The sequence below is a fragment of the Streptomyces sp. NPDC027189 genome, assembly GCF_055566975.1.
Window position 1 is genome coordinate 56,316 of sequence record NZ_JBVHRI010000030.1, and the last position, 48,027, is coordinate 104,342.

Annotated in this window: 37 protein-coding genes and 7 pseudogenes (1 of these 44 cut by a window edge); 27 read left to right on the forward strand and 17 right to left on the reverse strand. The window is 68.9% G+C overall.

The window, feature by feature from the left end; genetic code table 11:
- The 3 genes from ACZ4RZ_RS42440 to ACZ4RZ_RS42450 form a co-directional block, all read left to right on the forward strand.
- Positions 1-533, forward strand: partial view of an NADP-dependent oxidoreductase gene (locus tag ACZ4RZ_RS42440; RefSeq protein WP_467752903.1) — the 3' portion only. 412 nt of this gene lie to the left of the window's left edge; only the last 533 of its 945 coding nucleotides appear in the window; its start codon lies beyond the left edge, outside the window; it ends in the stop codon at positions 531-533.
- A 32-nt stretch (positions 534-565) separates the two neighbouring features.
- A complete protein-coding gene (locus ACZ4RZ_RS42445) occupies positions 566-1,516 on the forward strand; it encodes an alpha/beta hydrolase (protein ID WP_467752904.1) in 951 nt (316 codons plus the stop codon).
- A gap of 460 nt (positions 1,517-1,976) precedes the next feature.
- On the forward strand, positions 1,977-2,552 hold the full coding sequence (locus tag ACZ4RZ_RS42450) for an SRPBCC family protein (protein WP_467752905.1): 576 nt from the start codon (positions 1,977-1,979) through the stop codon (positions 2,550-2,552).
- A gap of 18 nt (positions 2,553-2,570) precedes the next feature.
- Here the strand turns inward: ACZ4RZ_RS42450 and ACZ4RZ_RS42455 are convergent, their stop codons facing one another.
- A complete protein-coding gene (locus ACZ4RZ_RS42455) occupies positions 2,571-3,566 on the reverse strand; it encodes a hypothetical protein (protein WP_467752941.1) in 996 nt (331 codons plus the stop codon).
- 775 nt (positions 3,567-4,341) lie between these two features.
- On the opposite strand from ACZ4RZ_RS42455, the gene ACZ4RZ_RS42460 reads away from it, so the two are divergent.
- Entirely contained in the window at positions 4,342-5,568 is a 1,227-nt protein-coding gene (locus tag ACZ4RZ_RS42460; protein WP_467752906.1) for an IS110 family RNA-guided transposase, read from the forward strand.
- Positions 5,569-5,635: 67 nt separating this feature from the next.
- Here ACZ4RZ_RS42460 and ACZ4RZ_RS42465 read toward each other — a convergent pair whose 3' ends face one another.
- From ACZ4RZ_RS42465 to ACZ4RZ_RS42480, 4 genes and pseudogenes are all read right to left on the reverse strand, one after another.
- The gene (locus tag ACZ4RZ_RS42465; RefSeq protein ID WP_467752907.1) at positions 5,636-6,829 is read right to left on the reverse strand and encodes a serine hydrolase domain-containing protein; all 1,194 of its coding nucleotides are present in this window, start codon (positions 6,827-6,829) and stop codon (positions 5,636-5,638) included.
- 237 nt (positions 6,830-7,066) lie between these two features.
- Positions 7,067-7,351 (reverse strand): helix-turn-helix domain-containing protein, encoded by a 285-nt coding sequence (locus ACZ4RZ_RS42470; protein ID WP_467752908.1) that lies wholly within the window; start codon positions 7,349-7,351, stop codon positions 7,067-7,069.
- A gap of 177 nt (positions 7,352-7,528) precedes the next feature.
- Positions 7,529-7,798 (reverse strand): annotated as a pseudogene (locus ACZ4RZ_RS42475) (ATP-binding cassette domain-containing protein); the annotation flags it as partial.
- Entirely contained in the window at positions 7,795-8,007 is a 213-nt protein-coding gene (locus ACZ4RZ_RS42480) for a hypothetical protein (protein WP_467752909.1), read from the reverse strand. The gene ACZ4RZ_RS42480 and the pseudogene ACZ4RZ_RS42475, both read right to left, overlap by 4 nt.
- A gap of 254 nt (positions 8,008-8,261) precedes the next feature.
- On the opposite strand from ACZ4RZ_RS42480, the gene ACZ4RZ_RS42485 reads away from it, so the two are divergent.
- From ACZ4RZ_RS42485 to ACZ4RZ_RS42565, 17 genes and pseudogenes are all read left to right on the forward strand, one after another.
- Positions 8,262-9,572, forward strand: coding sequence for a sensor histidine kinase (locus ACZ4RZ_RS42485; RefSeq protein WP_467752910.1), 1,311 nt, complete (start codon positions 8,262-8,264; stop codon positions 9,570-9,572).
- 52 nt (positions 9,573-9,624) lie between these two features.
- Positions 9,625-10,284: a response regulator transcription factor gene (locus ACZ4RZ_RS42490; RefSeq protein ID WP_467752911.1), complete on the forward strand. Its 660-nt coding sequence runs from the start codon at positions 9,625-9,627 to the stop codon at positions 10,282-10,284.
- Between the two features lie 117 nt (positions 10,285-10,401).
- Positions 10,402-11,231, forward strand: a pseudogene (locus tag ACZ4RZ_RS42495) (IS5 family transposase).
- Between the two features lie 742 nt (positions 11,232-11,973).
- On the forward strand, positions 11,974-13,362 hold the full coding sequence (locus ACZ4RZ_RS42500; protein ID WP_467752912.1) for a serine hydrolase domain-containing protein: 1,389 nt from the start codon (positions 11,974-11,976) through the stop codon (positions 13,360-13,362).
- Positions 13,363-13,415: 53 nt separating this feature from the next.
- A complete protein-coding gene (locus ACZ4RZ_RS42505; protein ID WP_467752913.1) occupies positions 13,416-15,002 on the forward strand; it encodes an ABC transporter substrate-binding protein in 1,587 nt (528 codons plus the stop codon).
- A 33-nt stretch (positions 15,003-15,035) separates the two neighbouring features.
- Positions 15,036-16,070, forward strand: a complete 1,035-nt coding sequence (locus ACZ4RZ_RS42510) for an ABC transporter permease (protein WP_467752914.1) — start codon at positions 15,036-15,038, stop codon at positions 16,068-16,070.
- 3 nt (positions 16,071-16,073) lie between these two features.
- The gene (locus ACZ4RZ_RS42515) at positions 16,074-18,194 is read left to right on the forward strand and encodes a dipeptide/oligopeptide/nickel ABC transporter permease/ATP-binding protein (RefSeq protein ID WP_467752915.1); all 2,121 of its coding nucleotides are present in this window, start codon (positions 16,074-16,076) and stop codon (positions 18,192-18,194) included.
- Positions 18,191-19,186 (forward strand): ABC transporter ATP-binding protein, encoded by a 996-nt coding sequence (locus ACZ4RZ_RS42520; protein ID WP_467752916.1) that lies wholly within the window; start codon positions 18,191-18,193, stop codon positions 19,184-19,186. The genes ACZ4RZ_RS42515 and ACZ4RZ_RS42520 overlap by 4 nt, the downstream gene beginning before the upstream one ends.
- A 58-nt stretch (positions 19,187-19,244) precedes the next feature.
- Positions 19,245-22,649, forward strand: a complete 3,405-nt coding sequence (locus tag ACZ4RZ_RS42525; protein WP_467752917.1) for a serine hydrolase — start codon at positions 19,245-19,247, stop codon at positions 22,647-22,649.
- The gene (locus ACZ4RZ_RS42530) at positions 22,646-23,839 is read left to right on the forward strand and encodes a M20 family metallopeptidase (RefSeq protein ID WP_467752918.1); all 1,194 of its coding nucleotides are present in this window, start codon (positions 22,646-22,648) and stop codon (positions 23,837-23,839) included. Before ACZ4RZ_RS42525 ends, ACZ4RZ_RS42530 begins: the two co-directional genes overlap by 4 nt.
- Positions 23,836-24,804, forward strand: coding sequence for a GNAT family N-acetyltransferase (locus tag ACZ4RZ_RS42535; RefSeq protein WP_467752919.1), 969 nt, complete (start codon positions 23,836-23,838; stop codon positions 24,802-24,804). Before ACZ4RZ_RS42530 ends, ACZ4RZ_RS42535 begins: the two co-directional genes overlap by 4 nt.
- The gene (menC, locus tag ACZ4RZ_RS42540) at positions 24,801-25,916 is read left to right on the forward strand and encodes an o-succinylbenzoate synthase (RefSeq protein ID WP_467752920.1); all 1,116 of its coding nucleotides are present in this window, start codon (positions 24,801-24,803) and stop codon (positions 25,914-25,916) included. Before ACZ4RZ_RS42535 ends, menC begins: the two co-directional genes overlap by 4 nt.
- Before the next feature lie 99 nt (positions 25,917-26,015).
- The gene (locus ACZ4RZ_RS42545; protein WP_467752921.1) at positions 26,016-27,665 is read left to right on the forward strand and encodes a PucR family transcriptional regulator; all 1,650 of its coding nucleotides are present in this window, start codon (positions 26,016-26,018) and stop codon (positions 27,663-27,665) included.
- Positions 27,666-28,039: 374 nt separating this feature from the next.
- Positions 28,040-28,339: pseudogene (locus tag ACZ4RZ_RS42550) on the forward strand (IS701 family transposase); the annotation flags it as partial.
- Between the two features lie 298 nt (positions 28,340-28,637).
- Positions 28,638-29,093, forward strand: a pseudogene (locus ACZ4RZ_RS42555) (transposase); the annotation flags it as partial.
- A gap of 51 nt (positions 29,094-29,144) precedes the next feature.
- Positions 29,145-30,305 (forward strand): IS30 family transposase, encoded by a 1,161-nt coding sequence (locus ACZ4RZ_RS42560; RefSeq protein WP_467752922.1) that lies wholly within the window; start codon positions 29,145-29,147, stop codon positions 30,303-30,305.
- Between the two features lie 24 nt (positions 30,306-30,329).
- Positions 30,330-31,079: pseudogene (locus ACZ4RZ_RS42565) on the forward strand (IS256 family transposase); the annotation flags it as partial.
- A 184-nt stretch (positions 31,080-31,263) separates the two neighbouring features.
- Here ACZ4RZ_RS42565 and ACZ4RZ_RS42570 read toward each other — a convergent pair.
- The 11 genes and pseudogenes from ACZ4RZ_RS42570 to ACZ4RZ_RS42620 form a co-directional block, all read right to left on the reverse strand.
- On the reverse strand, positions 31,264-31,440 hold the full coding sequence (locus ACZ4RZ_RS42570) for a hypothetical protein (protein ID WP_356132508.1): 177 nt from the start codon (positions 31,438-31,440) through the stop codon (positions 31,264-31,266).
- Entirely contained in the window at positions 31,437-31,973 is a 537-nt protein-coding gene (locus tag ACZ4RZ_RS42575; protein ID WP_467752923.1) for a hypothetical protein, read from the reverse strand. The genes ACZ4RZ_RS42570 and ACZ4RZ_RS42575 overlap by 4 nt, the downstream gene beginning before the upstream one ends.
- 198 nt (positions 31,974-32,171) lie before the next feature.
- Positions 32,172-34,511, reverse strand: a complete 2,340-nt coding sequence (locus ACZ4RZ_RS42580; RefSeq protein WP_467752924.1) for a hypothetical protein — start codon at positions 34,509-34,511, stop codon at positions 32,172-32,174.
- A gap of 48 nt (positions 34,512-34,559) precedes the next feature.
- On the reverse strand, positions 34,560-35,078 hold the full coding sequence (locus ACZ4RZ_RS42585) for a hypothetical protein (RefSeq protein ID WP_467752925.1): 519 nt from the start codon (positions 35,076-35,078) through the stop codon (positions 34,560-34,562).
- Positions 35,079-35,445: 367 nt separating this feature from the next.
- Positions 35,446-35,748, reverse strand: coding sequence for a hypothetical protein (locus ACZ4RZ_RS42590; protein WP_467752926.1), 303 nt, complete (start codon positions 35,746-35,748; stop codon positions 35,446-35,448).
- 125 nt (positions 35,749-35,873) lie between these two features.
- On the reverse strand, positions 35,874-36,380 hold the full coding sequence (locus ACZ4RZ_RS42595; protein WP_467752927.1) for a hypothetical protein: 507 nt from the start codon (positions 36,378-36,380) through the stop codon (positions 35,874-35,876).
- Between the two features lie 344 nt (positions 36,381-36,724).
- Positions 36,725-37,438: a ParA family protein gene (locus ACZ4RZ_RS42600; protein WP_467752928.1), complete on the reverse strand. Its 714-nt coding sequence runs from the start codon at positions 37,436-37,438 to the stop codon at positions 36,725-36,727.
- A 300-nt stretch (positions 37,439-37,738) separates the two neighbouring features.
- A complete protein-coding gene (locus ACZ4RZ_RS42605; RefSeq protein WP_467752929.1) occupies positions 37,739-38,188 on the reverse strand; it encodes a helix-turn-helix domain-containing protein in 450 nt (149 codons plus the stop codon).
- Positions 38,185-39,690 carry a helix-turn-helix domain-containing protein gene (locus tag ACZ4RZ_RS42610; RefSeq protein WP_467752930.1) on the reverse strand — a complete coding sequence of 502 codons (1,506 nt, stop codon included), beginning with the start codon at positions 39,688-39,690 and terminating at the stop codon, positions 38,185-38,187. The genes ACZ4RZ_RS42605 and ACZ4RZ_RS42610 overlap by 4 nt, the downstream gene beginning before the upstream one ends.
- A gap of 693 nt (positions 39,691-40,383) precedes the next feature.
- Positions 40,384-40,656, reverse strand: a complete 273-nt coding sequence (locus ACZ4RZ_RS42615) for a hypothetical protein (RefSeq protein ID WP_467752931.1) — start codon at positions 40,654-40,656, stop codon at positions 40,384-40,386.
- Between the two features lie 4 nt (positions 40,657-40,660).
- Positions 40,661-40,849, reverse strand: a pseudogene (locus ACZ4RZ_RS42620) (P-loop nucleotide/nucleoside kinase family protein); the annotation flags it as partial.
- Between the two features lie 803 nt (positions 40,850-41,652).
- Here ACZ4RZ_RS42620 and ACZ4RZ_RS42625 point away from each other — a divergent pair.
- The 6 genes from ACZ4RZ_RS42625 to ACZ4RZ_RS42650 all read left to right on the forward strand — a co-directional run bounded on the left by ACZ4RZ_RS42625 (position 41,653) and on the right by ACZ4RZ_RS42650 (position 47,349).
- Positions 41,653-42,549: a TauD/TfdA dioxygenase family protein gene (locus tag ACZ4RZ_RS42625; protein WP_467752932.1), complete on the forward strand. Its 897-nt coding sequence runs from the start codon at positions 41,653-41,655 to the stop codon at positions 42,547-42,549.
- The gene (locus ACZ4RZ_RS42630) at positions 42,549-43,439 is read left to right on the forward strand and encodes an ABC transporter permease (RefSeq protein WP_467752933.1); all 891 of its coding nucleotides are present in this window, start codon (positions 42,549-42,551) and stop codon (positions 43,437-43,439) included. Before ACZ4RZ_RS42625 ends, ACZ4RZ_RS42630 begins: the two co-directional genes overlap by 1 nt.
- Positions 43,436-44,176 carry an ABC transporter ATP-binding protein gene (locus tag ACZ4RZ_RS42635; RefSeq protein ID WP_467752934.1) on the forward strand — a complete coding sequence of 247 codons (741 nt, stop codon included), beginning with the start codon at positions 43,436-43,438 and terminating at the stop codon, positions 44,174-44,176. The genes ACZ4RZ_RS42630 and ACZ4RZ_RS42635 overlap by 4 nt, the downstream gene beginning before the upstream one ends.
- 59 nt (positions 44,177-44,235) lie before the next feature.
- Entirely contained in the window at positions 44,236-45,288 is a 1,053-nt protein-coding gene (locus ACZ4RZ_RS42640; protein ID WP_467752935.1) for an aliphatic sulfonate ABC transporter substrate-binding protein, read from the forward strand.
- Positions 45,289-45,321: 33 nt separating this feature from the next.
- Positions 45,322-46,704 (forward strand): LLM class flavin-dependent oxidoreductase, encoded by a 1,383-nt coding sequence (locus ACZ4RZ_RS42645; RefSeq protein ID WP_467752936.1) that lies wholly within the window; start codon positions 45,322-45,324, stop codon positions 46,702-46,704.
- Between the two features lie 312 nt (positions 46,705-47,016).
- The gene (locus ACZ4RZ_RS42650) at positions 47,017-47,349 is read left to right on the forward strand and encodes a 4Fe-4S binding protein (RefSeq protein WP_467752937.1); all 333 of its coding nucleotides are present in this window, start codon (positions 47,017-47,019) and stop codon (positions 47,347-47,349) included.
- A 489-nt stretch (positions 47,350-47,838) separates the two neighbouring features.
- Here the strand turns inward: ACZ4RZ_RS42650 and ACZ4RZ_RS42655 are convergent.
- A pseudogene (locus ACZ4RZ_RS42655) lies at positions 47,839-48,027 on the reverse strand (ABC transporter permease); the annotation flags it as partial.

The window sequence follows — 48,027 nt, forward strand, 5'->3', positions numbered from 1 at the left end:
ATCACGCGAAGCTGGCGGCGGGGCAGCGCGTGCTCATCAACGGTGCGGGCGGAGCGGTCGGCGGCTACGCCGTGCAGCTGGCCAAGAACGCCGGCGCGTACGTGATCGCCACGGCCGGCCCGCGCAGCAGTGAGCACGTCGAGGCGGCGGGTGCCGACGAGGTCGTCGACCACACCGCCACCGAGGTGAGCGCGGCGGTGACCGAGCCGGTCGACGTCGTGCTCAACCTCGCACCGATCGACCCGGCGCAGCTGGCCGCGCTGCCCACCCTGATCGCTCCCGGTGGAGTGCTGGTGAACACCACGGTGTGGATGCCCGCACCCAGCGACGAACAACGCGGCGTACGCGGCATCGACCTGTTCGTCAACAGCGACGCCGACCAGCTGTCGCGGCTGGTGGCACTGATCGACTCCGGCGAGCTGCGCGTCGACGTCGCGCAGCGAGTGCCGCTGGCGCAGCTGCCGGCAGTCCACGCCCAGGCCGCCACGGGCGAGCTGCACGGCAAGGCCGTCATCGTCGCACCCGCCGCCTGACACCGACCGACCAGCCTCGAAAGGAAAAGACCATGACACTGTCCCTGGATCCCGAAATCGCCGAGGCGCTGGCCCCGATGGCCGGCGCGATGGCCGAGGCCAAGCCGCCGACTGTGGGCGACATCGCGGGCCGCCGCGCCATGTGGGAACCGATCATCGGCGCCGCGGGAGCCGCGCAGCCCATCCCGGCCGACGTGACGACCCACGAGCACTACGCGACCGCAGACGACGGCACACAGATCAAAATGCGCTGGTACGTCAAGGACGGCGCGACGCCCGGCCCGGCCGTGCTGTTCTTCCACGGCGGCGGATACATCTTCGGCCACATCGACCTGTTCGACGGCCCGGTCTCCCGCTACGTGTCCTCCAGCGGCGTGCCGATGCTGTCGGTCGAGTACCGCCGCGCCCCCGAGCACCCCTTCCCGACACCGCTCGAAGACGCCTACGCCGCACTGCGCTGGCTGCACGAACACGCCCCCGAGCTGGGCCTCGACGCCAACCGTATCGGTGTGATGGGCGACAGCGCCGGAGGCGGCATGGCAGCGGCCCTGACGATCCTCGCCCGCGAGCGCGGCGGCCCGCAGATCGCCCGGCAGATCCTGCTCATGCCGATGCTCGACGACCGCACCACCACGCCCGACCCTCACATCGAGCCCTACCTGCTGTGGTCCTACGACGACAGCCGCACCGCATGGCCGGCCCTGCTCGGCAAGGACGTCGGCGGCCCCGACGTCCCGCCCACGGCAGCTCCCGCCCGGCTCGAGGACGCGACCGGCCTGCCGCCGGCCTACATCGAGGTCGGCCAACTCGACGTCTTCCGCGACGAGGACACTGCCTACGCGACCAAGCTCAGCCGCGCCGGCGTGCCGGTGGAGTTCCACCTTCACCCCGGCGCACCGCACGAGTTCGACTCCATCGCCTTCGGCGCCGACGTCGCGCGGCGTGCCATCGCCGATCGGGTCCGGGTGCTCAAGTCGATCTGAGCCGTGACCAGCGACCTGCTGTCACTTACCAACCCACGTCTCCAGCCACATATCGCTGCACTACCTCAACGACTCTCAGCAAAAACGATCGCTGCTGCATCACCGCACGCCCACATAGGAGTGATGAGGAGACGCCTCCGTTCAGATGGCGGCGGCAAGGCACGCAGTACGGAACTTGAACCGTTCGTCGAACGGTCCCTGGTTCAGCGAGGAAAGGGCCCGCCGGAATGCAGGGCTGTCCCTACCTCGACGTCGCCCCGAAGCGCCTCGGCGCTGGCACGCAGGTGCTTGTCCCCCGTACGGCGGCAGACTGCTGACCGCCGTCAGGAGGTGAAGCAGGCACTCGATGTTCAGGCCGGGGTCGGGTCACTCACATCACGAATCTGCTTGATTCCCACTCGAAGCATTTTATGTTCGTCAATGCTTCACAGTGGATACGCAGCACCAAGACAGGAGATCGATGTCCGACAAGAAACCGATCGCGGCGAAGAAAGCGACCGAGCCCCAGGGGGCCGCAGTGGTCCAGGCGATACCCCTCCTTATCGGCTCAGCCGACAACACTGTTCCGATCACAGTCCAGCGGCGAACTTCGGTCACGCCCGCCAACGCGTTCCGACTGATCGTTCCCATCGACCTGTCGAGAGTTTTCCACCGGGTGGCACCGTTTCCCGGTGTCAAAGGTGTGGCAAACCAGACCGAAGCATGGGATCACGTCGGTCCTACCAGGAACCCGCAGTTCGACGACGGGTCACAGGCCGACGAACAGTTGATCGAGTACACGGAAGGCTCTAGTTTTGCGTATCAACTGACGGGATTCACGAACATCCTCTCCCGACTCGCGGCCGGCGTTCGAGGTGAATGGAACTTCAATCCCGACGGCGATGGCACCGTCATTCGGTGGACCTACGAATTCAAGCCGCTTCCGGGTCGTCGCTGGATTCTCGCCGGTCCATTCACTCCCCTCTGGCGCCGATACATGGTGGCCGCCCTCGCGAGGTGCCTGCAAGTGATCGAATCGGAAGAAAACAACTCGTAGGAATGGTTTTTTGGCCCTTCACAATCCAGGGTGTAGTAGTGGCCTGAAGCCGCCATTTTCCGGCAGGGATCTGGCGATGTAGTTGGTGAGGTTGCGGAATCCGAGGGCGGAGCCGCGGAGGTGTTCGGGCCGTTGATGGCCTCGTACTACAGCCTCAGGTCTTCGTGGTGTGATCGGTTGTGGGGGTGGTGGTCGCCAGGGGCGGAGGCGGGTAGCGGGTCGCCGCGCCGTTTGTAGTGGCTGGCGGTTGCCCGGGTTTGATGGAGGGCTCGCCAGTGGTGCTGCCGCAGGTGGTAAGCGGGCTCGTGGTGGCCGACGGGGGCGGTGGCGGCGAGCACGCCGGCGAGTGCCGGGACGGTCAGGCGGATCAGCGGTAGGCGCTGGTCTCCCTGGTCTGTCCGGCTTTTCCCTGCTCATCGTCCTGATCAATTTCGTGGTCGGAGACCGCGTCGTTCTCCGGTGCGGCTGCTGTTCGGGGTGCTGGGCGCGTGGGACGGTCAGGAAGGCCAGGGCGAGCATCGCGCAGGTGACGTGACGGTGCCAGGAGTTCCAGCGGCGGACCTGGTACTGGCCCAGCCCGGTGATCTGTTTCGCCTGCTCGTTGTTCTCTTCGATCTTCCAGCGCACTCCGGCCCGGCACACGGCCTCCGGCTGGGCGGCGTCGCGGCGGTGGTGCACGAGGAAGTAGGCGTACTCGAAGTCCACGCGCCCGCCTGCGAGTTGCTTCTTCCTGGTGGAGCGGCGGATGAGCAGATGATGGGCAAAGCCGTCGGCGGGCTCCTGGCCGGGCAGGACCACGTCGAACCAGGCCCAGTCGTAGTACCGCTGCCCCTTGGAGCCCTTGCCCTGGCTGCGGCGCTCCCACTGGTCACGCATGGTCGCGTAGTGCAGCAGGTCGCCGGCCTGTGCGACGGCGGGCTGGTACGGCTTGCCGGGAGGGCCGGCCACCGGCAGCGTGACCGGTACCCCCTCCGTGTCGATCGGCAGGCCCCGACGCAGCGGCGCGACGGCCATCTTGATCCGCTGGTAGTGGCCGCGGTAGCCCTTGCAACGAGTTCCTGGTGCAGCACCGTTGTGGTGTGCTCGCCTTCCTCCCAGCGTTGTCGCAGGTATTCCAGGTATGGATCGAGACTGGTGGGCCGACTGCGCCGCGCTGCCAGGAGGCAGATGCCTTCGACGCCGGTGCCGGTGAACCGTGCGCCGTGGCGCCCATGGCAGGCGTGGCGACCGTCAGCGCGCTGAGGGAGAGGAGGACCGAGGGGATGATTACTGCCTTGCGTCGCGTCATGCCTACAGATGTCCGTGCGCACAGGGTCCGTCACCAACCCGTGTGCTGCCCATCTCCAAGTATTGCAGGCACTACCCCGGGACTCGGGCCACCGCCCGTACGTCGTGGCTTTGCCGCCAGGTGGAGCCGGTCGCGGGCGAAGAGCAGATACAGGGGACGACGAAAGGCCGGCCCTGGCCTCGGATCACGGCGCCGACGGCGCGCCGGACCCGTTACGGGCGGGAATGGCTGTGACGGCTCAGAAGCGGGTGCCGTCGCAGCCTAATGGGACCTGCCGGGTCGGAGAGACTCGGTGCCGTAGCCGCCAGCAGGTGAGCACTTTCGCTGCCGGAGCCTTTGAGCTCTGTGATCAGACCGTGCCCCTGCTGGCCGGCCGGGAGGCCAGACCGCTGATGGGGTGGCGTGCCCGCCGATTGGGGCGTGAGCACTGGATCCATTAGGCCGCGCGCCGTGTCTCCCGCAGGCTGCACGACACGTGAAGTACCTGACCAGGGAGAACCGTTGCTGCTGATCGGCGATGACTGGGCCGAGGACCACCACGACGTTGAGGTCCAGGACGAAAGCGGCCGCAAGCTGGCCACCGCGCGACTGCCCGAGGGCGTGGAAGGCGTCGCCAAACTCCACGAGCTCGTCGCGAAGCACGGCGGCGAGGACCTCGATACCACCGCAGTGGTGGTCGGGATCGAGACCGACCGGGGCTCGTGGGTGCAGGCCCTGGTCTCCTCCGGCTACCAGGTCTACGCGATCAACCCGCGGCAAGTCGCCCGCTTCAAGGAGAGGTACGGCACGTCCGGCGCCAAGAGCGACAAGGGCGACGCACACGCGCTGGCCGACATGGTCCGCATCGACCGTGCCCAGCTGCGGCCCATTGCGGGGGACAGCGAGCAGGCCCAGGCCGTCAAGGTCGTCGCCCGTGCTCACCAGACCCTCATCTGGGAACGCACCCGCAACTTCCAGCGGTTGCGCAACACGCTGCGCGAAAACTTCCCCGCCGCCCTCAACGCCTACGCCGACATCGCGCTGACCAGCACGGACGCGCTGGAACTGCTGATCAAGGCACCCACCCCACAGGCGGCGGCGAAGCTGACCCGCCCTCAGATCGCAGCCGTCCTGGCACGCGCCCGGCGCCACAACCGGACCGCAAAAGCAGCCACGATCCAGACCGCACTGCGTCAGCAGCACCTCAGCCTGCCTGAGCCGGTCACGGCCGCCTACGCGGCCACCGCCGTGGCCCATGCCCGCCTGCTCATTGCCCTGAACGAGCAGATAGCCGTCATGGAAGAGCAGGTGAAGGCGCATTTTCTGAAGCACCCGGACGCTGAGATCTACCTCTCGATGCCCGGCATCGCGGAGATCACCGGCGCCCGGGTGCTCGCCGAGTTCGGAGACGACCCCACCCGCTACGCATCCGCGAAGGCACGCAAGAACTACGCCGGCACCAGCCCGGTCACCCGGGCCTCCGGCAAGAGCCACACCGTCCAGGCCCGCTACGTCCGCAACAACCGGCTCGCCGACGCTCTGCAGACCCAGGCGTTCTCCGCCCTACGGGCCTCGCCCGGAGCCCGCCACTACTACGACAAGCAACGCGCCCGCGAGGCCGGTCACAACGCCGCCCTGCGGCAGGTCGGCAACCGCCTTGTCGGCATCCTCCACGGATGCCTCAAGACCCGAACCCCCTACGACGAAGCGACCGCTTGGTCGCACCACGCGCACCCCCATGCCGCTTGACCCCAAACGACATGGGGTGTCTGATCAGCTGTTCTCACACGGTTGGTTCTCGCGCGTCAGCTGATCCTCACCTACACAGCTCGTCGTCGATCAGGTCGTTCTGGGTCTGCTGGCTGGACGAGTCCGAGGAGCCGTCGCCGGACGCGTTCAGGACCACGCCACGGCGGCCGTCAGCGCTGAATCCGTTGCGGGTCGTGTAGCCGGGAATGTCGCCGCCATGACCGTAGTAGACACCGCCGCAGGACAGCGGGACCTCCATCAGGCCAAGGCCGTAGCGCGCGCCGACCCACCCGGGATCCAGCTCCGAGGCCCGTACAGTCGTCTTCATCGCCGCCAGCTGCGCGGGGCGCAGCAGCTTGCCGCCCAGGAGCGCCTGGTAGAAGCGGATCAGATCGGCCGTCGTACTGATCATGGCGCCCGCCGCACCCCCGGCGGAAGGGTTGAGCGCGGTGACGTCGATCTCCGGACCCGCCTCGTCGAAGGCGGAGTAGCCGCGCAGATGGCGGCCGGGGATCCGCGAGTCCGTCGTCGGGGCGAGGGTGTCGTACAGGCCCAGCGGGCGGACGATTCGCGCGGTGACCTCCTGGGTCCAGTCGTGCCCGGTGATCTTCTTGATGATCATTCCGGCGAGGATGTAGTTGGTGTTGGAGTAGCTCCAGCCGGTGCCGGGCTGGAAATTCGGGGCGTGCCGCGTGCCGATGGCGGCCAGCTGCTCGGCGGTCCAGGTGGCGTAGCGGTTGGCTTGGTATCCGGCCTTGCTGGCGAACTCGGGGAAGTCCGCCGTGTAGTCGAACAGTCCGCTGGTGTGCTGGAGCAGCTGCCTGACGGTGATCTTTCTGCCGTCGTTGCCGTTGCCGGAGACCACTCCGGGCAGCCAGTGCTCCACGGTGTCGTCCAGCGAAAGGCGTCCCTCGGCGACGAGTTGCAGCACCACCGTGGCGACGAACGTCTTGGTGGTGCTGGCGATCCGGAACCGGTCGCCGGGACGTGCACGGTCCCCAGTTGCTTGGTCGGCCACCCCTCCGGTGGCGTTCCGGGTACCGTGTGGTCCGGTCGAGCGGACCACCACCCCGACGGTACCCGTCTTCATGATGGTGTCCACGTGTGCCTTCAGCGCCGTGCTGTCTGGCGCGTGGTGCGTCCCGCCGCGCACCGAAACGGCTGCGGTTGCGCCCTCGGCGGGAACTGCCAGGGCGATACCGGCCGCCAGCGCGGTCGTCAATGTCGTGGTCACCACACGGGAGATGAGTTCGGTCTTCATCTGCCGCGGACTCCTTGCGCTCGTTCAGGCCACTGCCCTGACATGACCATCACGCTAGGAACTCCGGCCGTGCGCCACGATCAAGCAGGCGGGCCGACCGGTGGGGGTGCGGTCACCCCGGAACGGGTAGCGCCTGCTGTATTGACCGGGCTCCGGCCCTGGTAGATGGGTTTGGCCCGTCCATCCGCAGTTCGACGCCCTCGGCCTCGGCATAGGCGAAGACGTCCGCCAGAGTCTTCAGCAGCAGACCCGCCCAGTCGGGCACGGCGAACCCGCGGGCGGCGAGGAACGGACGGACCTGACGTCCTCGGAGACGGTGGAGCGGTCCACGGCGAACAGCTCGGCGAGCACTGCGTGGGGCAGCTGGTGGCGCAGATGGACCAGGGTGACCAGCAGCCGGTCGAAGAAGACCAGCTTCGGCTTGCGCCCAGCCCCTTCCGCCCGCCGGCGCGGGCCACCCCGTGCCGCACGTAGCGCGGACTGGCGGGCCGCTTCCCACGGTCCGGCGAGTTCGGCGAACAACTCGCCGAAATGTACGCGGGAGACACCAGACAGGCCAGGATGGGAACAGACCACACGCGCCCAGGTCAGCCTCACAACTCACCCAACCCGTGCGGTCCTTCTCATGTCACGGCCCGAACGGGGGTGATCGAAATTTCCCCCGAGGTCGTAAGCCTGGAACCCGAACCCGACGCCTTACCGGCGCAGTTGGGTACGGCGGGACTCGTTCAGCCCGGCGATCTCGTGACCGTCGATGCAGAACGCTTCCCGACGTCGGGGAGTCGAGCCCGGCGGCACAGTGCATCAGCGTGCTCTTGCCGGAGCCCGAGGGCCCATCACGGCGAGGAAGGTGCCGCGTTCCACGGTCAACGACACGTCGTCGAGGGCGCGTACGCCGCCCGGGTAGGCCGTGCTGACGCCCTCCAGAGCGATGGCGGGGGCGCCGACGGCAGTGCTGGCGGCATTCATCGCCGGCCGCGCCGGTTCCGTACGAAGAGAGTGCCCGCGCACAGGACGGTGATCGCGCCGCACACCAGGTGCACCCAGGCGTCGGCGCCGCCGAAGGAGGCCGCCATGTTGGCGAGCGCGCTGGCCACCACCACCATCCAGAGCAGGGTGCGGGCGATGTCTCCGGAGCTGAGCCGGTCGGCAGGATCGGGGGTCGTCGTGTGCTGCATGAGGGCTGCTCCCGGATTCTCGTGGGGTGGTTCTGTGGTGGCCGTGTGCCGTTGCTGCTGTCGTCACCGACGCTATGGATCAGCACCTCTGGCGGCCGATCCCGCAGCCCGCCCGGTTCGGGGTAAGCAGGCTGTACTGCCCCGCCGCTTGGGTGACGGGGAACTCGCCTGCATCGCATGGTTTGCCACGGACAACTTGTCCGTGGATAAGTACGGCCTTCATCCGGATTTTGGGGCGGCATAGGGTCGTTCGCATGACAGCGGGCAGGAGTGGAGCGGCAGACCGACGCGAGAGCCGCGAGAGCTTCAAGAACATCGCGCTACGGAGCCTGAGCGCCGCCGATGAGTCGATCGCCCAGCTGGCGTCCGGGCTCAACACGGCTCTGTTCGCCGTCCTGTTGCTGCTGTGGCTGACTTTCACCGCCGCGACGAGCGTCGTCGGCGTCGGGCTGCTCATGGCACCCGCGCTCCTGCGCACCCTGCACGCCCTGGCCGGCCGGGAACGCAGCCGGCTCGCCCGCTGGGGCCCCGAGGTCGCCGCCCCGGAGCCCCCGCCCACGCGGCTGCGGGCCGCCCTCGTCGACCGCACCACTTGCCGCGAACTGGGCTGGCTGGTCCGGCACTCCACCGTGGGGGCGCTGCTCGGACTGCTCGGCGTCCTGCTGCCGGTCCTCGCGGTGCGGGACACCGCTTTCCCGCTGTACTGGACGTTCATGCCCGAGGGCGCAACTGCCACCTCCGTGGGCATCGGAAACGCGCATACCTGGGCGGACGCCGTCGCCGTGACGCTGCTGGGCATGGGCTGGATCGCCATCATCCTGGGGCTGACGCCCCGTATGGCCCGGCTCCAGGCGGGCCTCGGGCGACGGCTCCTGTCGGCCGGTCCCGACGTCGATCTGTCCCTGCGCGTCGCGGAGTTGACCGCCACACGTGCCGCCGCCCTGGACGCCCACGCCACCGAACTGCGCCGCATCGAACGCTCGTTGCACGACGGTGCGCAGAACCGGCTCGTCTCCGTCGCCGTGCTGATCGGGGCGTCCCGCCGCATGGTGACCCGCGATCCGGCAGGCGCCGACGAACTCCTGGAACGCGCCCAGTCCGCCGCCGAACAGGCGCTGGCCGAGCTGCGTACCGTCGCCCGCGCCATCCTGCCGCCGGTGCTGGCTGACCGGGGCCTCGCGGGAGCGCTCGCCGGTCTCGCCGCGAACTGCGCGGTGCCCTGCCGGATCGACGTGGACGTGCCCGAACGCCGCGCCGCCTCCGTCGACGCGACCGCCTACTTCGTGGTCGCCGAGGCCCTGACCAACATCGCCAAGCACAGCGGCGCCCGGCACGCCGTCGTCACGGCACGCGGCGGCGGGGGCCGACTCGTGCTGTCCGTCGAGGACGATGGCAGGGGCGGCGCCGGGGGTAACCCCCGGGCTTTCGGCTCCGGAGGAGAGGACGGCGGCTCCGGGCTCACCGGCATCCGTCGCCGCATCGCGGCCCACGACGGCGGCCTCACCCTGACCAGCCCGCCCGGTGGTCCGACCGTCCTGACAGTGGATCTTCCCTGTGGATCGTGACGACCGGAGCCCGACCTGTGGAGCCCGACCTGTGGACCCTGTGGAGCCTGACATGCGGATCGTGATAGCCGAGGACGATCCCCTGCTGCGTGAGGGGCTCGCCCTGCTGCTGCGCGCCGAGGGGCTCGACGTGGTGGCCACCACGGGTACCCCCGACGAGGCGCTGGTTGCCATCGACGTGCACAAGCCGGACGTCGCCATCCTCGACGTACGGATGCCGCCGACCCACACCGACGAGGGGATCGTCGCCGCGGTCGAGGCCCGGCGCCGACGGCCCGACCTTGCTGTGCTCGTGCTGTCCGCGTACGTCGAGCAGAGTTTCGCCACCGAGTTGCTCGGCGGCGGGGTGAACGGCCTCGGCTATCTGCTCAAGGAACGGGTCGGCCGGGTCGAGGAGTTCCTGGACGCGCTACGGCGCGTGGCCGGTGGCGGCACTGCCATCGACCCGGAGGTCGTCGCCCAGCTCTTCACCCGCTCCCGCCAGGACACCCGCCTGGAACGGCTCAGCCCTCGAGAACGGGACGTACTCGCCCTGATGGCCGAGGGGTTGGGTAACTCCGCCATCGCCGAGAAACTCGTCGTCACCGACGGCGCCGTCCACAAGCACATCCGCAGCATCTTCGCGAAGCTCGATCTGTCTTCGACGGACCAGGTGGACCGCCGAGTCGCGGCCGTCCTGCGGTATCTGGAGGATCTACGGCGGCTGGCTTGAGGTGGTGTTGTTCTGAGAGGGCGGGATGTGGCGTTCCGCCGGTCTTGTCATCGCTCGATGGTGTGACGTTGGGGCATCGTCGCCGGTCAGGCGTTCGGGGTTCGCTTGGGTTATGGCATGAGCATGCGCAAGCTGTATCCGAGCGATCTCACCGACGAGCAGTGGAAGCTCGTCGAACCCGTGATCACGGCATGGAAGGCCCAGCATCCGTCGGTCAGCGGGCATCAGGGGAAGTAAGCGATGCGGGAGATCGTGAACGCGATCCTCTACCAGAACCGCACGGGTTGTCAGTGGGAGTTCCTGCCCCACGACATGCCCCCGCCCGGAGCGGTGAAGTACTACTTCTACCGCTGACGTGACGAGGGCACCGACCAGGACATTCACGACCTGCTGCGTTGGCAGCTGCGGGAGAAGCGGAAGCGATTAGCCGACCCGAGCCTGGTGGTCCTGGACACGCAGAGCGTCCACGTGGCCGTCGGAGTCCCGGCCACGACGACGGGTCGGGATGCCGCGAAAAGGGTGCCGGGCAGGAAGAGATGCCTGGCCGTGGACGTGTTGGGGCTCGTCGTCGCGGTCGTCGTGCTCGCGGCCTCCGCGCACGAGAACACCGCCGGCATCGCCCTGCTGGACCAGGTCGCCGGACAGAGCGACAGTGTGAAGAAGGCCCTGGTCGACCAGGGCTTCAAGAAGAAGGTCGTCGAGCACAGCACGAACCTGGGCATCGACGTCGAGATCGTCGAACGCAACCGGACGACAAGGGCTTCGTTCCGCAGGCCAAGCGGTGGATCGTGGAGCAGACGAACGGGATCCTGATGTTCTACCGCCGCCTCGTGCGCGACTACGAACACCGCCCCGCCTCCTCCCGCTCCCGCGTCCTGTGGGCGATGACCTCCGTCATGCGCCGCCGCCTCACCGGCCGCACCATCGCTTCCTGGAGGACCGCATGAGCGAGAACCCACAGGTCAAAGCCATCCTAGCCCGCCCGATGGCCCGACCGTCCTGACAGTGGATCTTCCCTGTGGATCGTGACGACCGGAGCCCGACCTGTGGAGCCCGACCTGTCGACCCTGTGGAGCCCGACATGCCGATCGTGATAGCCGAGGACGATCCCCTGCTGCGCGAGGGGCTCGCCTGCACGGCCTCAGCCTGCGCACCGGCCTGAGCAGGCCGCTGACGGTGCTGCACCGGGTCTACGCGGCACCGGAGGACGTGGCCGCGGTGGGGGAGCAGTTCGTGTGCCACGGGCGCCTGCCCACCGGGGAGTACGGCGCGGAGTGGGAGGAGGCGTCGCACGTGCGCGCCACAATCGACCGATTCCGCGCCACCCTCCAGGACCCCGACGGCCTGTGGACGGGCAGTGTAGCCCAGAGCCCCAAGAAGCCTGGCTTCGTGGAGGACAGAAGGGTGGGAGGGGCTATCACCTGTTCGGCGCAGCATGGTCGTGTCAGTACGGGGCAGCCGGGAACTCAGCCCGGAGACGGTCTTCCTGACGCTCTCTGGCGGCTTGGCGCCAGCGTACAGACCCTGACCTGATTACGCGCTGAGGACCTCGTCGCTGTCGCGCTGGCGAGTGAAGTGACATCGGCACAGGCCTGCGGCCGCTGACTTCGTGCGGACATACGGAGTCGCGGAGGAGGTTTCGTTCTCTGTCACGAATCGGCGCGGCGTATGCGCCCCTACGTTCGCGGCATGACGAAACTCGACCAGATACGAGCCTGGTGGGAAGAGCGACTGCCCGCACTGCTCGACGAGTACGGGGTACCGGGTGCGGCAGTTGCCGTGGACCTGGCGGGAGAGGTCGCCGACCACGGCGCGGGTGTGCTGAGCCTGTCGACCGGGGTGGAGGCGAACGCTGACACCTTGTTCCAGATCGGTTCCATCACCAAGGTGTGGACCGCGACGCTGGTGATGCAGCTCGTCGACGAGGGCCTGGTCGAGCTCGACGCCCCGGTGCGCAGCCACCTGTCGGAGTTCCGTATCGCCGACGAGTCCGCCGCGGCGGCGATCACCGTCAGGCAACTCCTCAATCACACCGCCGGGTTCGAAGGCGACATCTTCACGGATACGGGCAAAAACGACGACTGTGTGGAGAAGTACGTCGCCACGCTGAGCGACATCCCCCAACTCTTCGCACCGGGACAGTTGTTCTCCTACAACAACGCGGGCTACTGCGTACTGGGCCGGCTGGTCGAGGTGGTGCGCGGCAAGCCCTACGGCGGCTGTCTGCGCGACCACCTGTTCACGCCGCTCGGTCTCACCCACGCGGCACACGGAGCGGACGAGGCGATCCTCCACCGGGCCGCAGTCGGACATCTGCCGCCGTCTCCCGGGGAGCCCCTCCAGCCCGCGCCCGTATGGTCCATCGCCCCCTCGAACTCGCCCGCCGGTTCCTTGCTCGCGATGCGCCCACGCGACCTGCTGGCCTTCGCCCGGATGCACCTCAACGACGGCACGGCCGGCAACGGCACGGTGGTGCTGAGCGAGGCCACGGCCAAGGCCATGCGCGAGCGCGAGGCGGAGCTGCCCCGTCTCGGCGTGATGGGTGACGCCTGGGGTCTCGGCTGGGAGATCTTCGACGGCGAGAGCATCGGGCTGATCGGGCACGACGGAACCACCATCGGCCAGTCTGCCTTCCTGCGGCTGGTGCCCGAGCACGACCTCGCCATCGCCCTGCTGACCAACGGCGGCAACACCCTCGGCCTCTACCGCGCGGTCGTCGGCCACATGCTGCGGGAACTGGCGGACGTCGACCTGCCCGCGATGCCGGTGCCGCCAGCCGACCCTCGGCCCGTCGATGCCGGCCGCTTCCTGGGCACGTACAGCTCCCGCATGTTCGACAACACCGTCACCCAGGACGGCGACCGCCGGGTCTGGGTGACCTGCGTCCCCAAGGGGCTCGCCGCCGAGATGGGCATGGAGACCACCACGGTCGAGCTGGTCGCCTTCGACGGCGACACGCTGATCGCCAAGGAGGAGGAGCACGGATTCCACCAGCCGTACGCCTTCGTCGGCGGCACGCCTGACGGTCCCGCGCAGTTCCTCCACACCGGCAGGGCGGACCGCCGTACCGCTCAGTGATGCCCCGGGCCGACGGTCTGCTTCGGCCCGCTCGACCTTCTGCTGGAGACGCCATGAAGTACGCAGGGACGACGACGATCGCGATGGCCGGGGCGCTGACGCTCGCGCTGACCGCGTGCAGCGGTGGTGGCACCAGCACGTCCGGCCAACCCGTCGACGGCGGGACCTTCACCTACGCCATACCCGCCGACCCCGGCAACCTCGACCCGCATGCGACCACACTGTCCGTCGCTCACCAGGTCGACCTGTTCATGTACGACTCACTGGTGGCCATCGACTCCTCCGGCAAGGAGGTCGCCTCGCTGGCGAGTTCCTGGAAGAGCGCGCCCACGACCGCGAGTTACACCCTGCGCAAGGGCGTCACCTGTTCCGACGGCACTCCGCTCACCGCGAAGGACGTGGCCGACAACATCAACTACGTCGCGAACCCGAAGAGCGGGTCGACGGTGACGGGCCTGTATGTGCCGGCCGGTGCGAAGGCGAAGGCGGACGACGCGGCCGGCACCGTCACGGTGACCGCGCCGAGCGCCGACGCCTTCCTCGGCCGCAACGTGGGCACTTTGCCCATCGTGTGCCGCAAAGGCCTCAGCAATCGTTCGATCCTCAAACAGGGTGGCTCGGGCACCGGCATGTTCACCCTCACCGAGGCCGTCGCCGACGACCACTACACCTTCACCCGACGCAAGGACTACACGTGGGGGGCCGGCGGTCCCAAGCCCGGTACCAAGGGAGTCCCCGACAAGGTGGTCCTGAAGGTCGTACGCAACGAGGCCACCGCCGCCAACCTGCTGCTCGCCCGGCAGATCAACGCGGCCCTCATCGCCGGCCAGGACAAGGAACGCGTGGCGGCCCGGCTCGACTTCAAGCGCGCGATGCACTCACCACTGGGCGAGCTGTGGTTCAACCAGCGACGCGGCGAACCGACCGCCGCACCCCAGGTCAGGCGTGCGCTCACGCAGGCCCTCGATCTCGCGCAGCTGCGCAAGGTGGTCACCAATGGGGGCGGAGGGGCCCCCACCGGCCTGGTCGCCAAGGGGCAGGGCCCGTGCACCGAGGACACCGTTGCCGGCAACCTGCCGGGCCACGACCAGGCCGCCGCGGAGGCCGCCCTCGACTCGGCGGGCTGGACCAAGGGCTCCGACGGCATCCGGCAGAAGGACGGCAAGAAGTTCGCGCTGACCTTCTACTACCCGACCAGCCGTGGCGCCCCGATGCAGAACGCCGCGGAACTGCTGCGCTCCGTCTGGCAGAAGGCCGGCGTGAAGGTCACCCTGCGCGGCGCAGCGGACAGCCAGTTCGACCAGGTCATCTCCGGACAGGGCTCCTGGGACGCCATGTTCCTGCCGCTGACGGTGACCCTGCCCACCCAGGCGGTGCCCTTCGTCTCAGGCGCCACCCCGCCGGGCGGGAACAACTTCGGCTCGATCGCCAACGCCGAATACCAGACCCACGTCAAGGCCGCCTCGGCGCTCACCGGAGCGAAGGGCTGCGCCGAATGGGCCGCCGCCGAGAAGGCGCTGTTCCGGCAGGCCGACGTCGTGCCCTTCGCCGACCTGGCCACGCCGGTGTTCGGCAACGGCGCGACCTTCGACATCACCGACGGCTCCATCGCCCCGACCACGATCCGCATGGTCGGATGACCGGCCGGCCGTAACCCGGAGGCACGTACACAGATGAATGCACAGACGGCTGATCGGCTCCTGGCCGGACCCGGCACCGAGCAACCGCACGCATCGCCGGGTCTGGCCAGGGGAGTGGTGGAGAACCCCTGGGTCCGCTTCGCGGCACGCCGCCTGACCCGGTTGGCGCTGTCGGTGTGGGTGCTGGTCACGGCGGCGTTCGCGATGATCCACCTCATTCCCGGCGACCCCGTGCGCGCCGCGCTCGGTATGAACGCCTCGCAGCAGGTGGTCAACCAGCGCAGGGAAACGCTGGGGCTGAACGACTCGCTGCCGACGCAGTATCTGCGCTTCCTGCGGGACCTGGCCGGGGGAGACCTCGGCACCTCCGTGACCAGCGGCCTCCCGGTGAGCCAGGTGATCGGTGACCGGCTGCCGTCCACCGCCGCGCTAGCTGTGGCGTCCTTCCTGCTGGCGGTGGTGCTGTCGGTGCCGCTGGGCACGGGGATGGCGGTGCTGACCCGCGGCGGCCGTCACCACGGCGGCGAGCTCGCCCTCACCTCGACCAGCGTCCTGGTGGCCACGATCCCGGAGTTCCTCCTCGCCGTGGGACTCGTCTGGATCTTCGGCGTGCAACTGGGCTGGTTCCCGGTGGCCGGCCGGGGTGGGCCGTCTTCCTATGTGCTGCCCGTGCTGTCACTGTCCGCCGGACCGGCGGCGGTCCTGGCCCGCATCGTCCGTATCGAGATGGCGTCGGTGCTGAACGCGGACTACATCCGCACCGCCCGCGCCAAACGCCTGCCACCCCGAAGGGTCTATCTGCGCCATGCCCTGCCCAATGCCGTGACCGCGAGCCTCACCATCGGCGGACTGCTGCTGAGCAGCCTGGTGGCCGGCACCGTCCTGGTGGAGAACGTCTTCGCCTGGCCGGGCCTGGGCAGCACCATCGTCCAGTCGATCCTGTCCAAGGACTACCCCGTCGTGCAGGGCGTCGTCCTCGTCTACGGCACGGGCGTGCTGCTGGTGAACGTCGCGGTCGACGTCGCACTGGCCGTGCTCGACCCCCGTTCCGCGATCCGGGAGAGCTGACCGATGGCGGTGGAATACGAAGCTCTCAGGGCCGGCGAGGACCAGGAACCCCAGGACGGCGCCCACACCGCGGCGCAGGACGTGGGTGTACGGGGCCGGCCGGGCGGCAACCGGTGGCTCGGCGTGCTGCGTTCCCCGCTCGGCTGGTGCGCGGCCGCGCTGCTGCTGATCGTCCTGCTGCTGGCGGTGTGCGCCCCGCTGCTGTGGTCCGGCCGGGCCGACGCCATCGACACCGGCGAGATCCTTCAGGGGTCCTCGGGACGCCACTGGCTGGGCACCGACAACCTGGGCCGGGACATCTTCTTCCGGTTGCTGGTCGCCACCCGGCTGTCGGTCGCCCTGGCGCTGCTGGCCACGGTGATCGGCGTCGCGACCGGTCTGGTGCTCGGTGTGGCACCGGCCCTGCTGGGACGCCGGGCCGGACGGATGGTGACGGCGGTGGTGAACGTCGCCGTGGCCTTCCCCGGGCTGCTGCTCGCGCTGTTCTTCGCCGTGGTGTTCGGGGTCGGCGCCAAGGGCGCGGTCCTCGCCATCGGCTTCGCGATGGCACCCGGCTTCGCCCGGCTCACCCAGACACTGGTGGCGTCGGTCAGCGAACGTGACTACGTCCAAGCGGCCCGCGTGGCCGGAATCGGCAGAGTGCGGGTCCTCACCCGCCATGTCCTGCCGAACGTCTCCGACCCGTTGATCGTCAACGCCACCATCAGCGCCGGCGGCGCGCTGCTCGCCTTCTCCGGGCTCTCCTTCCTCGGCCTGGGCGTACAGGCACCGTCGTACGACTGGGGACGGCTGCTCGGGGAGGGCCTCAACGGCATCTACACCCACCCCGCCGCGGCCCTGGCGCCCGGCGCCGCCGTGGTGATCGCCGGACTGGCCTTCAACCTCACCGGAGAGGCAGTGGCCAAGGCCGTCGGTGTCCCCACCCCGTCCCGGTCGCGCGCCACGCGTCCCGCCGGACCGCCCGTGGCCGCCCCGGCAACGGCGGTCGCACCGGTGGCGGACGACGCCGACGCCCCCGGCAGGGAGCCGGTGCTGAGCGTGGAGGGGCTGCGGGTGAGCTTCCCCGGTTCGCGCGGCCCGGTCACCGCGGTGCGCGGTGTCGGCTTCCACGTCGGCGAGGGTGAAGCGGTGGGCGTCGTGGGGGAGTCGGGGTCCGGCAAAAGCCTCACCGCGCTCGCCGTGAGCCGACTGGTCGAGCACCCCGGTGAGGTGGACGCCGACCGGGTGGACTTCCTCGGTACGTCCCTGCTCACCGAGCCGGCCCACGGTGCCGCCACCCGGCGCCTGCTCGGAACCTCGCTCGCCATGGTCTTCCAGGACCCCATGACGTCCTTCAACCCGACCATGCGGATCGGGCGGCAACTGGCCGAATCGGCGGAGCAGCACCTCGGAACTGGCCGGCGCGAGGCGCTGTCGCGAGCCGTCGAACGACTGCGCCAGGTACGGATGTCAGCGGCCGAACGGCGGGCGGCGCAGTACCCGCACGAGTTCTCCGGCGGCATGCGCCAGCGCGCGATGATCGCCCTCGCTCTGATGGGCCGGCCCCGGCTCATCGTCGCCGACGAACCCACGACCGCGCTGGACGTCACCGTGCAGCGGCAGGTGCTGCGGCTGCTGGACCGGGTCCGCGCCGCGGACGGCGTGGCCCTCCTGCTGATCAGCCACGACATCAATGTGGTGGCGCAGACCTGCGACCGCGTCCTGGTGATGTACGCCGGCCGCATCGTGGAGGAACTTTTTTCGGACCGGCTGTTCACCGCCGCTCAACACCCCTACACGCGTGCGCTCATCGCCACGGTGCCCCATATGGAAACCGAGCTCGACAGGCCGCTCACCGTCATCCCAGGCCGGCCCGTGACACCGGACTGGATTCCGGCCGGGTGCGCCTTCGCGGCCCGGTGCGCCTTCGCGCAGAACCGGTGCCGCACCGACGACCCGCGGCTGGAGACGGCCGAGCCGGGCCACCGGGTCGCCTGCTGGTATCCGCAGACCGACATCGCGGCCCGCTCCGTCGATGAGTGGCCGAGTGACTCCGTACGCGGGAAGGCCAGCCCCGTCGGTGCGAAGACCGATCCCGTCGGCGAAGAGGCCGACCCCATCGCTGAAGAAGGTGAACGGCCGTGAGCGAGCTGTGCTTCGAAGACGTCACCGTGCGCTACGGCACGGGACGCAGGGCCATGAAGGCCGTCGACGGGGTCAGTCTGACCGTGCCCTCGGGACAGGTGGTCGGCCTGGTGGGGGAGTCCGGCTCGGGCAAGTCCACCCTGGCCCGCGCGGCGGTCGGCCTCGCGCCGCTCGCCGCGGGACGGGTCATGCTCGACGGCCAGGACGTCAACCACCGTCCGGCGAGCGGACCCGGCAGGGCGGTGCAGATGGTCTTCCAGGACCCGTACGCCTCCCTGGACCCGCGGATGAGCGTCGGCGACTCGGTGGCCGAGGCCATCCCGCGCGCCGCCCGGTCCGACTCCCACGCGCGTCGCGCCGAGGTCACCCGGCTCTTCCGCCTGGTGGGCCTGGACACCGCGCACATCTTCGCCCGGCCGGCCGAGCTGTCCGGCGGACAGTGCCAACGGGTGGCGCTGGCACGGGCATTGGCGGCCCGGCCGCAGGTGGTCGTCGCGGACGAGATCACCTCCGCGCTGGACGTGTCGGTCCAGGGCACCGTGCTCAATCTCGTGCGCGACCTCCAACGGCAGACCCGGCTGAGCATGCTGTTCATCTCGCACAACCTCGCCGTGGTGCGCTACGTCAGCGACATCATCGCGGTGATGTACCTCGGCCGTATCGTCGAGTGCGGCCCGGCCCACGAGGTGCTGACGGATCCGCAGCACCCCTACACCCGGGAACTACTGGCGGCGGCACCGCACCGCGACGGATACACATGGGACGGCGCGCGTGAGGAGAGCGGCGCAGTCACGGACGCCGAACCGCCCGACCCGCACCATGTGCCGGCCGGATGCCGCTTCCACCCGCGCTGTCCCGTGGGGCCGCTGGCGCTGCCCGGCCGCACCGACTGCCTGACTCTCGACCCCGCCGTGGGCGCCGCCGACCGTACGCACTTTACTGCCTGCCACTTCGCCGCCGGTCTGCCGACGCCGTCGGGCACGGCGACGTGAACGCGCCCCGCTCTCTTGCCCCCTTCACACCCGCATGTCATCACTGAGGAGGCCCTTCATGACTCGGTCCCTGCGCCTGGAGGACCTGGCAGGAATCGCGACCCCCGAACAGCCGGCGCTGTCGCCGGACGGCGAACGGATCGTGTACGTGCTGCGCACCAGCGACCTGGACGCCGACCGGATCGTCCACAACCTATGGCTGGTACCCCGTGCCGGAGGCGACGCCCGACAGCTGACCCGAGGCGGCGGCGACCAGGCGCCGGGCTGGTCACCGGACGGCACGCGGATCGCGTTCCTGCGCGCGAGCGACGGACCCCCGCAGCTGTGGAACCTGCCGGCCGACGGCGGTGAGGCCGAGCGGCTGACCTCGCTGCCGCTCGGCGCCGGAGCTCCCGTGTGGAGCCCCGACGGCACCCGCATCGCCTTCACCGCGCCGGTCGACATCGCGGCCGCCCCGGACGCGCCCGGGCCGAGCGCGCCGGGCCGGCCGGTGGTCGTCGACCGCCTCGACTTCCAGACCGACGGAGCAGGCCTGGTCGGCACCGTCCGCCGGCATCTGCACGTACTCGACCTCACCACCGGCCGCTGCCGTCAGATCACCGACGGGGACTGGTACGCCTCCCCGCCGGCCTGGTCCCCGGACGGTTCGCGGCTGGTCTTCACCGCCGCGACGGCGCCGAACGCCGACCTGACCGCGCAGTCCGCGACCCACATCGTGGCCGTCGACGACCACGCTGCGGTACCCGTGCGGGTCGGCCCCACCGAAGGCGTGGCCACGAGCGCCGGCTGGACGGCGGACGGCAACGCGCTGCTGGTCGTCGGCCACCTCGACGAACCGGTGGGCCACGCACGGCTGCTGCACGTCCCGATCGACGGGGAACCAGGCACGGGCGTCACGGACCTCGCCTCGTCGCTCGACCGCAATGTCATGCCGGGCGGCCCCGGCTATCCGGGCGCGCTGCCCCAACTCACCGGCGACGGCCGTACGGTGGTGTTCTGCGTCCGGGACCGCGGCTGCACTCATGTGTACGCCGTCGACCTCGACGGCATGGAGCGGGAGCGCCGGCCCCGCCTGCTGCTCGACGGTGCCGGACACACCGTCTCGGGCATGGCGCTCCGCGGCAGCACGGTCGCGCTCGTGCTCGCCACGCCCACCTCCTTCGGCGAGATCGCCGTCCTCGATCTCACGTCGGGGGCATGGACCGTCCGTACCGCGCACGGCTCAGCCCTGTCCGACGTCGAGCTGTTCCCGCGCGTGGAGCGGGAGTTCACCATCTCCGACGGCACCGTGGTCCAAGGCTGGCTGATCGGCGACCGGCCGGCCGGTGACGATGCGCCGCGGCCGCTGCTGCTCGACATCCACGGCGGCCCGCACAACGCGTGGAACGCCGCCGCCGACCCCGTCCACCTCTACCACCAGCTCCTCGCCGCCCGCGGCTGGAACGTACTGCTGATCAACCCGCGCGGCAGCGACGGATACGGCGAAGAGTTCTTCGACGCCGTGAACGGCGCATGGGGCGTAGCCGACGCGCAGGACTTCCTGGAGCCGGTGGATGCGCTGGTCGCCGAAGGCATCGCCGACCCCGCCCGGCTCGCGGTCACCGGATACAGCTACGGCGGCTACATGACCTGCTATCTGACCGGCCACGACGACCGGTTCGCCGCGGCCGTCGCCGGCGGCATCGTCAGCGATCTGACCAGCATGGCAGGCTCCGCCGAGGACGGGCACTTCCTCGCCGCGTACGAATTCGGCGGACCGCCCTGGGCGGATCCCGACCGGTACGCCGCCATGTCACCCTTGACCCGGGTCGACCAGGTCCACACCCCCACCCTGATCCTCCACGGCACCGACGACCTGGTCTGCCCGGTGGGCCAGGCCGCGCAGTGGCACACCGCCCTGCGCGAGCGCGACGTACCGACCCAGATGGTCCTCTACCCCGGCGGCTCGCACCTGTTCGTGCTCGAGGGCCCTCCGTCGCACCTGCTGGACTTCAACGGCCGTGTCGCCGAGTGGGTGGAGCGCCATGCGGGCAGTCGCGAGGGCAGGAGGCGGCCGCCGATCGACGCCGCGCACTGGCAGCGACGGCTCGCCGTCCTGGCCGCGCGGCACCAGGTGCCCGGCGCGACCCTCGGCATCCTGCGGACCCGACCGGACGCGAGCGGCGCTCAGGACGACGTGCTGGTCGAGGCCGCCTACGGCATGCTCAACACGGAGACAGGGGTGGCGGCGACCACCGACTCGCTCTTCCAGATCGGCTCGGTGTCGAAGGTCTGGACGGCCACCCTGGTCATGCAACTGGCCGACGAGGGCCTGCTCGATCTCGACGCACCGCTGATCACCGTCCTGCCCGAACTGACCCTGGCCGACCCGGAGACCACCAAAGCCGTGACGATGCGGCATCTGTTGACGCACACCAGCGGCATCGACGGCGACGTCTTCACCGACACCGGACGCGGCGACGACTGCCTGGAGAAATACGTCGCGGGCCTCGCGGACGTGCCGCAGAACCACCCCCTCGGTGCCACCTGGTCGTACTGCAACTCCGGCTTCTCCCTCATGGGCCGGGTCGTGGAGAGGATCACCGGCGTCACCTGGGACCAGGCGATCAACGAGCGGGTCTTCGCCCGCCTGGGACTGCGGCGCACCGTGACCCTGCCCGAGGAGGCGCTGCTGCACCGGGCGGCCGTCGGCCACGAAGGATTTGACGACGACGGTTCGCCGCGGCGGGCACCGGTGTGGTGCCTGCCCCGTTCACTCGGACCGGCCGGCCTGATCACCTCCACCACCACAGACGTGCTGACCTTCGCCCGTGCGCATCTGCACGGCGGGCGCACCGCCGACGGCGGCCGCCTCCTCAGCGAGGCCGCGACCACGCAGATGGCCGACCGGCACGCCGAACTGCCCGATCCGTACACTCTCGGCGACTCCTGGGGCCTCGGCTGGATCCGTTTCACCTGGGACGGACAGCTCGTGCTGGGCCACGACGGAAACACCATCGGCCAGTCCGCGTTCCTGCGTCTGCTGCCGGCCGAGGGACTCGCCATCACACTCCTCACCAACGGCGGCAACGCCCGCGATCTGTACGAGGACCTCTTCCAGGAGCTCTTCGCCGAGCTGGCCGGCCTCAACATGCCGCGCACGCCGGCACCGTCGACGCATCCGTCCACCGTCGACGTCGGACCCCATGTCGGCGTCTACGAGCGTGCCGGAGCACGCCTGGAGGTGCTGGAACGGGACGGTGGGGGGGTGCTGCGGATCACGCTCACCGGGCCGCTGGCCGATCTGGTCACCGACCCGGTGGAGGAGCACCAGATGTTCCCCCTGGATGCCTCCGGTGATCGCTTCGCCGTACGAGACGAGGACACCCGCACCTGGCGCCCGGTGATCTTCTACACGCTGGCCAGCGGCGAGCGATACCTTCACCACGGTGCACGCGCCACACCCATGGTGACCACCAAATGACGGCACGCTCCCAGGTCGGCCACATGACGGCGGCCCTGCCGCAGATGATCGCCGACCTCGAGACCCTCGTGCGCTGCGAGTCGCCGACGGCCAACCTCGACGCAGTCGCCAAGAGCGCCGACGTGGTCACCGAGCTGGGCACGGCCCGGCTCGGCATCCGCCCGGAGCGGATCACGATCGAGGGACGTACGCATCTGCGGTGGAGGCTGGGCGACGCACCCTCACGGGTGCTGCTGCTCGGGCACCACGACACGGTCTGGCCGATCGGCTCGCTCGGCCGTCACCCCTTCGTGGTCGAGAACGGCGTCGTACGCGGTCCCGGGTGCTTCGACATGAAGGCCGGGCTGGTCATGGCCTTCCACGCCGTCGCGGCCCTGTCCGACCCGTCGGGCGTCACCGTGCTGGTCACCGGCGACGAGGAGATGGGGTCGCCGACGTCGCGGTGGCTGGTCGAGGAGGAGGCGTCGGGCTGTGCCGCGGCGCTGGTGCTGGAGGCGTCCGCGGACGGCGGCGCCCTCAAGACCGCGCGCAAGGGTGTGTCGCTGTACGGGGTCGAGGCGCACGGCCGGGCCGCGCACGCCGGCCTCGAACCCGAACGCGGTGTCAACGCCACCGTCGAACTGGCCCATCAGGTCATCGCGGTCGGCGCACTCGCGGACCCCGGGCGGGGCACGAGTGTGACCCCGACGGTTCTGACCTCGGGAACCACCACCAACACCGTTCCCGAAGCCGGGCGCTTCGCCGTCGACGTACGGGTGCGCGACGCGGCCGAGCAGGCGCGGGTGGACCGGGCGATGCATGCGCTGCGGCCGGTGTCGGGCGGCGCACGGCTGGAGATCTCCGGCGGCCCCAACCGTCCGCCGCTGGAACACATGGCCTCCGCCGAACTCTTCGCCCGCGCGGTCACCCTGGCGGATCGGCTCGGACTGGCCACGCCCGTCGGCGCGGCCGTCGGGGGAGCCTCCGACGGGAACCTCACCGCGGGTGTCGGCGCGCCGACCCTGGACGGGCTCGGCGCGGTGGGCGGCGGAGCGCACGCCGACGACGAGCATGTGGTCCTCGCCGAACTGCCCGGCCGCACCGCGCTGCTGACCGCCCTGACGGACGATCTGCTGGCCGATCCACCGCCCCGCGGGCGGGCGTATCAGTTGGCCGGATCCGTCCGGCCGCTCGAGGGAGACCCTTCATGACCGACGTACCACCGGCAGGAAGCGTCATGCCGGTCCTCGACCCCGACCAGCCCACCAGGGAAGCGATCCGCGCTGCCGCCGACGAAGCCGCCGCCCAGGCCGCGGCTGCCGCTGCCGCCGCCAAGACGCACCTCCGCGAGGTGACGTCCGGGCGTGAACTCGACGCGGTGCACGACCTGTTCAACGTCATCTGGCAGCCCGGCCCCCTCGGCGCACCGATGACCGGCGAGCTGCTGCGGGCCCTGGCGAAGTCGGGCAACTACGTCGGCGGAGCCTTCGACGGCGACGAACTGATCGGCGCGTGCGTCGGCTTCTTCGGCGCGCCGGCCGACGAGGCCCTGCACAGCCACATCGCCGGGGTGTCCAACGTGGCCCGGGGCCGCAGTGTGGGCTTCGCCCTCAAACTGCATCAGCGTGCCTGGTCCCTGCAGCGGGGCGTGTCGGCCATCCACTGGACCTTCGACCCCCTGATCCGCCGCAACGCCTACTTCAACATCGTCAAACTCGCGGCCCGTCCCGAGGAGTATCTGACCAACTTCTACGGCGGCGTCCATGACGCCATCAACGGCGGCGACGACACCGACCGCCTGCTGACGCGGTGGCAGCTGGTCGGCGAGCCGGTCCGCGCGGCCTGCGCCGGCGATTTCACCCCGGCCGACGCCGCGAGCTGCCGGGCGGCGGGCGCCGCGGTGGCCCTGGACCGAAACCCGAGCGGCGCCCCGGCCCCGGGCACGCTCGCCTCCTCCACCCTGCTCGTCGCGGTCCCCCCGGACATCGAGCGCCTGCGGCTGACCGCTCCGGGGGCGGCCAAGGACTGGCGCGCGGCACTGCGTGAGGTCCTCGGCACCTTGATGGCGGAGGGCGCCCGTGTCACCGGTTTCGACCGGAGCGGCTGGTACGTCCTGCGGCGCCCGGGTGCTTCCCGTGCGACGGAGTCCGACATGAAGAGCGAGGAAGAGCGATGAAGCTGACGGGCGTTGAGCTGCGCCACATCGAGATGCCCCTGGTGGCGCCGTTCCGTACGTCTTTCGGCACCGCCACCAGTCGCGAAGCACTGATCCTTCGCGTGGTCACCGACGAAGGCGAGGGATGGGGCGAGTGCGTGGCGATGGCGAGCCCGCTGTACTCCTCCGAGTACACCGACGCCGCCGCCGACATGCTGCGCCGCTTCCTGATCCCCACCCTCGCACGCGTGGACCGTCTCGATGCGAGCTCGGTCGCCACCGCGCTGGCCCTCTTCCAGGGCCACCGGATGGCCAAGGCGGCGCTGGAGATGGGCGTCCTGGACGCCGAACTGCGGGCGGCGGGACGCCCGTTGGCCCGCGAACTCGGCGCGGTGCAGGACCGGGTGGCGTGTGGCGTCTCGGTCGGCATCATGGACTCCGTCCCGGCGCTGATCGACAGCGTCGCCGAATATCTCGACGCCGGATACGTCCGTATCAAGCTCAAGATCGAGCCCGGCTGGGACGTCGCGCCGGTGCGTGCCGTACGCGAACGCTTCGGGGACGACCTGCTGCTCCAGGTCGACGCGAACGCCGCGTACACCCTGGCCGACGCCCGTCAGCTGGCACGCCTGGACAGCTACGACCTGCTGCTGATAGAGCAGCCGCTGACCGAGGACGACATCCTCGGCCACGCCCGGCTGGCCCAGCAGATCCGCACACCTGTCTGTCTCGACGAGTCGATCACGTCGGCGAGCGCGGCGGCGGACGCGATCCGGCTCGGTGCCTGCGCGATCGTCAACATCAAGGCCGGCAGGGTGGGCGGCTATCTGGAAGCGCGGCGCATCCACGACGTCTGCGCCGCTCACGGTGTGCCGGTCTGGTGCGGCGGAATGCTGGAGACGGGCATAGGCAGGGCCGCGAACCTCGCGCTCGCCGCCCTGCCGGGCTTCACCCTGCCTGGGGACACCTCGGGCTCGGAGCGCTACTACAAGACCGACATCACCGAGCCGTTTGTCGTCCGTGAGGGCCATCTGACGGTGCCCACCGGTCCGGGCATCGGCGTGGACCCGCTGGAGGCTGAGCTGGACGGCGTCACTCGCCGTATCGAGTGGATCCCCGGCCAGGCCGTGTGACCACGATTTCCTGGACGGGCACCAAGAATGTGTGCAGGTTTGTGAACGCGCACCGAGCGTGGTGCTGTCGTCGCCGTAGCCCTCGGAAGGCACCATTCCATGAACGCACACGCACATGGCAGCCTGGCCAGGGTCCTGCATCATCTGGGCAGCACTCTGCTCGACGTCGTCCACAACGGGGCGCGTGACACCGAGGACATCGGCGGCATCGTCATCCACGACCCCGTCGAGGATTCCGCCCCGCCACCCCACGCGCTGGTGCTCGGCGTCGGTCTGCGCGAATCGGGCGAGATCGCCCGCCTCCTCGGAGAACTGGGACACCGGCGCGCCGTCGCCCTGGTCGTGCGTGCGCCGGTACCGCTGGACTCCAGGGTGGCGGCTGCGGCCGAGGCGTCGGGCGTCGGCGTTCTCGGACTGGCCCGCGGGGCGTCCTGGGTCCAGGTCACCGCCCTGCTGCGGGCAGTTCTCGCCGAGGGGGACATCGGTGGAGACGGCCCCGAGACGCTGGGCGGTACCCTCTCCGGCGACCTGTTCGCCGTGGCCAACGCGATCGCCGCACTGATCGACGCACCCGTGACGATCGAAGATCGGCACTCACGGGTGCTGGCCTTCTCGGGGCAGCAGGACAAGGCCGACGCCTCCCGGATCGAGACGATTCTCGGCCGTCAGGTCCCCGAGCGTTTCTCCCGCATGCTCACCAGCCGTGGCGTCTTCCGTGACCTCTACCGCAGCGCCGGGCCGGTGCACATCCCGCCCCTGGAGGACGGTGCGGACGGTCCCACCGTGCCGCGCGTAGCCGTCGCGGTGCGAGCGGGCGACGAGGCGATCGGCTCGATCTGGGCCGCCGTCCGCGAGCCGCTCAGTCCGCAGCGATCCTCGGCCCTGCGGGATGCGGCCAAGGTCGTCGCCCTCCACATGCTGCGGCTGCGGGCCGGCGCCGACGTCGAACGCAGGCTGCGCGCCGATCTCATGAGCACCGCCCTCGAAGGCAGGGCCGGTGCGCGCGAGGCACTGAGCAGGCTTGGCCTGGCCGGTCGGCCTCTCGTGGTCATGGCGCTTGGCCTGCGGGACGCTGCCGACGCCGGTGAGTCCGCTGGCGAGGACGCGAGTCTCACCACCGAGCGGGAACGACTGGCCGACGCCTTGGCGATGCACCTCGGCGTCGTGCATCCGCACAGCGCCGCCGCTCTGCTCGGCGACACCGTCTACGGGCTCGTTCCCGCGCAGCAGGACCGCGATGCCGGCGAGGAACGGGCCGTGCGCATAGCAGCCGACTTCCTCGACCGGGTCGGAGCGCGGACCGGAGCGGTGATCGGCATCGGTCCGACCGGTGAGGATGCCGGCGGTCTCGCCCGTGCGCGCTCCGGTGCCGACCTCGCTCTGCGGGCGCTACGTGTCGAGGGGGCCGAGCGGCGGGTGGCGCGGCTGGCCGACGTGCATGTCGAGGCGCTGCTGTGCGAACTGCGCGACATCGTGGCGGCCCGTGGCGACGAGTTCACCGGCCCCATCGCGCGGCTGGCCGCGTATGACGAGCAACGCCGGGCCAACCTCATCGAAACCCTGCGTGCCTGGCTGGACGCATTCGGGGACATCAGCGCGGCCGCGGCGGCCGTGCACGTCCACCCGAACACGTTCCGCTACCGTCTGCACCGGCTCGCCGAGGTCGGTGGCATCGACCTGGACAACCCGGAAGCACGTTTCGCCGCCATGCTCCAACTGCGCGTGATGCCCGCGAACGGCCACCGGTAGTGCCTGCGCTACCGCCGAAGGGGCTGGGCTTGATGGCCGTGCGCTGTCGCTCTCTCTCTAAGCCCCGACACCGTCATGAGTCCGGCGCCGACCGCGCACGAGCTCGCCGCCTGACGCGGTCGACCCTGTCCCTGGCGGCCCTGGTCCTCCTGCTCCTGGCCGCCATCGGAGCCCTGGCCTGACGGCCCGGCGCCTGGCCCCCTGCCCCGTGGCACGGGCCCCGTCCCAACCCGCGGGACGGGGCCCACCGGGCGGCCCGCGCATCGGCAAAGGGCCGGCCGCCCGCTCCTCACCGCTTCGAGCTGCGGAGACCTCCAGCATGCACGCTCGCCGTCCTGCGGCCTTCACCGGCCTGCCCGGACGCACCCGCGATTGTCAGCGACCCCACCGAGATCGCCTACTACGCCTGCTACGGACCGCTTCCTCCCGACTCAAAGACCTGGTCAAAGTCGCCGCAGCGAGGTGGGCGGTGGAGGAGTGCTTCAAACAAGGGCGAGTGCGGCCTGGACCACTACCAGGTCCGGCGTTATCGGGCCTGGTACCGGCACATCACCCTGTCGATGGCCGCGCTCGCCTACCTGACCGCAGTCCGCGCCCAAGAAGCCACAAAAGGGGCGGCGCAGACGACGAGCAAGACCTCATACCCCTCAGCGTCCCGGAGATCCGCCGGTTGATCGGGCACCTCGCCATCACGCCCCACCACCACACCAACGAACACCACCTGCGCTGGTCACGCTTCCGCAGACGCAGCCAGGCCCGAGTCCGCCGCTCCCACTACAAACGCCGAGGCCACAACCCCCAGATGCGGTTGCAGTACTAGTACTGCAACGGTGCCTACCGTGACTGTTGGGAGTGTCTAATCAACGGCGGATCTGTTGATCATGGAGACGCCAAGTGAGTGAGATGACGATCGAGCAAGAGCCTGCAGTCGAGTCGGTCGGTGCGGCCACGTCGGACGAGCAGTTGATCGCGATGCTGGTTGACCGGGCCCGCGGTGAGGGCCTGCAACTGACCGGTGAGGGTGGGCTGTTGCAGCAGCTGACCAAGCGGGTGCTGGAGTCCGCCCTGGAAGGCGAGATCACCGATCACGTCGGCTATGAGAAGCACGATCCGGCCGGGAAGAACAACGGCAATAGTCGCAACGGCACCCGCGCCAAGACAGTGCTGACCGATGTCGGCCCGGTCGAGGTCAAGGTGCCCCGGGACGTGGCCGGGACCTTCGAGCCGCAGATCGTCAAGAAGCGGCAGCGCCGGCTGACCGGGGTGGACGAGATGGTGCTGTCGCTGTCCGCGAAGGGACTCACGCACGGAGAGATCTCCGCACATCTGGCCGAGGTGTATGGGGCCGAGGTGTCCAAGCAGACCATCTCCACGATCACCGACAAGGTGATGGAGGGCATGGCCGAATGGCAGAACCGGCCGCTGGACCGCGCTTGAGTTCTATCGGTGATTGCGAACGCCCGGAAGGAGAGCGTTCGGATGCCGAAGTACGCCCCCAACAAGATGCCGAGTTCGGTGAAGAAGCGGTACTTCGAGTTGCTCAGGGAGGGCTACAAGGGTGCGGCGGCGGCCCGGGTGGTGGGGGTCTCCGCCAGCTGTGGTTCGAACTGGTTCATCGAAGCTGGAAGCATGATCGTCCCCGACACCGGCCCGATATCGCCGCGCTTCCTGACCCAGAACGACCGCATCGCCATCGCCGACGGACTCCAGGCCAAGCAGACCGTCAAGGAGATCGCCGCGTCGATCGGGAAGAGCTTTCAGACCGTCTACCGTGAGATCAAGCGCAACGCGAAGCCGGACGGCAGCTACCACCCCTGGTGGGCCCACAACCAGTCCCTACTGCGGCGCCGCCGTCCCAAGGAGGAGAAGATCCGCGGCAGCGAGCCGCTGCGCACGCTCGTGCGCGAGAAGCTCACCGAGAAGTGGTCGCCGCAGCAGATCGCGCGTTACCTGGCCCGCGAGTACGCGAATGACGTGACGATGCGGGCCTGTCCGGAGACGATCTACCGGGCCCAGTTCGCCGGCCTCCTCGGCCGCCGCGAGGCCAAGCTCCGCACCGGCCGCACCCGCCGCAAGAAGCAGCGCCGTGGTGTCCCCACACTGAACAAGATCAAGAACATGACGCTCATCCACGAGCGGCCTATCGAGGTCAACGACCGTACGGTTCCCGGGCATTGGGAAGGGGACCTGATCATCGGCCGCGGCCAGGGCTCCGCGATCGGCACCCTCGTCGAGCGCACGACCCGCTACGTGCACCTGATCCACCTGCCGCACGGCTGGAAGGCCCCGCAGGTCCGCAACGCGCTCATCACGCAGACCGCGCACATCCCGCCCCAGCTGCGGCGGACGCTGACCTGGGATCAGGGCCGTGAGCTGACCCTGCACGAGGACATCGAGGCGCTGACCGGGTTCCGGATCTACTTCTGCGACCCGCACTCGCCCTGGCAGCGCGGCACGAACGAGAACACCAACGGCCTGCTGCGGCAGTACTTTCCCAAGGGCACCAACCTGTCCGTCCACACCGCACGAGACCTCCGCGAAGTCGCGCATCAGCTCAACCGGCGCCCCCGACTCGTCCTTGGCGACAGGACCCCCGCCGAGGTCATGCGAGAATGCCTCATAGGCCCATTGACCAGGTGATTCGCAACCACTGATAGAAACCGCCGCGTCTATCCGGTCCTGTTCGTGGATGCCATCAACGTCAAGATCCGGGATGGCCAGGTCGCGAACAGGCCGATCTACGTTGTCATGGCCGTCACGGCCGAGGGCACCCGCGACATCCTTGGCATCTGGGCCGGGGACGGCGGCGAGGGCGCGAAGTACTGGCTGCACGTCTTCACCGAGCTGAAGAACCGCGGCCTGGACGACGTGCTGATGCTGGTCTGCGACGGTCTCAAGGGCCTGCCCGAGGCGGTGGAGACCGTCTGGCCTCGCACGATTGTTCAAACATGTGTCGTCCACCTGCTGCGGAACAGCTTCCGTTACGCAGCCCGCCAGGACTGGGACAAGGTCGCCAAAGCACTCAGGCCCGTCTACACCGCTCCCAGCGAGGACGCGGCGACGGAGCGGTTCCTGGAGTTCCAAGAGGCATGGGGCCGGAAGTATCCGGCGATCGTGAAGCTGTGGTCGGACGCCTGGGCCGAGTTCGTACCCTTCCTCTCCTTCGACGTCGAGATCCGCAAGGTCATCTGCAGCACGAACGCGATCGAGAGTGTCAACGCGCGGATACGCAAAGCCGTTCGCGCTCGCGGCCACTTCCCCAACGAGGCCGCCGCCCTCAAATGCATCTACATGGCGCTGATGAGCCTCGACCCGACCGGCAAGGGCCGCAAGAGGTGGACCATGCGCTGGAAGGCACCCCTGAACGCCTTCCAGATCGCCTTCGAAGGCCGGCTCACCCCGGCCAACAACTGAACCTCAACAACCAAGATCAGCCGTTAAGTTGACACACCCGGCCGCCTTGAGGGAGCGTGCTGCGCCGCACGTCGAGGCGCTCGCAGAGAGAGGATGGGTCATCCACGACGTTCTGGACTCGTGGCTGCCGACACGATGAACCTGCCCGCGTCGTAGGTGTGCCCGCGTTCTCGGCTGACGGAGGTCAGGATGGAGGGCTATGGCCGTGATTGCGATAGGGGACCTCGTCGGGATGCAGCTGCAGCCTGGCCATTCGCCACGCGGTGTCCGGGGAGATCTCGTGATGTCCGGTTCTGAGGATGCGGCGGGCGAGCAGGCTGGTGCGCGGGGCGAGTAGCCAGCGCAGCAGGTTCAGGCTCACTCCGCTTCCTCGGCGGCGGAGATCTTCTCGGCGAGTTGCTGGTGGCCGAGCGTGGTCATCGCGCTGCGGAGGATTTTCAGGAGGTCGCGTGTGTTGTCTTCAGTGAGTTTGTCGATGAACGTGTGCAGCGTGCGGGCGACGAGCACCCAGCGAGAATCGGGGTGCCACTGATGGATTTGCCGGACAAGCTCTTCGGGATCGCTTCCGTCGGCTGGGCCACCCAGCCGGGGAGAGTGCTGGACGAGCGTGTACAGGCGTGCTGCGGACGGGTCCGCGAGGAGCTCGTTGCGGAGGAACTCCACGCGTGCACGAGCCTGACGGCGGTCCATCTCGTCGAGTTCGAACTCATGCCGAGCGCGTTCCATGAGGCGAGCGCCCTCCACTGCGTCGTCGTCGACGCGCAAGGTCACGCTGACGCTGAGTAGTTCAACGCTGTCACGGTGGAGGGGCAGTTGGTCGTGTAGTGCCACTGAGAGTTCTTGTTCGGCGGCTGCGACCCGGAGCACCGATTCGCTGGCCAGCTGCTTTTCCACCAGGAGCCGTGCGGCGCGGCTCGCTGTCTGGCGAGCGTCCGGGTTGGTCGGACCATGTGGTGAGTGACGCCATTCGACACGGATGGCCGCATCGAATGACAGGCCTGCATCACGGCTCTTCGGCCGGTCGTAGAAGTAGGGATGTCCACGTCTGGCTGGCCGACTCGGAAGTGTCGTTGCGGCGCGTGCTGCGTCGCTTCATGCGGATTCTTCCCCGCTGCCGGCCTGAGCCAGAGTCTGTTGGAAGGTCTCGATGATGCCGTCGTCGAGCAGCTGCGTGAGCTCGGTGTACACAGCGCGGTGGGCCAGCCAGGCGGAGGGTAGCTCGATGCGGCCTGCCGATTGCTCGAACGCGGCGGCCTTGACCCAATCCCGTGCGATTGCCCGAAGCCGGTCGCGCGGGCTCTCGCCCGACGTTCCGGCCGAATCAGTACTCTTCACCGCCGCGCTGAAGACCTTCAACACATCCGCATGTACATGTGGGTGGCTGAGCGCCGCATCCAACCACAACCGCACGACCGCCGATGCCTGGCCGTCCTGGTCGAAGCCCTCGGTACCTTGAAGGAGGGCACGCCAGCCGACGATGAGATCGGCGACGGGAGCTGAGAATTCCGCCTCATCGCTGTGGGGCAGGAGGGCTGGGAGCGTAGGAGCATCGGAGTGCGTCGACTCGGCCAGCGCCCTGAAGGCTTCCTGCCCGGCTTCCAGCCGGGGCCCGCCAACTCGGCACCAGTCGATCACGTAGCCGAAGAGAATCCGCCGCGCGCTGGGATCGTTCCACAGGCCGTGCACGGCCTCTTGGATGGCTTGGCGCACTTCCGGATCTTCCGAGCCGGCCGCGTGCACCAGACGCCGTAGTGCCTTGCCGGTGTAGAGGACGCCGAACTCTCCGGCGCACACCTCCACGGTGGCCAATTGTTGGGCGGCGTTGTCGGTCTTGGCCCACTGCAGCAGCATTTCGTGGATGTACGAGGCGCTGGCTGTCTGCAAGCAGGCTGACGTGAGGAGTTGCACGGCCGTCGTCCAGAGCGGGGTTTTGTGCCAGCGCCGAACCAACTCGCGCAGGGGTTCTTGCCGGCGGTGATGTACTGCCCACCGCAGGGTGAAGCTGCCGATGCGCTCAGCCATCGCCTGCCGTTCTGCGTCGGGGAGCTTTTCCAGCGCGGCCTTTGGCTTCTTCAAGGGGGCGTAGGCCAGCCACTCCAGGAACTTCACCCGTGACAGGGGCCTGTCGACCCAGAAGTACTCCAGTGCCGCGTCATCCCATTCGGGCCGGTTGAAGGCGACGGTGTCGTCGGCCTGCAGTTCGGCTTCGATGGAGTCGACCATTTCAATGACGCCGGGGTCCTGCTGCCCCTTCAGGGAGGGATCGCTGTCCCCGAGTACGGATGCCAAGTCGGCCGTACTGGCGTAGATGTGTGCGACGGATGCTCCGCGCAAGGTGGCGCAGGCCAGCAGGAAGTTGCGCTGGAAGCTGGTACGACCCGGCTCCTTGTGCCAAGCCAGGAGTTGCGGACGCCAATTGTTCCGTGCCGCGATGACGCTGAGGACCTGTCGGTCGAATGGCGTCTCGCTGCCCCTTTTCCGCTTACGCGCTAGCGCTTCCAGGTTGGGCAAGTGGCCGTCGCTGGCACGGTGCGCGTCCAGAATGAGACTGACGATCTCCAGAGCTTCCACCGGTGGCTGCCCGTCCAGCAAGGCGATGATGTCGTCATCGGTCAACCACGCATCGACAGACAGATCGGGTGCCTCAGCTCCCAACCACTTGCGGGCGATTTCGAGCGGCGAAGGAACCCCCAGGACGGGTCTGATTCCCTCAGGGGCCCCGCTGCCTACTCGACGCCACTGCTCCGGGGTGGTCAGCACCACGAGCCGGGCGCGGCGGCGCTTCAGGGTGTACTGCAAACGCTCGATCGTCGCACCGAACGTGTCGATAATTTCGAATCCCTCTTCGTCGGGCGGGAGTTCGAGCAGGTAGCCGCGGTTCTCCACCTGCGGCAGGCGACGCAGGGGGAACTCTAGACCGCCGCCATAGCCGAGCGGCCCCACCCGTACGTCCGGGAATTCATGACGAAGCTCTGCGAGGAGCGCACTCGCGGTGGTTGTGCGCCCAGTTCCCGGTCTCTGTGCGAGGACCACCACAGAACCGGGGTTTTTCCACCACTGATAAGTCTCATCAAACGAATCAAGTCCCTCAGGGTGCACGTACACAGAACGAAGTGCATCAAGGTAGATGTCCGAGAACTCGCTGTGGTCAAGCGGATTTTCGAAACTCGCGTTGACTTTGAGGGCATTCATTTCGCCCAGGTTTAGCAGGGCCATCTGTCGAAGGCGGGTGACTGCCTCGGTATCCAGAAGGGCGGTGAAGCGCTTCTGTAACTCGTCATCCAGCGCCGCAACCAGGCCCGCGGGATCCGCATCGGATGCATGCGATGCATTCGCGGACTTAACATCTTCGACCCCGCCCCAGCTTTGCTCCTCGGAGTGATGGCCGTTTTCCTGAGGGAGTCTCAGACCGTAATCCGGATGATCATTCACGTATGCTCCCGTGGTGTGCCGCCCGGAATCCCACTCGGACTGCGAGAGCTATCCGAGCGTGCCGTCGATTTCGAGTGCAGTGATCTCGCCGCCTCGGCGTACAACCTTGGCCCGCTGTTCGATGTCGGCTGACGCCTCGGCGGTTACCCGTCCCGCCCTGACTGCTCGGGCCACCCCGTCTGCCTCGATCTCGTCAACGCTCTGCCTCACCGTCACGCCCGGCATGGAACGCCGCTCGCCCATGAAGGACAGGGACTGCCCGTAGATTGTCTCCAGGTCGTCGCGCAGTTCACTCATCGCTTTCAGCAGGTGCTCGTCATCGAGTCGAATCAGGGCGGGGTTGCGGTGGTAGACGGCCAATTCCCGGGCCACTGCTTCCAGTCGGCGAACCCGCTGCTCAGTCAGTTCTTCGTCGTGGATGACCAGATGAGCTTCGGGTTCTACCAGGACTGGGCAGGTCGTCGGCTCGGTCGCGGCCGTGGTGACGTTTCCGCTACGGCGGTCGAGCACAGCGCCGAGGCGGCCGAAGAGAAACGTGAATATCTGTGGCATGGCTGACGTGGCCACTGTCGCTAGCGACAGCTGATCTCCCATTGAATCCCCCGAACGGTGAACTTAAGTCACGGCAAGACCGCAAGATCCCATCAAGGCTACGAGTGTCCAGGAGTCGGAGACAGAGACGCATTCCCGCCAAACATGCAGCCGTCATATTTAGTCAGGTAACTCGACGCTCCCGGAGGCGGCATTAAATTCGTACGAGCGTTCCCGATTTGTGGTGGGAGTCAAGTGCTGTGTCGCATGAGGTTGAAACCCCGCGACGGTGACACGCCTTGTGGGTGCACTTCGAGAATCGGAACATGGGCAGCAACGGCGCAAGTAGGCCGGAATGAATGGTGCAAAGGTGCTTTGCAGCCGCCGACTTGAAGGACGCCGGTCATGCACGAGAGGGTTCGGGATCCCGTGGGTATCCCTTGGCGTGGAGCCAGGTGTCGAGGGCGAGGGCGACGATGTCGCCGTGGGGTATGTCGGTGTCGGCGTGGTAGCGGCGGATGCGTCGCTGGAGCTGGAGGACCTCGGGGACGGCGTAGTTGAGTTGTCCGCGTTTGGTATGCCGGTTGCTGATGATGTCCAGCGTGTCCGGGTGGGGCGTGAGGGCGTCGTCGGTTGGCTGGTACTCGGTGTCGAGTGCGTCGGCGACTTCACGCAGTAGGCGGGCGTGACGGGAGTGATCAGGCACGAGAGCGGCTCCGGTTGGTCCTTCTAGGCGGATAGTTACCCGCCTATTGGGCTATTGGAATAGTCGGCAGGAGGGGCGGCCGCGCCCTGGCGTGGGTGCGGCCGCCTTGTGTGCTGCGGTCGTGTTCAGAAGCCGCGGGCGGTGAGCCACTCGTCCAGTGCGACTGAGACGATGTCGCCGATGGGCAGGTGATCGATTTCGTTGTCCAGTGCGAAGCGTTTGATCCGCTTTTTCAGTTTCAGCACGGCCGGTACGGACGAGTCGAGGCTCTCGCGCGCGATGATGCGTTGGTTGAGAACGGCGGCGACCTCGGGAATGTCCTTGGGACGGCCGGGACCGTGTGCGTACGGTGTCCCCTCGCTGGGCGCCTCGTGCGATCGAGTGTCCTTTTCCTGGTGAGCTCCCGGACCCTCGGTCCGCACCGGGAACGCGGTACCGCCTGCCATCGGGGGAACGGCCGTGCGAACCGCTACCTCGGCGGCCGGATCCCCATCAGCAGCCGCGGATGTCACAGGTGGCGGCCCGTGATGGGCAACAGGTTCGGCCGACTGCGTGGGCTGGACCGCAGGTGGGGCAGGCTCGGCAGCCGGGACCTGCCCATCGGATTCCAGCTGCGCAACGTGCGTGACCACGGCCGGACCAGATGCCTGATGGGCGGTCGGCTCTTGCACCGGGGCGCTCGTCGGAGCCTCATCGGAGCGGTGGGGGGACGGTGCCGCGGACGCCTGCGGCGCCCTGGGCGTCGTCTCGTTCCCGCTCTGCACCGACCCCTCGTGGTCGGGAACGGCATAAGGAGCCGGTGGAGACTGCGGGTCGTCCGCCGTGGGACTGCCATCGCGCTGGGCGGCCGCACGGTCAGCAGCGAACTGCTCGGGGGTGAGCTCGGCGGCAGGCGGAGAGGGAGGAGAGGTCGTCTTCTTGACCGCGCCCCCCAGAGTGCGACCGGTACGACGGGCTGGGGGCTTCATACGCTCGCTCATGCCGTGAGTTCCTTCATCAGTGCGGCGTACTCGCTGAGTTCGGTGGGGATCTCGCCGAAGGCCTCCATGTAGTGCACCCAGGAGTGGATGACGGTTTCGGCGAGCGGGAACGGCTCGTCGCGGCCCGGGCCGATGCCCTCGCCCTGGGTGGGACGGAGCAGCTTGTCCTTCGCGGTGCGGGGCAGGCTGGTGCGGTCGTCGGCCTTCACCAGGACCACGTGGGCGGTGACGTCGCGTTCGTTGCGGGTGGCGGCGCGTTCGGCTTCGTCGAAGGTGGCGACGAGCTTGCGGCGTTCGATCTTGGTGGGGGCGACCGGCACGATCAGCCGGTTCGCCTCGGTAACAGCCTCGTGGAACAGCTTCGCGCTGCCGCCACCGGCATCGACCACGATCGCGCCGAACTCGGCGCGCTTGTCGCGGAGGTACTCGGCGATGTCGTCGAACGGGTACCGCTCGACCACCAGGTTCTCGGGGATCGCAAAGCCGGCGGCCTGGGCAACCTTGAACCAGTCGTAGGCGGACTGGCTGCTGGCATCGGCGTCCAGCAATAGCGTGGGCAGTCCCAGGACGACGGCGTAGTAGAGGGCGATGAACCAGGCGGAGGTGGTCTTGCCGGTGCCGCCCTTGAGCATGCCGACGACGATCACGAAGGCGTCCCAGGCGCGGTCGGTGGCCGCGACCAGGGTTTTGTGGCGAGTGTTTTCGTTCACGTGGGTTCAATCTCCGGGGAGTGGAAGGGGTGTTGTCTGGTGTGGTTGGTGGTGGCGCACGTGTGCAGTGGTCTGAAGGAGGAGCGCGTGCCGTGCGGCGACAACGGGGATGGCACTGCTGGCGAGTCGGCAGCTGACCGGCACGCACGGCGTGACAGGCGAGGGGCCAGTCCGGGCCGTTCATGACCGCTTCCCGCGGGTGCGAGCGGGGCCGTGGTCGTGCCGGGGCCGCATGTGGGTGTTGGCCTCGTGCAGGAGCCGGTAGACGGTGGCGACCGAGTAACTGCACTCTGTGGCCAGCTAGGGTACTGAGGCGCCGGCTTCATACCGCGCCCGCAGGGACACCGCCAGCTTCTTACGCGCTATGGCATCGGTTGCGGAGCGGATGCGGAGTGTCTGCTGGGTGGTGCGGGGCGTGCCCCCGGCCTCGATCAGCAGCCGCCCCGCGGCGCGACGCGTCACCGACCCCGCTGCGGCCAGCTCTGTGAGGGTCGCGCCGTGTTGCTCGTAGAGGCGGCGCAGGTGGGCGGCGAGTTTGCGGCGGGCCTGCCCGTCGCGCATCCTGCGGGTCTGCCACGAGGTGCGCATCACGGTTCCGGCCTCGCGCAGGCGGTTGAGGACTGTGCCGTAGGACAGCCCGCTGGTGGCGACGAGTTCGGCGACGGTGGCACCTGACTCGTACTGCTCACGCAGGGCCCGGGCGGTGACTTCTTCGTTCTTGGCATCTGCAGGTGGAGGTTGTTGGTTCATGCGGCGGACTCCCATTCACTGAGGGCTTCGGCATGGGCGGCGGCCAGCTCGTCATAGGTGCGCTGGTCGGAAGGGGTGATGAGGATCAGTCGTCCATCGGTGGCGACCCGCCACTCGGCGAAGGGGCGTCCGGTGGCTGGGTCGAGGACGTGTCCGTTCGGGGCTTGCCACGCGGGCGGGATCTCGTCGGGACGGGGTGCCGGGATCAGGACTTGGTGCCCGTCGCGTTCGATCACGACGGCCCTGCTGCGGTGTTCGGCGCGCCGCTCCAGCACCTCCCGGTAGGCGGCGCGCTCGGCTGCGTGCAGGGCTTGCCGTCGGACTGCGATGCCGGTGGTGCCGTGATTTTCGGCGACCTTGTCCCAGCCCTGTGCCGGAGCTGGGTCCGGGCCGGTGTCAGCCGCAGGACGGCTGGTGCCGATGCCCTCCAGCGCCTGGGGTGCGAGGGTCCACGTCTCGCCGGTGCGGTGGACGAGGGCGTGGTCGGTGAGGCGTTGCAGGGTCCGGTAGGTGGTCGCGCGGGAGACGGAGGAGGTGCCGACGAGTTCACTGACCGTTTGGGCGGGGCGTTGGTGCAGCGCGCTGAGGAGCATGAGGGCGGCGCTGCCGAGGCCGTGGTGGGCGAAGGCGTCGTGGCCCATGAGCCGGCCGAGGATGGTGGAGTCGATGTCGGCCACCGTGACCGTCTCAGGGGTGGTCCACTCCCCAAGTGCCGGGTCGGGGGGGTATTGAGTGGTCTGGAAACGAGACAGCAGAACAGGGGCACCGTGGCTGAGGGTGCTGCCGTCGCCCAGGGACCAGGTCGAGCCCTCGCGACCGTGGCCGACCCGCAGACGGCGCAGCCAGCCCTGGGGCTTGAGGACGGTGTCGTAGACCGCCCGCAGTGTCGTGCGGGAGATGCCCGCTTCCTCGGCGGTCTGCCGCTCACTGGCGTGGTGCAGGGGACCGCCCGCAATCTCGGCGAAGTTCAGGTGCGCCCGCAGTACGCGGAGCGCGGTCCGTCCCCGCTCCCCGCGCCAGGCGGTGGTCTCGATCCGGTCGCGGAGGCCCGCGAGAACCTCGTATGCGTGGTGCCGGGAGTCCAGCGCCGTAGTGGTGCTGATCGCTTCCGTCGCGCTGGCCCACACCCGGCGGACGTAGTCCAGGGCGCGGGATTGCCCGGAGCGCAGCGCAATGTGTCGGGCGTGCCGACCGCCCTCGTGCTCGGGGTGCAGCAGGAGTTGGGTGAGCTGGTCGATGCTGCCGCCGGCGCGGGCGACGTGGCAGGCGATGGCCGCAGTGATCCGGTGTCCGTGCTCGGCCGCGCCCTGGCGGTCCCCGCGCGGGATCACGGTCCGGCCGTCGAAGGCGAGTCGGCTGTAACTGCCGGTGGCGTAGCGGCCGGTGAGGTCGCCGAGCAGGATCAGATCGGCGGCAGCCGACGGCAACCGGGAAAGTCCCAGTGGGCCGCGGAGGTGGGTGATGTGTCGTTGGGGGAGTGGCTGGTGGATGCTTTCTGGCACGGTGGGGTCGTCTCGCAAAGACGTGGACGCCACCCAGGCCCGCTAAAACCACGGGTGGCATCCGGAACCGACCTCCACTCGGTGCCGGCCAAGGCGTCCAGGACGGCAATCCTGGAAGGCCGCGTACGGCTGGCCCCGAGCGGAGGCAGACGTCCCCATCGCAGCTCGACCGAGGTCGAAACAGAGCCCCGCCAGAGTGGTCCACCCTTGATCCACACCGGCCAACTCAGGTCCCTCAGAGCCCAGTTGGAGAGAACGTTGCCTCTGACTGTCTCTGAGCGACCCGGGTCGAACCGGGGTCGAACCGGAGCGTTTTCCTCTGACTGCCTCCGCTCGCCTCTGCAACCCGTCCTAGCAGGTCACAGCCTCATCGCCCCACACAAGCGCAGGTCAGAAAGGTGCGCTAGCTGTACCACTGGTTCCTGGCGAAGGCGGTGGTGTGAGGCATGGCGTTCCTGTCCCTGAGAGCGGGGCGCCGTCGCCCCGCGTGCCGTGGTTGGACTCAGGGTCGTGACGCTTGCGGCCACTCGGCAAGGCGGCTTCTGTCAGGCGAAAGGGCTTCCGTAAAATGGCTGTTCAGAGAGTTGGTCTGTCTGTTGTTGGTCGCCGGCGCGGACGTCGGGACTGTCCGGATGGTGCGCAGGTTCACCTGCGCGATGCCCCATAGCCGAGGAAGCCGTTCGGTTGTTCCGGTCAGCTCGGTCCGTGGTGGAGCAGGGTCGCCCTTAGGTCGTTCTCGGTGATCTGGTCGGCGGCGCGGTGGAGTGTCCAGCGGTGGGCCTCGCCGTCCATGGGCAGCACGGCGACGACGGTTTCCAGCGGTGGGTAGCCGGGTTCGCTGCAGGTGAGTTGGCGGATTATGACGGCGGTGTCGTTGTCCAGGCCGAGCAGGGCGCGCACGGCATCCTTCAGTTCGCGGAAGTGCGGGCTCGGCCCGGCGGTTCCTGGGCGCGGTTCCAGGTGCATGGGGATACTCCTTGGTCAGGGCGTATCCGACGACGTATCCAGCCGGCCCGACGGGGTGCCGCGCCAGGCCGGAGCGGACGATGGCCTGCTCGATCGTGTCCACGCGCACGTGGACCGCGCCGAGCCACGCGGCGAGGAGCCGGGCGAGCGTGGTCTTGCCGGTGCCGGGCAGACCGCCGATGACGATGAGCACGGAGACATCCTGCCCGAGCGGTGCGGCGCGACGGCTGACTGTTCATACGAGTGAAATGCTGCGGTGTGACCGCAGCAGGGCAGGCCCGCTTACAGCGTCGTGAATGCCCCCGTCGTCGTGCCACCGGTCTGTCTCTCCGGCCAAGGGGCGGAGAAGTTCCAGGTATCCGCAATGTGAAACCTGTCCGGAACTTATTGACCGACGCGGTGGGCGTCTGCTCAACTCACGTTCCATGACCCCGCGCGTGGATTTGACTCGGAGGCGCCACATCGACCTGGCGCACGTCTCCAGCGCGTTCTGTTGTCGTTGATCCGGAAAGTGTGTCGCTGATCCGCGAAGAGACCCTCGGTAGCGGCCGGTGTGCGCCGAAGGCCTACCTCCGGAAGGGGCGGTGCTAAGCCGCCGCCTCAGCGGTGTCTCCCCGAGGAACCGCGGTATCGACCGCATGATCGCCTTCTTCCCCCGCTCCTGCTCTCCCCCTGGGGAGAAGTACGTGCGTCGCAGCTCGAGGTCGGCGAGGGGACGTGCCGTCAGCTACGGGCCAACGGCCTGTCGTGCAAGTGGCGCGGGCCTGGCGGGATTTCCGCAAGAAACCCCGGACAGCGCGCGCTGACCGGTGCGGTCGCACGACGTCCACACCACACAGCTTGAAGTTCGTCCGGCACTCCTCGCGTCGTCGTCGGGCCCTCGCATCGCGACCGGACCGAGTACTGGCTTCGTGGCCGTTCATCGCTGTCCACCACCCGTTCACTCCGACTCTCAACACCCGGCAGTGCGCCCCATTCCTTGAGAGGGACCTCCTCATGCCTCCGTCCGTCCGCAAGCTCACGGGCCGCATCGGCGCGGTCATCGGGGGCGTCGACTTCACGGCGTCCCCCGACCCCTCGACGATCACGACGCTCCGTCATGCCCTCAACGAGCACAAGGCGATCGTGTTCGACAACGTGAACCTCGACAACGCCAGTCAGGAGCGTGTCGCCGGGTGGTTCGGCGACCTGACAACCGCCCACCCGAACGTGCCGGCCGCCGACGGTACGACGAACGTGCTCGCCGTGGACAGCGAGACGTCCAAGGCGAACGAATGGCACACGGACGTCACCTTCGTGGTCAACCCACCGCAGCTCACCACGCTCCGGTCCATCGTGACCACGCCCTACGGCGGCGAGACGCTCATCGCGAACGCTGCCGCGGCCTACCGCGACCTGCCTGAGCCGCTCCGCGCTCTCGCGGACTCGCTGCGCGTCGTGCACACCAACCAGTACGACTACGCGCGCCCTCAGGGCACGACGGCACAGCGGAAGGAATACGACCGGGTCTTCGTCTCGACGCCGTACGAGACAGAGCACCCTCTCGTGCGGGTGCATCCGCTGACGGGCGAACGCGGGCTGTTCATCGGCGGGTTCGCCAAGCGGATCGTCGGCCTGTCGAGCAGTGAGTCGGCCGATCTGCTGCGCATCCTCCAGTCGTACGTGACCCGCCCGGAGAACATCCTGCGCTGGACCTGGGCTCCCGACCAGCTGTTGATCTTCGACAACCGGATCACCCAGCACTACGCGGTGGACAACTACGACGACCACCCGCGGCGCCTCAACCGTGTGACGGTCGCGGGAGATGTGCCGGTCGGCGTCGACGGCCGCCGCAGCGAGCAACTCGTCGGTGACGCCTCGCACTACAGCAAAGTGCTGGAGGTGGCTGCCTGATGACCGAGGTCAGCCTCGAGAGGCCGGCCGTCGGCTCGGCGGCTGCCGAGACGACGAGTGCGCCGGGGCGTGAGGTCTTCCTGCCGCGCGACGCCCGCCGCCAGACCCTGCTCCGCGCACTCCGCGAGCGCCTGCGCTGGCCGTTGGGGATCTACACGACTCCGTTCGTGGTCCTCATCGCCTGGGAGGTCCTCGCCAGGGCCGGAGTGCTGGCGAAGACCTACGCTCCGGCACCGACCTCCATCGTGAAGTCCGCTGTTGACCTGTGGCAGCAGGGCGTCCTCGGGCCGGACTTGGCCGTCTCGCTGCAACGGGCCGGCATCGGTCTCGCGATCGGTCTGACGGTGGGCATCGTGACCGGGGTGCTCGGTGGTCTGCTGCGCAGCGGCGAGTATCTGTTCAACGGCGTCGTGCAGGTGCTGAACACGATCCCGCTGCTGGCGGTGCTGCCGCTGATGATCGTGTGGTTCGGCATCGACGAGCTCACGAAGGTGCTGCTGATCTCGTTCGGTGCCGGCGTCCCGATGTATCTCAACCTGTTCGCCGCGATCCGGGGTGTCGACCAGCGTCTGATCGAGATGGCGCGGACGACGGGCGCGGGCACCAGGCGCCTGGTGACGCGGGTGCTGGTACCCGGGGCCCTGCCGGGCTTTCTGGTCGGCCTCCGGTTCTCTCTCGCGTACAGCGTTCTGGGCCTCGTCGCCGCCGAGACGGTCAACGCCGACAAGGGTCTCGGCTTCCTCATCACTCAAGGGCAGACCTACCTCCAGACCAACCAGGTCTTCGTGGGGCTGGTGATCTACTCGCTCCTCGGTCTGCTCGCCGACCAGTTCGTCCGGGTTCTCGAGCGGGTGCTGCTGCGGTGGCGCCCCAGTTATGAGGCAGCATGAGCACCACGGTTGCTACGCACAGCACACAGCCCCGCCGGCAGACCGGAGCCATTGTCGAGAAGGTCGTCCGCCGGTTCGGTGACCGAGTCGTCCTCGACGACCTGGACCTCACCATCGCCGACGAGGAACTGGTGGTCCTGCTGGGCCCCTCCGGCTGCGGCAAGAGCACCCTCCTCAGGTTGCTGGCCGGGCTGGACCGGCCCGACGGCGGGCGGGTGGAGGTCCCGGCGAAGCGCGCGATCGTGTTCCAGGCTGACCGTCTGCTGCCGTGGCAGCGGGTGCTGCGCAACGTCACCCTCGGCCTGCACGGACCGGACGCCGACCAGCGGGCCCTCGACGTGCTCGCCGAGGTCGGACTCTCGGGCCGCGAGAAGGCGTGGCCCAAGGAGCTCTCCGGCGGCGAGGCCCAGCGGGTGTCGCTGGCGCGGGCGCTGGTCTCGGAACCCGAACTCGTGCTGCTCGACGAGCCGTTCGCGGCACTCGACGCGATCACGCGGCTGCGCATGCACGACCTCGTGCGGGCGCTGCGGAGCAAGCACCACGCGGCCATGCTGCTCGTCACCCACGACGTCGACGAGGCGATCGCGCTGGCGGACCGCGTCGTCGTCATGAGCAACGGACGCATCGGCACCTCCCACCTCGTCGAGCTGTCGGCCGCGGACCGCGAGGCGAGCATCGCGCGAGAGGAACTGCGCTCCGCGCTCCTGGAGGACCTCGGTCTGGCCAACCAGCACTGACTTCCCCCACCACACCCACTGACTTCTCCCACCACAGCACAGAAAGCACGTGAGAACCCATGTCCAGAAGATCCTCCCGAATCGTCGCCGCCGTCGGCCTGCTCGCCCTGGGGAGCACCCTCGTCGCCTGCGCATCGACGTCGGAGGCCGCCGCGCCCCTGAGCAGCCCCAGCGGATCGGGCGCCGGCAGCCACCCCGAGTGGAAGAAGTACACCTTCACCATCGGCGACAACGGCGGTGACGGCAGCCAGGAGCTGGCGAAGATCACCGGCGTGTTCGACAACGCGCCCTACAAGGTGAAGTTCGCCCGCTTCACCTACGGCCCGCCGCTCGTGCAGGCGGCCGCGTCGGGTGACATCGACCTGGGTAGCGTCGGTGACGTACCGCCGATCACCGGCGCCGCGAAGGAGTACGGCTTCAAGGTCGTCGCCGTCAACCGTTCCCTCAGGCCCACCCAGGCGAACGAGAACATCATCGTGCCGAAGGGCTCGACGCTGAAGACGCTCGCGGACCTCAAGAGCAAGAAGATCGCTGTGCCGCAGGGCAGTTCGGCTCACGGTCTGGCGCTGAACGCGCTCAAGAGCGTAGGCCTCACCCCCAAGGACGTGAAGCTGGTCTTCCTCGACCCGGCGGCCGGCGCCACGGCGTTCGACACCGGCAAGGTGGACGCCTGGTCGATCTGGAACCCGCAGTCGGCGATCGCGGTCAAGAACGGTGCGCGGATCCTGGCGAAGGGTCTCCCGCCGATCGACCAGACGAGCAGTTACTACGTCGCGAGTGAGAGTTCGCTGAACGACAAGACCAAGCGGGCCGCCCTCACCGATGTCCTGCAGCGGCTGGCCCACGAGTTCGCGTGGGCGATCAAGCACGAGGACAAGTACGCGGAGGCGATCTCCAAGGAGGAGGGCATCCCCCTGGACGATGCCAAGGCGTCCCTGAAGGCCTTCGAGACCCGGGTGACCCCGGTGGAGAAGTCGGACATCGCGGCGGAGCAGAAGCTCGCCGACGCCTTCCTGGAGGCGGGCCAGATCACCAAGAAGGTCGACGTCTCGTCGATCACCGACAACCTCCTCCCGGCCGGCTACGACAGCTCGAAGCTGTCGGTCGGCTGAGCCGGCGCACCACGAACGGACTGGAGAGCACTCGTGAGCGATCAGAGAAGACGCCGGCTCCACCTCAACGCCTTCCTCATGGAGGCGGGCCACCACGAGGCGGCGTGGCGGCTCCCGCACAGCAACCCGCGGGCGGATTTCGACCTGCGGCACTGGATCGAACTGGCTCAGCTGGCGGAGAGCGCCAAGTTCGACTCGCTGTTCCTCGCAGACGGCCCGGCGATCACCGGCACGGGGGAGTTCCGGCCGCCGGGCCAGCTCGAGCCGCTCACCCTGCTGACCGCGCTGTCGCAGGCGACCAGCAGGATCGGACTCATCGCGACCGTGTCGTCGACGTACAACGAGCCGTACAACCTCGCTCGCCGGCTCGCGTCGGTCGACCACGTCAGCGGCGGCCGCGCCGGCTGGAACATCGTCACCTCGGCGGGCGCCGACGAGGCGGCCAACTTCGGCCTCGTCAACCGCCCCGACCACGCCGAGCGGTACGCCCGGGCCGACGAGTTCCTGCACCTTGCCAAGGCTCTGTGGGACAGCTGGGAGTCCGAGGCCGTCGTCGCCGACAAGACCACGGGGCGCTACGCCGACCCCGCCCGGCTCCACAGGCCCGACCACCGGGGCACGCATTTCTCGGTGGCCGGCCCGCTCAACGTCGAGCGTCCGCCGCAGGGTTACCCCCTGCTCGTGCAGGCCGGCTCCTCCGAGGACGGCAAGGACTTCGCGGCACGCCACGCCGAGGCGATCTTCACCGCCCACCAGACGTACGAGCGTGCGGCCGGCTTCTACGCCGACATCAAGGCACGGACCCGGGCCGCGAGGCGTGACCCGGACGGCGTGATCGTGCTGCCGGGCATCGTCCCGTACATCGGGTCGACCGAGGCGGAGGCCCGGGCGCTGGCGAAGCAGTTCGACGACCTGCGCGTCCCGGAGTACGGACTGCGTCAGCTGGCAGCGGTCTTCGAGACCGAGCCCTCGGTGTTCGAACTCGACGAGCCACTGCCGGACTTCATCCTCGCGCGACCCAAGCTGGAAGGCTCGCAGAGCCGCTCCGACCTGATCATCGAGCTCGCCGTACGCGAGAAGCTGACTGTCCGCCAGATCATCTCGCGGCTTGGCGGCGGCCGCGGTCACTTCGAGTTCATCGGCACGCCCGAACAGGTGGCGGACACGATCATCACCTGGTTCGAGGGCGGTGCTGCGGACGGGTTCAACATCATGGCGCCCGCCCTGCCCTCGGGCCTGGAGACCTTCATCGAGCAGGTGTTGCCGATCCTGCGCGGCAAGGGCCTGTTCCGTGAGGAGTACGAAGGAACGACCCTCCGCGAGCACTACGGACTGCCGGTACCGGCCAACCAGTTCCACCAGGTCCACCAGGTCCACCAGGTCCACCGGACAGTCACCCAGGTGCCCGGTGCCTGAGTCGCCCGGTGCTCCCCCCGGGCGGCGGGAGAGTGCCGGCGCTCCTCGTTCAGTGTCTGAACAAGACGTACCGGGATGGCTTCACCGCGGTTTCCGGATTGGATCTGGAGATCCCGGACGGTGCCTTCTACCGGGTTGCTCGTACCACGCGGCTCTGCAGCGGACCGAGTCGCGCTGTATGCACAAGCGCCTCGACCGACCGGCGCAGGACCCGGCCCAGCACTACCGGTTGCTCACCGGTGGGCTCGACGAGGTCTGGAGCCGCCCGGAGTCGGCGCCGCGACAGACGGCCGTCGCAGGAAGTCGAGCCGCATGATCGAGATCGTCGAGCGGGACCGCTGCATCGGATGCGACCGGTGCATCGTGGTGTGCCCTACGCGCGTGTTCGACCGCGGGCCTGACGGCGTTCCGGTGATTGCGCGACAGGACAGCTGTCAGACCTGCTTCCAGTGCGAGGCGTACTGCCCCACCGACGCGCTGTTCGTCGCGCCGCTGGTGATCGCGGTCGCTCCCGGCTCGCGCTTCCATGATGTACGGAAACTTGAGGAGGCCAGCCTGCTCGGCGGATATCGCCGTGAGCTCGGCTGGGGCAGGGGAAGGGCGCCCGGACCGCGGTCGGGCCCGAGTTCCTCGACTGAGCCATGACCGATCCCGCTGAACGGGATTTCTCGGTTGCCGAACGACCTGGGCGAGTAACGAGCGACCGTTCCCGGCGTGGGGCGGCCTGCGTCCCTTCTGGGCCGGACACCGTCGTCATCCTGGGGCACGATCCGGACCGCGATCCGGTGGGTGACATCGGTGCGTACCCTCGCTGGACTCCCAGAAGCTCTGGCTTGGTCAGTCGCCGCGCGACGGCGTGAGGTCGGTTCGCGGGCTGACCGTGGTCCGGGCGTTTGCTGAACCTGGCGCAGGCTGGCGGGCAGCACTGACGGCGAGCCCGGGCTCTCGTTCCCCGAGCGGCGCGCGGCGGACCGGGTCAGCACACCGTGGAACACGTGCGGGTGGGGCCGTCTCCTCCGCGCACAGCAGGACCGGCTCCGCTGTGGGGGTGATGCCTGCCTCTGCGGAGCCGGTGCCGTGTGCCGGGTGTGGCGGGGTCGGGCGCGCGTCCCGTGCCGATCGCGATCTGTTCGTTCAGCTGGTGACCAGGAGACCGCGGCTGCGCAGTACCCACCGCTCCACCGGGGTGAAGATGAGCAGGTCGATGGCGATGCCGACGAAGAGGATGAGGAAGATGGCGAGGAAGACCATCGGCATGGAGCTGGCGTTGCGGCCGTTCTCCAGCAGCTGGCCGAGGCCGACGCCCAGGTCGGGTGAGGAGGC

What these genes read in the sequence shown, in the direction of transcription:
- ACZ4RZ_RS42530 (WP_467752918.1), top strand. Translation starts at nt 22,646, where the DNA reads ATGACGGCACGCTCCCAGGTCGGCCACATGACGGCGGCCCTGCCGCAG.
- ACZ4RZ_RS42605 (WP_467752929.1), bottom strand. Translation starts at nt 38,188, where the DNA reads ATGAACCAACAACCTCCACCTGCAGATGCCAAGAACGAAGAAGTCACC.
- ACZ4RZ_RS42560 (WP_467752922.1), top strand. Translation starts at nt 29,145, where the DNA reads ATGCCGAAGTACGCCCCCAACAAGATGCCGAGTTCGGTGAAGAAGCGG.
- ACZ4RZ_RS42510 (WP_467752914.1), top strand. Translation starts at nt 15,036, where the DNA reads ATGAATGCACAGACGGCTGATCGGCTCCTGGCCGGACCCGGCACCGAG.
- ACZ4RZ_RS42515 (WP_467752915.1), top strand. Translation starts at nt 16,074, where the DNA reads ATGGCGGTGGAATACGAAGCTCTCAGGGCCGGCGAGGACCAGGAACCC.
- ACZ4RZ_RS42465 (WP_467752907.1), bottom strand. Translation starts at nt 6,829, where the DNA reads ATGAAGACCGAACTCATCTCCCGTGTGGTGACCACGACATTGACGACC.
- ACZ4RZ_RS42625 (WP_467752932.1), top strand. Translation starts at nt 41,653, where the DNA reads ATGCCTCCGTCCGTCCGCAAGCTCACGGGCCGCATCGGCGCGGTCATC.
- ACZ4RZ_RS42485 (WP_467752910.1), top strand. Translation starts at nt 8,262, where the DNA reads ATGACAGCGGGCAGGAGTGGAGCGGCAGACCGACGCGAGAGCCGCGAG.
- ACZ4RZ_RS42640 (WP_467752935.1), top strand. Translation starts at nt 44,236, where the DNA reads ATGTCCAGAAGATCCTCCCGAATCGTCGCCGCCGTCGGCCTGCTCGCC.
- ACZ4RZ_RS42525 (WP_467752917.1), top strand. Translation starts at nt 19,245, where the DNA reads ATGACTCGGTCCCTGCGCCTGGAGGACCTGGCAGGAATCGCGACCCCC.
- ACZ4RZ_RS42535 (WP_467752919.1), top strand. Translation starts at nt 23,836, where the DNA reads ATGACCGACGTACCACCGGCAGGAAGCGTCATGCCGGTCCTCGACCCC.
- ACZ4RZ_RS42615 (WP_467752931.1), bottom strand. Translation starts at nt 40,656, where the DNA reads ATGCACCTGGAACCGCGCCCAGGAACCGCCGGGCCGAGCCCGCACTTC.
- ACZ4RZ_RS42650 (WP_467752937.1), top strand. Translation starts at nt 47,017, where the DNA reads ATGATCGAGATCGTCGAGCGGGACCGCTGCATCGGATGCGACCGGTGC.
- ACZ4RZ_RS42490 (WP_467752911.1), top strand. Translation starts at nt 9,625, where the DNA reads ATGCGGATCGTGATAGCCGAGGACGATCCCCTGCTGCGTGAGGGGCTC.
- ACZ4RZ_RS42450 (WP_467752905.1), top strand. Translation starts at nt 1,977, where the DNA reads ATGTCCGACAAGAAACCGATCGCGGCGAAGAAAGCGACCGAGCCCCAG.
- ACZ4RZ_RS42505 (WP_467752913.1), top strand. Translation starts at nt 13,416, where the DNA reads ATGAAGTACGCAGGGACGACGACGATCGCGATGGCCGGGGCGCTGACG.
- ACZ4RZ_RS42500 (WP_467752912.1), top strand. Translation starts at nt 11,974, where the DNA reads ATGACGAAACTCGACCAGATACGAGCCTGGTGGGAAGAGCGACTGCCC.
- ACZ4RZ_RS42630 (WP_467752933.1), top strand. Translation starts at nt 42,549, where the DNA reads ATGACCGAGGTCAGCCTCGAGAGGCCGGCCGTCGGCTCGGCGGCTGCC.
- ACZ4RZ_RS42545 (WP_467752921.1), top strand. Translation starts at nt 26,016, where the DNA reads ATGAACGCACACGCACATGGCAGCCTGGCCAGGGTCCTGCATCATCTG.
- ACZ4RZ_RS42480 (WP_467752909.1), bottom strand. Translation starts at nt 8,007, where the DNA reads ATGCAGCACACGACGACCCCCGATCCTGCCGACCGGCTCAGCTCCGGA.
- menC (WP_467752920.1), top strand. Translation starts at nt 24,801, where the DNA reads ATGAAGCTGACGGGCGTTGAGCTGCGCCACATCGAGATGCCCCTGGTG.
- ACZ4RZ_RS42455 (WP_467752941.1), bottom strand. Translation starts at nt 3,566, where the DNA reads ATGGCCGTCGCGCCGCTGCGTCGGGGCCTGCCGATCGACACGGAGGGG.
- ACZ4RZ_RS42445 (WP_467752904.1), top strand. Translation starts at nt 566, where the DNA reads ATGACACTGTCCCTGGATCCCGAAATCGCCGAGGCGCTGGCCCCGATG.
- ACZ4RZ_RS42635 (WP_467752934.1), top strand. Translation starts at nt 43,436, where the DNA reads ATGAGCACCACGGTTGCTACGCACAGCACACAGCCCCGCCGGCAGACC.